Origin of the sequence: Rhizobium skierniewicense Ch11, from assembly GCF_023757665.1 — a bacterium.
Classification (GTDB): domain Bacteria; phylum Pseudomonadota; class Alphaproteobacteria; order Rhizobiales; family Rhizobiaceae; genus Agrobacterium; species Agrobacterium skierniewicense.
Genome location: NZ_RXPG01000007.1, coordinates 1 through 53,440, shown reverse-complemented (window position 1 = coordinate 53,440; position 53,440 = coordinate 1). Strand labels below are relative to the sequence as shown.

Genomic DNA, 53,440 nt, shown 5'->3' with positions numbered 1-53,440 from the left:
CTTGGTTGTGCACCCATAACGTAACGTGTCTTCACGGGAGTGTATTCAATGGCTTTAGAAGATCAGAGTGCATCCGCTTCCGGAGAAGGTGTGGTAATCGCCCTCTCGGCCGTTCAACTCGCGGCGGTCCTGGAAGGTGAGACGGTCGAACAGAGTGGTACGGTCGGAAACCGCGTGATCGGGGCGTTGCGGCTCCTGGGATGTGCTGCAGAAGGTGTGACCGCTGGAGCACTGCTGGTCACGCCAGAACCCACCGCACTGACGAAGATCGGCGGTGGCGCGCTGGCCCTTCACGCTGCCGACCAGTGCACGACCGGCGGGCGCCAGCTCTGGACGGGGCGTGACGAACGGTCCATCACGGAAAGAACCACGTCCAAACTGGCCAGAAGTCTCGGCGCAAGCCCCGCAAACGCCGACAACATGGGCATGGCCATGGATTTCCTGGTGCCGCTTGGCGGGGCCATGATGGCAGGTGCCGTTCGGGCCGCCGCCATACGCTCTGGTCGTATCTCGCTTGCGCAGCATGAGGCTCAGGCCGGAAGCCGCCTCGGCGGGCACACGATTGCCAGACATGTGGGCAAGGACGAAGCGTTTTTGCGGCAACGGATCGCAGATACGGCGTCAAGTCGCAAACCGCCTGCAGCAATATCGTCGTTCAGCAACTTGAGGATAGCCGAGGAGCAAGTCTCCCGTGCGTTGCGAGCCAATCAGGCGCGCATCGTGCAATGGTCTAAAACGGCTGCTCCGGGGACAACGCTCCAGCCACCGCTCGTTTTTGACGCAGGCCGTGTGATCGGACAGGGCGTCATACGCTCTTCCGGGCAGCTACAGCAAATGTCGAAAATGCGTATCGTGTTGAAAAAGGAAAGCTATAACGGCCTGACACACTATATTCTGACGGCATTTCCTGTTCCCTAATGAATGAACCGAGATGAGCACCAGCGACGATTTTCCCGCCCTTTCCGGCCTCGTGACAGGCTATTTCCATCAAGACATGGACCTGGAATACGACAGTATACCACAAGCGCTTGCAGGATACGCAGGCCTCACGGAGGAAGCGCGGAAGCACCAGCTACAGCATGAGATGGACACCTTTCTGGAGCGCTTTCACAACGATCTGGAAGGTGAGTTTTCCAGACGCTACTGGTTCGACTTCACTCCCGAAGTGATCGGACAAACGGTGCCGGAATTTTTCGACATGGTAAGGACGATCCTTGCCGATCCCGAAAGCTACTTGCGTTTCGAACCACGCAATTGAAATCGTGAAGGTTATGCTTCAGGACCCGGATAGCTGTAAACGCTTCGATCCGTAAAGCAGAGTGCCGCATGAATGTCACCGATGAAGAATTTCCCGCGCTTTTCGGTATCGTTGCCGGGGCCTTGCATCAAGACATCGATTTGGAATACGACACAGCTGCGCAAGCGCTGGCAGGATACGCACGCGCGACGAAATGTTTCGAGAAGCAAATGCTGCTTTCTGAAACGGAACGGTTCCTCGAACGGTATCACAACGATCTCGATGGCGAGTTCGCCCGGCGCTTCGGGTTTAATTTCACACCCAAATCCATAGGATATACAGTGCCGGAGCTTTTCGACATGCTCAGAACAATCCTGGATGATCCGGAGAGCTATATGCGTTTCGAACCGCGGAATTGATTGATAAAATCGCGATCAAGGTTCGGTAGTCGGCCGATGCCGACTTCAGTTTCTCGAAGGCAACTCTCCCTTTCTCAGGAATTTTCAGCGCCATTGAACATTCCTTTACAACTTCAGATTCAGCCTAAGCGCAGTTTGGTCTGGTGGCTGAAAACTCATCCATCCTGCAGCCGTCAATCCTGTGAGAAATGGAGATCAGCGACGAACTGGGCGAAGCTAGCAGAATACTGCGTGATCAGGCCATACTCCTGCGCCTCCTCGAAAGGTTCGGGCTCACCTTCATAGGCAACCAACTCGTGGTCCAGCAGAAAAATCTGGCCATATCTTTCCTCTGTCATGCACAACATGATGGCGTTGCCGCCAGCATCATTGCCGATGCACAGGAGCCCTTCAGGCAAAGGATAGGCACTGGGCTTGTCAAATTCCGCCTCGACTTCTCTCAGAGAGTTCATATGCCGCAGAAGCAGGTCGCGTTCTTCCGCGTCGAGATAGGATACTGCCGTTTCGAAGATCAAGCCGCCACCGGAGATAGTAAGAAATGCACGGTAATCCCCAGGCAGTGTCTTGCCAAGCTTGCGCTCGAAAGCCTTAAGTTGATCTTCCGTCGCACGCTCACCGCCCTCATTCCGGATCGCTCCAGCAAATTGCTCAGGTGTCATGGCCGGTCTCCTTTCAGTTGTGTTCTACAGCGTTGGATTTGCGCGTTGGGCCACAGCCCCTAGAATGCCCATGAGCGCCAGTGAGAGTGCGATATAGTTGAGTTTGGTGGCGGAGAAAGACTTTAGCTTCGATGGGCCACGAACCAGTCGAAGGCCGTAGTAGATGACGACATGGGCCGCCAAGAAAAAGCCAAGCGGGCCAAGAATCATCTGACCAAACGCCTCTCCCCAATTTCCATCGCTTGCCATCTGCGCAGCGTAAGGCGCGTTCAAAAAGCCCGCTATAAACAGTAGAACAAAGAAACATATGGTCAGATGCACGTGTGCCCCCTCAACCGCCACGAAAATCATCAACTCAAGGGTGTTTTAATTGTGGCGGGACGAAAAAAATCAGTGATCGTTTCGTGCACGTATGTCTTTGCAACCAAACTGGCTTCAAACCGTTCACGGTCACGCTAATTCGTCCAAGACGCAAAAGCCGTCAGGCGTATTTCCCGATCCCGGTTGGAGACCAGTTCATGAGCGATTCGACTGGCAGAGAAGCCTCTGCTTATCCTTTTCAATCTCTTTTCGTGCCGTTTCCGTTCGTGTGTTTCTCGATGGCGCTCGGGACTGATATTGCCTATTGGCAGACCGCCAATCTTTTGTGGCTAAATTTTTCGGCATGGCTGCTGTTTGCAGGCCTCGTGTTCGGCGGACTGGCATTGCTCGCCGGGTTCGTCGATCTGTTCCGGGTGCGCACGCGGCCGATGCGGCCTTCCCTGTTTTCAATCGTGCTTTTCATCGGCATGCTGGTCTTGGCACTGCTCAACAGTCTCGTTCATGCCGGTGACGGCTGGACAGCGGTGGTGCCTTACGGGCTGCTGATCTCGACCATGACATTCGTCGTGGCGCTGACGACCGTCGCCGCGTCTTCCCGCAAATATGCACGACTGGCCTGGAGAGTATGATGATCGCGCGCCGCCTTGTTCACACCTCTGTTCTGATGGGCAGTGTTGCCCTCATCCTCTCTGCCTGCAATGAAGCGGATCAGTCCTTCGACCCGGCACAGCAGATCGGGGCCGACCCGGTTCTGCCGGAGCCGTCTTCGAGCCTTATTCCCGACCTGAAGGTGGCCGAGGTCGTCGGTTGGAAGGATGGCGAGACGCCGACTGTGCCGGAGGGTCTGAAAGTGACCCTATACCAAAAGGACCTCGCCAACCCACGGACCGTGCACACGCTGCCCAATGGCGACGTTCTGGTCGTCCAGTCGCGCGGGCCGAAGGGACAGTCCCCATCGCGGCCGAAGGACATTATCCGTGGCTGGATCATGGCCATTTCGCACGGCGAGACGCGTCCGCAGAAGGAAAGCAATCTCATCACGCTGCTGCGCGATACCAACCGCGATGGCACTGTCGATGAACGCCACGATCTGCTGACGAAGCTGGATTCGCCTTTCGGTGTCGCCTTTGCCGACAATACGCTCTACGTCGCCACCGCGAGCGAGATTCTTGCCTATCCCTACCAGCTTGGGCAGAACGACATCACCGCCGAACCAAAGCTGCTCACGCCGCTTCCCGGCGGGCCCATCAACCACCATTGGACCAAGGATCTGGCGCTGAGCCCCGATGGCAAGTTTCTCTATGCTTCCGTCGGCTCCAATTCCAACATTGTTGAAAATGGCATGGAGGCGGAAAAGAACCGCGCCGCAATTTTGCAGGTCGACCGTCAGACAGGTGCGTTCAAGCTGTTCGCATCCGGCCTTCGCAATCCCAACGGCCTTGCGTTCAACCCTGAGAGCAAGGAGTTATGGGCAGTTATCAACGAGCGTGACGAGCTGGGACCGAACCTCGTTCCCGACTACATGACATCTGTAAAAGAAAACGGGTTCTACGGCTGGCCGTGGAGTTATTATGGCAATCATGTCGATGCCCGTGTCTACCCGCCCCGCCCGGATATCGTTGCAACGGCCATCAAGCCGGACTACGCTTTATCCAGTCATGTGGCCGCGCTTGGCCTCACCTTCACGCTCAACTCCGCCATGCCTGCAGCCTACGCAAACGGCGCTTTCATCGGCGAGCACGGCAGTTGGAACCGCAACGCCTTCAACGGCTACCGGGTGACCTATGTGCCATTCGAAAACGGCAAGCCATCGGGCAAGACACAGGACGTGGTGACCGGCTTCATTCAGGGTGACAATGCCAGAGGCCGTCCCGTTGGCGTCGGCATTGATGGCACAGGCGCCTTGCTGGTGGCGGATGATGCGGGGAATTCGGTCTGGCGCGTGGCGGCAGCCGATGGCACTGTGACACCGGCCCCCATCGCGACCGATGATGTATCGGGTGGCGGCGCGCAAGCCATGGCAGCTCCCGCCAACTAAGATGCAGCAATGGCCGGCTTCAACGTCGCCGGCCATTGCCTGTTCATCTCTTTCAGGCGGAACTTTTGGAAAACACGTGAATGCGCCGATGTCCGACGCGCATCATCAATATCCTCGAGGGAAAATCAGAACGGCTTCCTTCTCCCCATTTCCCCCAACTGAAATCAATGCTAACCCTCAGCTGTTCCAAAACGGGAAAACAGCGTGTTCCGAGTTCCATTTCTTGTTGCAATCTCGCTTCTGGTCGCCTTCGGGGGCGGAATTTTATCCACGCTTGCGGCGCTGGAAGCCACCGACGGTTTCGGCTCCATCAAGATCGGCGCGTGGGATGCCTTTCCCGAAGCGCAGACGATCGAGGCAGATCCCTACGCCAAGTCGCACAGGTCCGATGCGGGCAAGCTGCTGTATGGGACAGCCGAAGGTCTGAGCTTTACCGCCTCAACCGATAGCGATGGCCAGCGCCTGACCGGTCAGTGCCGGTATCGTTTGACTGGCAACGTGCCCCCTTCCCGCTTCTGGACGCTTTATGCAGCAGACCAGCAGGGCAATCTTCTGGATGACGGCTCTGGCCGCCCCTTCGCGCTCAATTCCCGCACACTTTTGCACGGGCCTGATGGCGGCATGGATATCAGTGTGGCCGCCAGCGCCCAGACCTACAATTGGCTTTCGGTGCCACAGGGTCGCAATTTCAAGCTGGTTCTGACATTGCTGGATACGCCGGTGGCGGGCAGCACGGGGCTCATCGACATCAAGATGCCGGATATCCGCAAGGCAGGATGCGGCAATGCTTAAGGTCGTCTTCGCTGTTTTCGTCGGGCTTGTGGGTGCAGCCGTCCTGCACTTGATCATTTTGCTATCGACGCCGCATTTTTCCAACCGCGATGCCTATACGCGTGCGGTCGCAGAAGGCGGGTCGAACCAGTTTCACCTTCTGGATGACAGCCGTGAAAAGACGGAGCTTGGCAGCGGCGATCCCTTCATGCGGGTGGCCGTGTGCACCTTCGACATCGCGGACAAGCCCATGCGTCTTGAGGCGTTCGGGGCGGTTCCCTTCTGGTCTGTGGCGATTTTCGACAGCGCATCCAATGAAATCTTCAGCATGAACGACCGCACCTCTGCCGGAGGCGAGTTGGATATTCTGGTCGCCAATCAGGTGCAGCTGGCCGCCATTCGCAAGTCACAGCCTGCTGCCCTGTCGCAGTCCATTCTGGTGGAAGCAGCCCAGAGCAAAGGCTATGCGGTGCTGCGCACCATGGTGCCGCAGCCAAGCTTCGTGGAGGAGGCGACGCGGTTTCTGAGCGAAGCAAAATGTGCAGTAGCGCCATGGCAGTAGACTGCCTTCACGCGTCACCCTGAGGAAGCCTATCCGGCATCCTTGATGGCGGCAAGCTTGCGTTTGCGCGGTTTCTTCTGCGCATCCATCTTGATGTCGATGATGGGGCGTTCATAGCGCACGCCGGTAAAGAACAGAAGTTGCGCAGGTCCGCCTGCGGTGTTCTCCGGTGGCGCCGGTCGGCTGAGGCGGCGCGTGGCCGCATAAAACGAGATAATGTCTGCCATAATCTTCTCCCTTCAGGGGCATGACGATTGATTTTGATCAGAGTGCGCGGATCGTGCGAACGCGCGGGAATGCCATCACCACAAACATTGTGCATCTCCAGTCCACAGACTGGCATGGGAGACGTATGCGCGAGAACGGGGCTTGTGCCTGCCGCCTCGCCTGCCAGATATCGCACCCTATGGGATGCGCCGAATCTCTGGCTGCTTCAGGCATTAAAAACACGCAAAGATTAACCGATCGTTAATCCTAATATTCTCGTGCCAGCACAGAATTCATTACAATTCGATCTGTTGCATAAACCATTCATCGAGACTGCGTTCACAGTCCTGTGAATACAGATTTCGGTCTCCTTTTAAAAGCGCTTGAAAAAATTGACGAATTTCAAGCGCTCCAGAAAATTACGGGTTAATTTTCCACCATGGCGTGTTTGACGCATGTCGTTGGCGTCATGTCTAACGCGCTGAGCCGCCATGATGTCGGTCAGGGGCTCGTCGCTCGGTGTTACACGCACGGTCGACGAGTTCCCGCTAGCGCGTTCTGAGGCGATATCCCGACGTCGCCCACGTTTCTCATTTCAAAAATATATTCTTAAAATTCGCTGTGAATAAGCGCAAAAAACCGCTTTGCCCCATGGCTGGTTAACAGGACGTCAACACGTTTGATCTAATTTGATCATAGTGTTTTGTTTTGCGTCTGTTGGGTATTGCGTTGACCGACCGGTTTCGAGAATTAGAGAGGCCAAGGGCCGAGAGGAAGAAAGACGTGGTGCTGATGGCCACCGTATCGAGTTTTGAAGGTCTTTCTCATCCGTCCAGGTCAGAACTGCGCCAGTTCGCGGAATTGTTTCTGCCGTTGTTTTCCGCCTCCACACCAGAGGCGAAGCGGGAGGCGATTGCGGCCTTGTCTCAAAACCCGAACGTGCCGTCGGCCGTCGCCTTCTTCATTGCCAGCCAGCCGATTGCGCTCTCTGCGCCATTCCTTGTCTCGTCCAAATGTCTGGACGACGACACGCTGATTACCATTGCCCGCACGCAAGGCGGCGCCCATGCGCGCACGATCGTGCGTCGGGATGACCTGTCGCCCACTGTCATCGACGCGTTGGTCGGCCTTCGGCATTCGCGCCCGGCGGTTCGCTCTGGCGCGGACGATGCGGAGGCTGCAACACCAGACCTGTCGCTTTTCACCCAACAGACCATTGCGGACCGTGAAGAGGATTTGCGCCGGCAGTTGCGCACCATGGCGCGGCAGCTCAACCGGTCCCAATCGGACAGTCTGGGACGTCGTCGTCTGACCGATGTGCAGGAAGCCCTGCTTATTCGCTTCGCCCGCGCCCGCGATGCCCGCCAATTCTGCCGTGCCCTGTCGGACTCGCTTGCAGCCAGCCATTGGTTATCGGAACGGCTGATGCTCGATATTTCCGGCCAGCAGCTGGCAACGACCATGGTTGGCCTGGGCATGGAATTCGTGGACGCAGCCTTCGTGCTGGAAAGCTTCTACCCGCATCTGAAGGTTCGCGATGGCGATATGTCGCGCGCGGAACTGATGATTGACAGCCTCGATGCCGCCCAGTGCGAAGACCGCATCGAACGCTGGCGTCGTGCAGATAGCGACACGGTCGATCCCAACAGGGAGAACGTGGAGATGCGCGACGATGCGCATGAGCGGCTGGTTGTGAGACGGTAGTTTTCAAAGGGCTGACGCAAGATCGAAGATGGCTGCCCTGGTCAGACAAGCTCTAACAAGCCTTCCACACTTTCCGTCTCCAGTTCAAGAACCCACAGATCGCTGTCGAAACGGCGCTCCTTCTCCAGCAATGCCTCGACATCCTGCGCCTCAGCGCCCGACAGGCGTTGTTCGAAGCGGCGTTGTGACCTTGCCTCCTCGTCATCGGACAGGCTTTGGGGTGCGGGACCGTAGAGGTTCTCCAGACCAGTGCGAAGACGCTGGCGGATGAAGATGGCGCCCGCGGCCTCTGCCCCCTTGCGTTCCACGGCGGCGAAATCGCCCGCCGAAAAGACACGGCGAATGAGGGCGGAAACGAACATCTCGGATTTGAGGCGCATGCTCACTCGATATCACAGAGCGCCGATGGATTTCAGCTTTTTCAGCACCGCTTCGCTGGGCTCCCCGGTTTCGGGCAGACGGTAGTGCTTTTCGAAGTTCCTGATAGCGGTGCGTGTCTGCTCGCCCGGAACACCATCCACCTTCACATCGGCATAGGCGATGTTGACCAGACCCTGCTGGATTTTCGCCACCAGATCCTTTTGCGCAGGCTTGGGCGCATTGCCTGATGTCAGCGATACGGACTGCGGCTTTGGCTGTTGGGCGTCGGCGTTGCGAATGGCGGCGGCGACCGGATCGATAGCAACGCCACCGGAATTCGGCTCGGCCGGGCGATCCTTCGGCAGGGCCTTGGGAATGGCGGCAACGGTGGTTGCGCTGTCGATCTTCATGGCCGAGAGAACGCGGCTTGTGGGTTCGCCCGTCTGCTCCATGCCGACGGTTTCCTCGAAGAAGAGAATGGCCGCTGTCGTGCGTGGACCGGGCATCCCGTCTGCCGGGCCTTCATACAGGCCCCGGCGGGCCAGTTCCCTCTGGATTTCGGCCACGAGTTCCGATGGCTGGTGCGCGGTGGCTTGCGGCTCCGACTGCGTGATGACCGACGCCACATCGGCAGGTTGGGCGGCCGCCGGGGCGGATGGCGCCTGCGGCGCATCGCCTGGTCGTTCTATGCGGAATGTCGTGACATTGCCGTTTTCACCGAGGTCCGAGGCGACGCGATAGCCGGGAATGCCGTTGGGGTTTTCCTCGTCGCGCGTGCGCAGGAAAGGCGATGGATGATGGCCAGGCTGATACCACAGAGCGTTCGCGGCAACGAAGCCGAAGACCACAAAAAACGAGGCGCTGCCGCCCACCAGTTTGGGATGCCGCAGGATGTGTTGCCCCATGGCGAGTGCTGCCACAGAAACGAAACCGGGCTCTTTGCGAGCCGGTGTTTTCCTAGGCGATTTTCGCTTTGGCGCGGCCATCCGCAACGTCCTCCTTCATCATCTTGCTCGCGCCAGCAACCTGTGGCTTGAGACGTGGCGGAAACTCCACCGGAACACTGGCATCATCGAAATCCGAGCCTTCAACATAGCCCGAGCCATCGGCAGGCAGAAGGATGGTGACAACGGTGCCTTCACCGGCACGGCTGGAAATCGCAAAGCTTCCGCCGTGCAGTTCCACCAGCCCCTTGACCAGAGCCAGACCCAGACCCGTGCCCTCATAGCGGCGGGTAAATTCATTCTGCACCTGCATGAAGGGCTGGCCCAGAAACGCAATCTTGTCAGCCGCGATGCCGATGCCGGTATCGCTGACGGTCAGCTTCAGTGTGCCGCCCTCCAGCGATGCATCTATGGAGACCACACCACCCGATTCGGTAAACTTGATGGCATTGCTCGCCAGATTGATCAGAACCTGCTGGATGGCGCGCTGATCTGCCACCACTTCGCCGATATCTCTTTGAACGCGGCTGGTCAGCGTCAGGCCCTTCTGCTTGGCCTGAAGACCCAGCATGCCTTCACAGGTGGCGATGGCATCGGTCATGCTGAACGGCTCCATGATCAGCTCGTAGCGGCCCGCTTCCAGCTTGCTCATATCCAGCATGGTGTTGACGACCGACAGAAGGTGCGCGCCGGACTGGCGGATGAGCGACACGTATTCGCGCTGACGGTCATTTTCCAGCTTGCCGAAATATTCGCCTGCCAGAATATCAGAAAAACCAAGGACGGCGTTGAGCGGCGTGCGCAATTCGTGGCTGACAGCCGCCAGAAACCGCGACTTGGCGTCGTTGGCCTGTTCTGCCTCGGTGGCTTTGCGAACCACCTCCTTGCGCAGAATTTCCTTTTCGGTGATGTCACGCATCTGGCCGACAACGCCGATCAGCCTGCCGCTGCCATCCCGCTCTGCGGTCATGTCGATGCGTGCGTAGAGAAACTGGCTCTGGCGAACGCCAATGGCGTTTTCAAAGCGCAGATCGGCAACCGCGTTCTCGTGACCCTGGCGCAACGTATCGAACGCCTGCATCAGCCCGATGCGGTCCGACACATGCACCAGCTCGGCGAAGAGGTGGCCTGTGCAGTTCTGGAAATGGACCGGAAATTGCCTGAGATCGCGACCCGAGACACCTTTGACGATGCCGTGCTCATCGAAGAACAACATCAGGCCGGGCATATGTGTGGTCGACACCATGTTCTTGTTTACGGGTGCGGCGACGATGTCTTTCATCTGCGGCCTGCGAAGCGCAAGCACGCATGCGGCGGCGGCAAGGAACACGGCGACGACTGTCGCGACGCCCAGTGGCAGCGCGACGGAAACGGGGAAGGCAAAGCAGAAAACGACAGGGACGACGAAGACAGCCGCGACGCCCGAGGCAACCAGTCTGCGCAACGCATGCACCGTGGCGACCCGTACGCTGGCATCTTCTTCCATGCGCGAAAGCCACATGCCAGTGGCATGATCGATCGACGCAATCGCTTTTTCCGTTATGTTACGCAATACCTGAACACCGAATTCCAAATGGGCGAAAGAGCCCTTAACCATGGCTGACAATAGAGGCCCGCGGCTTAAGGAAAGGCTAAAAGGGAACCCTCCTCCCCCGGTTAAAGCCGTGCGGAATCCCATTTCGGCGCATTTGCCCAAGACTTTGCGTTTCATGGTTAATGGCAGGTAAGCGAAGGATTTCGTTATATTTTTCCCATTGTGTTAATCTTTGTGGCAGGCAATCGGCGCTTGATCCCCTGCATTTGTTGGCGCCCGCCGCAATTATGCTTAACATCAGCAGTTAAAACTTGAACGAAATGCGCAAGATCGTTCAGCGACGGAACAAATAGCTACAATTTGAATTAAATCCCGACGTTTTTCGCAAATGGCTGTTGGTCTGTTGGGGATAGGGTGTTTGCAAGCCCGAAACGAAGCAAACGGAACAGGGCAGATACGGATGACCCGAAAAGGGCGGCGTTATAACAGGGTAGTTTCGCTATGTGGTTTCTGATCAAGTCGTCGATCTTCTTTTCGCTGGTTCTGGTGGCGCTGTCCTATTTTGGCGGTTCGCAAGACGGCACATCGCAGACCTCGCAGATGAATGTCGCAGGCGCCGTATCGGCTGCCAGCGAGGCCTACCACTATGTGAGCGCCATCTGCGTCGAAAAACCCGATGTCTGCGTCAAGGGCGCCGAGACATTCCACGCTCTGGGCGAAAGAGCCCGCGAAGGCGCGAAGGTCGCCTATCAGTTGATTGATGCCCAGCTTGCCGACAACGAGCCTGTCACCAAGATTGCCGAGGCCGCATCTGTGAAACCCGCCGTGACCATGCCTGCCGAGACAATTGACGTGGCACAGCAAAGCGACGACATCAAAACCGGCACCATCAAATCGCAGCCCTACGTGCCCCTGCCCCAGCGCCGCCCGGCACAGTGAGCCGCAAAGACTGCATGGTACCATTGGCGATATATCCTTATCGCAAACCCGCTTGCGGCCCATCTTTGGGCCGCCTGACTGCCCGACTTGCCAAGCCCTGCACGAGTTGCTTCGTCGCAGGGCTTTTTTTCGTGCCGACAGCGGTTCAATTCAAGAGAGGTTTGGCCTATATGCTGGCTTAGACATAAGGGATGATGGATCAATGGCTTCTCTCGACAAGATCATGGACGACTTTGAGTTCCTCGACGATTGGGAGGATCGCTACCGATATGTGATCGAACTTGGCAAGGAACTGCCCGATCTGGCAGACGAGAAGAAGACGGTCGACAACAAGGTGCAAGGCTGTGCCAGCCAGGTCTGGCTCGTCAGCCACAGCGATGGTGCGGCCGATCCGGTGTTGACCTTCGAAGGCGATTCCGACGCCCACATCGTGCGCGGCCTGGTCGCCATCGTCATGGCGGTCTATTCCGGAAAAAAAGCCTCGGATATCGCCAAACTCGATGCCATCGACGTCTTCGGCAAGATCGGCCTTGTTGAACACCTCTCCTCCCAGCGCGCCAACGGCCTGCGCTCGATGATCAACCGCATCCGCGCCGAGGCGCAGGTGCTGGCGGCTTGATCTCACACAACAGGTCGGTACCCATCGGCACCCCAGTGGTGGCTATCCCGTCTGCGAACGGAGGGCTGGGGTGGGGCATAGTGGCGGGACAGGGCGAGCAAGGCTGTTCGCAGCATGAGTTTGGCTGAACGGACCGGCCATTGGCGTTCGCGCTCGACCAATTCCAGGCCCTTTTCGAAACAGCAGACATCGATAGCGACGCCGGAGAGTTCGGGGCCCATGGCGTCTGCGGCGTTTGAGACGCGCAGGCGCGCGGCCATGGCGGTGTCACTCAAGTCTTGTGCGCCGTTGGTTTGTCCTTTGGTGCGCTTTGCCAGACGCGGCTCCCATGATGCGGTGATGCGCGGGCTCAAATGGCCGCGATGGAAATCTTGGGCCAGCCTCTCGCCTGCGTCGAGCGCCTCTGCGGTAAAGAAGCCCTGTCCATCACGATCCTTCAAACGCGCCAGCGCCATCAGCGGTGTGGACAATTCGTTGCGTCGCACGCTCTGCCGGGCGCCATCGACCTCTATGGAGACGACGTCCGACTGGCGGTGCTGCTCTTGAAAAATCTCATCCCGTTCCTTGACCATGGCGCGCTTGAGATAGGCACTGGCGGCGCTTTCGCAGACCAGGTTTCCGCCCTGCCAACGCACCAGCCCCATCGACACGGCCTTGTCGAGCGGAGGACCTGCCATCAGCAAAGGCTGAGGCGCGGTGTCAATGGCAATATCGAAGATGCCGTTGACGTCTTTGACGCGAGCGGTGTTGCGGCCGATGAATTTGAGCAGCCGGATAATGGCCTGATCCGGTTTGCTGTGGGCTTTGCTCCCTTTCTCAGTCATGTGCATCGGTCTCCAGCAGCGCGACGAGGGATTTGCACCTCTCCTCGACAGCCGTCACGAATGCGTCGAAGCCGGGATCGTCGCGGCGATCTTCCACATGCTGGCATGTGAGACTGACCGTGGAGCGGTCGCGCCCGAAGCACACAGCGACTTCCGGAAGCGGCAGCGAAAGAACGACATGGCAGACATAGATCGATATTTGCCGGATATGCGACATGGCATGCCTGCGGTCCCGCCGAACCGTGTCACGCTCGACGATCTCGGCAAACATATCGCAGGTGATCTGGCGGACATGTTGGCAGGCCTGACGTTGCGCCGCGGTGACGTTTGGCAATGGCAGATGTGCCATGATGGTCGAGGGATAGGGACCTATGGTCCCGGGCCGATGGGGCAATGCGATGAGCGACATGGTGAAATTCCTCATAAATAGGAATTAATTCATACACCACGAAAAACGAGCTTACAATCTCTGAAATAGGCCCCACGCCATAAGCGTTTGAAATCAATCGGAACTATTTCAGTTCAAATGAAAAAAGGACTATTTTCTCATGCCTGCTGGGCGTCACGCACAAAAAAGCCGGTCACTCGGACCGGCTTTTCCTATTTTTTGAATTGCAGATATCAACGTGCGGATTTACGACGCTGGCCGAGGCCCATTTCCTTGGCGAGGCGCGAACGCGCTTCTGCATAGGCTGGAGCAACCATCGGGTAATCCATCGGCAAATCCCACTTTTCGCGGTATTCTTCCGGAGTGATGCTATGATGCGTCGTCAAATGACGCTTGAGCGACTTGAACGAACCACCGCATTCCAGGCAGATGATCTGATCATCCTGAACCGATTTGCGCACAGACACCGCAGGCTTCTGCTTTTCGACGTTGACCGCTGCCACGACCGGGGTCGAGGTGCCGCTGAGGGCTGTGTGGACATCTGAAATGAGGCCTGGAAGCTCCGTGACCGGAACGACGTGGTGGCTAACATAGGCAGCTACGATATCTGCCGTCAGTTCGACAAGCAGATCCTGAGCGCCGCCATATGTAGTTTCCGTCATCTATATCTCTCCTATTCGTATCTTCAAAAGCATAGGCTCATCGGCCTTTTGCCCTTGAAGTGAAGTTAACCCCAAGGTCGATTTGCGATCGAATGAAGCATCCGGCCGGGCTTTCCACACGGCGCAAGATTTCTTTCCATAACTGCAGAAATCGAAATAGATATCCGGATATTTTCCAATGGAGATAGTTTAGCCATCAATAAAATGTCTAACCGGACTATCGATATCGCAGGACGCAAATCAACATCATCTACTTTACCTACCGTGGATAACACCAAACCAAAAAAAGTCCAATTATTATTTTGGACTATTTCAGAAGAAATTGCACTTGTTTCATCTACTAGAAATCATAGATGACAAAGTTAAAATATGCTCAAAAATCCAATACAGCAATAGTCTAGCAAACAGATCAACTCAACTTAAGGTCTGCTTTACGCTGATCTATTACGGTTGTAGAGGACAGTCGATAACCAACCTGATGCGCAGCTTTGGCAAGCAAATGTGCGGATACTGGGGCAGTCAGAACAACAAAGAGAAACCCGACGAGGCAGCGCGCAAAAACAGCAACCTCGAGTGAATTGATGCCGACGCAAAGAAGAAGAAGTCCCGAGCCGACAGTCCCGGCCTTGGAAGCGGCATGCATGCGAGTATAAAGGTCGGGAAAACGGTTGATACCAATGGCCGCGATAAGTGAAAACGTTGCGCCGCACAGCAAAAGCAGACTGACGAGAATGGCGAGGAACCAGCTCATTTTTTTGCTCCTTTCACGTTTTTCCGCTTGGGTTTTCTGCCCGCACCTGACGAGGATGCGGGCAATACATCCGTCCCATCCAGGATCTGCCTGGCCCTTTTGCCCTCTTCCGGTCGGCGCGACAGAACGAAACGCGCAAATGCAACCGTTGCAAGAAAGCCGACAAGGCACAGGGCGATGGCGATATCGACATAGAGATCGAAGCCAGTACGAATGGCGATGACGGCGATAAAGCCGATGGCGATACCGACCAGCGTGTCCAGCGCGATGATTCTGTCCGGCAGGGTCGGCCCCACCACCACCCGGTAGACCGCCAGAAGGAAAGCCACGGACAGAATGATGGAAGCACCAATGGTGGAAAAGGATAGCAGCGCGTCAGGGGTCACTTGCGAAACGCCTCCATGATCTTGCGCTCGAAGCCATCGGCAATCGACCGCTTTGTGGCCTCGACATCGCTGCAATCCAGGGCATGGATATAGAGGATGGCGCGGTCGTCCGAGACATCGACCGACAGCGTGCCGGGGGTGAGCGTGATGAGATTGGCCAGAAGCGTGATCTCGAAATCGCTCTTCACCGCCAATGGATAGGCAAATATTCCGGGCTCCAGCACCAGCTTCGGTCTGGTGACCGTTTTCGCGACCGTCCAGGCCGACAGGGCCAGTTCCTTGAAGAACAGGAGGGCCAGCGACAGGATCGCGGGGATGCGCGCCCAATAGGTTTCGCTTGGACCAAGCTGGTGGCGAACGATGCCGATGGACAGCGCTGCGATCCCCATGCCGAACAGAAGATTGGGGACCGTATAGCTGCCGGAAATGGCCAGCCAGACGAGCGTGAACAGCAGACCCAGAACGACATGTCTCATCTTACGGCTCCCTGTGGAAAGACGGAGCGGATGTAGGCGGCCGGATCTGCGAGACCGTCTGCCGCCTGCTGGCTGAGCTTCATCACCTGTTCGGGAAACAGACCAACGCCGATGACGAGCAGGGTCAGCGCCACGACGGGCGCGAGGCTGGGCGGATTGGCAACGGTCGCGACCGCCTTCATGCCGGGTGGTGACGGACGCCAGAAGCACAGAAGAAAGACGCGGGCAAATGCGATGGTGCACAGAAAGCCTGACACGAGAATGGATGCTGCCAGCCACCACGCACCGATATCAATGGCGGATTTGGTCAGCATGGCCTTGGGCCAGAAGCCGGAAAAGGGCGGCAGGCCGGAGCCTGCGAAAAACAGCGCCAGTGCCATACCCGAAAACACGGGCGCCTTGGTGTAGAGGCCGCTGAGATCCGACATCGTCCACGCACCGCCGATGCGGGCCGCATGGCCGATGGTCAGATAGAGTGCGGTCATGACGACAACGGAATTCAGCGCATAAAAGACGACGCCTCCCACCGCAGACGGTGAGCCGATGGCCACGCCTGCAAGCATGGTGCCGATACCGGAAATGACGATATAGCCCATCATGCGTCTCAGATCATTCTGCGCCAGCGCGCCCATGGCACCGAGGATCATGGTCAGAGCCGCGACGACGGCGATCACCAGGCTCAACTCATCCCGCTGCACCGGAAACAGCATGATCATGACGCGCAACAGTGCGTAGATGCCGACCTTGGTCAGCAGCCCCCCGAACAGGGCCGACACGACGATCTTGGGCGTATGATAGGATGCTGGCAGCCAGAAATTGACCGGAAAAGCCGCAGCCTTCATGGCGAAAGCCAGGGTGAACAGAGCAGCCAGCGTCATCAAGGGCGCTTCGCTGCCCGCCGTCGTCACACGCGCAGCGATATCCGCCATGTTGAGCGTGCCGAAGATGGCATAGAGATAGCCGACGGCGATCAGAAACAGCGTTGTACCGATGAGATTGAGCACCGCGTATTTCAGCGCACCATCGATCTGTTCCTTCGTCGAGCCCAGAACGATGAGGCCGAAGGAGGAGACGAGAAGCACTTCGAACCAGACATACAGATTGAAGATATCGCCGGTCAGGAATGCGCCACTCACACCTGCCATGAGCAGCATGAGAAACGGGTAAAAGCCGTAACGACGTCCAGCCTCGTCCATATCCGCGTTGGCATGGATGGCGCAGGCAAGGGCTGCGAGGGCACCCGCCAAAGCGAGGGACGCGCCCGTCACATCGGCCGTAAACGCAATGCCGAAAGGCGGGAGCCAGCGGCCCATGACCATGGTGAAAGGACCATCCACCACCACCTTCCACAGCAGCGCAGCATTGATCGCCACCAGCAGGAACAGGCCTGAAATGGCGATTGCGGCGTGAAGGCGGGTGGAGCGGCGCACCATCATCAGGATAGCACCTGTCGTGATGCACAGTGCGACGGGCAGGATGATCAGCCAGTCGGCCAGCGGCGTTGCCTGCATGACGAGGGCTGTAGACAGATCGATGGGCGTAGAACCGGAAGCGGCCATGTGTGTCTTGTCCGTTTCTCAATAGCCGAGCGGCGGAAGCGGTTCACGCGCCGGTTCTGCGGCACGCATTTCATTGGTGTCGTCGGTCTTCAACGCCTGGAACGCCCGCCAGACCAGCACGGCCAGAAAGCAGAAAAAGCAGAAGGAGATGACGATGGCCGTAAGGATGAGCGCTTGCGGCAACGGGTTTGCCGTCGTAGCCGCCAGCACATCCTCTCCCGCCCCGATGATGGGCGGCACCTCCCGTGTCAGCCTGCCTGCGGTAAACAGCAGCAGATTGACCGCATTGCCGAGGAGGGCGATGCCCAGCAGCAGGCGCACACTGTGGCGCGACAACATGAGGTAGATCGCGGCGGAAAAGAAAATGCCGACGAGACCGGAAAAGACCGCTTCCATCAGTCACGCTCCCTTTCTTCCAGGGCCAGTGCTATTGCGGTAAAGCCTCCGACCACGACGAGATACACGCCGATATCGAAGGAGATGACGGTGGCGAGCGGCACTTCCACGCCCGCAAGGCTGGGATAGATCCACAGCCCGGTCATGAAGGGAACGCCGACAAAGACCGAGACCATGCCGGACAGCGTGGCGAGCAACAGCCCGAAACCGGCAATCGACAGCGGGTCAAAGACGATGGCGCGCCGCACAGTTCCCACCCCGAAGGCGATGCCATAGACCGCAAGCGCCGACACGGCAATCAACCCGCCAATGAAGCCGCCACCGGGTTCGTTATGGCCGCGCAGCAGGACGAAAATGGAAAACAGCAGCATGAGGCTGGTGATGACCGGCGCGACGGTACGGAAGATCAGTGTGTTCATGCCCTGCCCGCCTTATCCGCGCCGGTTGAAGGTTTTGAACGGACCCGGATCAGCGCCAGAATGGCAAGACCGGTGATCATGACAACCGCGATTTCGCCCAGCGTGTCTGTGCCTCGGAAATCCACGATGATGACGTTGACCACGTTGTTTCCGTGGGCGATGACCTTGGAATAGGCACCGAAGAATTCGCTGAGGCTGGCATTGAACGGCTGTTGCGTTGCCTTCAGCAACATGAGCGCAAAGCCCGTGCCGCAGGCCAGCGCGATGCTGCCATCCAGCAACTTCTGACCTTTGCCACGGTGATCGGATGGCCACAGGCGCAGCCGGGTCATGACCAGCGTGAAAATCACGACCGACAGCGTTTCCACCATGAACTGGGTGAACGACAGATCCGGCGCACCGAACAGCAAAAACAGCACAGCGACAGCAAAGCCCTGAATGCCGAGCGCGACGATGGCCGTCAGACGGCTGGCCGCCGTCAGCACCGCGATCAGGCCGATGATGGCGATGACGATGAAGGTGAGTTCGTGAAACTGGATTTCTGACGGCCAGGAGGGCATGGACGGCACCTCGCCATAGGCAAAGATCGGCACCAGCAAAACGAGCGCGATCATGGCGAAGGTGGCGGTGACGTAAAATTCCAGCCTGCCCGGCTGAACCATGCGCGTGACGAAGAAGGACAGCTTGACCAGCCCGGATATGACGCGATCAAACGCTTTGTCCGGCCCCGGACCGGCCGCATCGAATGCACGGACCATCAGCCCGCGTGCCAGCGTCAATTTCGTATAGATCATGACGCCAAGCGCCACGGTGAACAAAGAGAGTGCCAGCGGAACACCGACATGTGGCAACAGCGACATGTCCACCGGGCGCGGCTCGCCTGCGATGGCCGTCGCCATGGGCGTCGAGACAACAGCGTGAAAAGCACCCGAAAACAAGGCTGCCAAAAGCCCGCCGAGCGCCAGGGTGACGGGACCAAGCCAGAGCAGGATCGGGCCTTCATGGGCATGTTTCGGCGTGGTCTTCGGCTTGCCGACAAAGGGTTTCAGCGCCACCGCGAAAGCGACGGCCAGCATCAGCGCGTTTCCGATGATGGCGATGCCAGTGAAAAGAATGGCGCGGGGATTGGCTTGCGCCAGCGCGTAGTAGATTTCCTCCTTGGCCAGAAAGCCGATGAACGGCGGCAGGCCCGCCATGGAAATGGCCGCTGCCAGTGCGGCGATAAAGGTGATGGGCATGGCTTTGCGCAAACCGCCAAGCTTCGTCACGTCTCGCGTTCCCGCTTCATGATCGATAATGCCTGCGACCATGAACAGCGCGCCCTTGAACAGCGAATGCGCCACCAGATACAGCACCGCCGCCTCGATGGCGTGCTCTGTCCCGAAACCCGTCAGCATGACCAGAAGGCCGAGCGACGACACGGTGGTATAGGCCAGCATCAGCTTCAGATCCGTCTGGCGGATGGCGAGACATGCGCCCGTCAGCATCGTCAGCCCACCGAAGAAGGGCAAGAGGATTTCCCAGGCTGCCGTGTCGCCCATGACAGGGTTCAGCCGCATCAACAGATAGACGCCCGCCTTGACCATGGTGGCGGAGTGCAGATAGGCCGAAACCGGCGTTGGCGCTTCCATGGCGTTGGGCAGCCAGAAGTGAAACGGGAACTGTGCCGATTTGGTAAAGGCACCACCCAGCACAAGCAGCAGCGTGGCGAAATAGAACGGGCTCTGGCGCAACACGTCATTGCCGTGCACCAGCAGGGAAAGCTGCGTTGTGCCGCTGATGTTCCAGATGAAGATGATGCCTGCCAGAAGGGCGAGCCCGCCACCGCCGGTGACCACCAGCGCCTGCAAGGCTGCGCGCCGGGATGCTTCGCGGCGGTGATCAAAGCCGATGAGCAGGAAGGATGTGATCGAGGTGAGTTCCCAATAGACGAACAGCATCATCAAGCTGTCCGACACAACGACGCCCAGCATCGCGCCCATGAACAGCAGAAGAAAGGCCAAGAAACGCCCCTGCTGCGGATCACCTTTCATGTAACCGCCCGCATAGAGCACGACGAGCGTGCCGATGCCGGTGATGAGCAGCGCAAAGGTGAGCGACAGACCGTCGATGAACCAGGAAAAGCTGAGATTGAAGCTCGGCACCCAGACGTAACCGCCGGTCACGATCTCGCCCGCTGCGACTTCCGGAATGAAACCAAGGAAGTGGACGAAGGCGGCTGCGGGCGCGAGCGCCAGGAGCCAGACGGCATGATGACCGAGCCTGCGAACGACAAAGGGCGCGCACAATGCCACGATGAAAGGCAGGAAAAGCACGGCGAATGTCAGCAGCGGGATATGTCCAATCATTTCGTCTCCCCAGCCCTGCCGATGTCTACGGCCCCGTTTTGTTATCCCTCAATTAGGGCATGGTGCCACGCGCCTCAACTGTTTTCGGTCGCCGATGAGGTCACAACGTCTTTATCCCCGGTTAAAGCCGTCTCCTCTTTTAACCGTCGCCGCGACACACTATCTTGGGACAAACGAAAGGATCTCCCCATGAGCGATCTCACATCATCCAAAATCACCAAGTCTGACGCACAGTGGCGCGAAGAGCTGACGGCGGACCAGTACCGGATCCTGCGCGAACACGGCACGGAGCGTCCCTTCACAGGTCCCTACTGGAACAGCACCGAAAAAGGCCTCTACCGCTGCGCCGGCTGCGACGAGCCGCTGTTTGTGTCCGACACGAAATTCGATGCGGGCTGCGGCTGGCCAAGCTATTTCGAGCCGGTCAAACCGGATGCCGTCATCGAGCTGCGCGACACGGCCTTCGGCATGGTGCGCACGGAGATTCGCTGCGCCAATTGCGGCGGACATCTGGGCCACGTCTTCCCGGATGGTCCACCCCCAACCGGCCTGCGCTACTGCATCAACGGCCACTCGATGGTCTTCGAACCGCAGGATTGAGCGGGATTTCTATCATGAGAAAGGCCACGTTACCTCTCGGGCAGCGTGGCCTTTATTGTTATCGGGCGTTTTCTGGCACTTTACATCTGCAACGCTCAGCCCGCGTCTGTGGCAACCGTCGACGCGAACGCAAACCCCTCATCTTCCCAACCGGTGATGCCGCCGATCATGATTTTGACAGGTCGGCCCAGACGGGCAAGATTGAGCGCTGCGCGGTCGGCTCCGTTGCAGTGAGGACCGGCGCAATAGACCACGAACAAGGTCTCGTCCGGCCACTGCGCCATGCGTTCCCGCGTCATATCTGCGTGGCGCAGGTGAATGGCACCGGGAATATGCCTGGCTGCGAAGATATCGGCAGCGCCGATAACGTGCAGCAAAACGAAATCCGGCTCTCCGCTTTTCAGGCACGCAGAGACATCGGCACAATCCGTCTCCAGCGATAGCCTTCTCGAAAAATGGTCGATAGCGACCTGTGGTGTTGCTGCGCGAATATCGGTTACAGAGCTCATCGGGCTTCTCCTTGGCTTTCTTTGAAGAACCATACCCATGACGCGAAAAGACTGGCAGGTGGCATGATGACCATATACCGTAAACATCATGCCAAAAGCCGACACACAAACATCACCCAATCGTCTTGTCGTCGTCCTTGCCTATGATGGGCTATGCACGTTCGAATTTGGCGTGGCTGTTGAGATCTTTGGGCTGGCACGGCCGGAAATGGGCAACGACTGGTATCATTTCGCCGTCGCCGCCGTGGATGAAGGCGAAATGCGCGCGGCGGGGGGGATACGCTTCGTCACCGACGGCGGGCTGGATATCATCGAGCAGGCGGGGACCATCATCGTGCCGGGCTGGCGCGGCATCCATGAACCCGTGCCAGACGCGCTGTGCGTGGCCTTGCGCAAGGCGCATCAAAATGGCGCAAGGGTTGTGTCTCTCTGCTCCGGCGTCTTCGTGCTGGCAGCGGCAGGATTGCTGGCTGGCAGGGAGGCCACCACGCATTGGCGCTACACGGACAGCCTCAAGGCGACATTCAAAGACATCGAGGTATTGCCGGATGTGCTTTATGTGGATGGAGGCACAGTGCTGACGGCAGCGGGAAGTGCTGCGGGCATCGATCTTTGTCTGCATCTGGTGCGCAGGGATTTCGGCACAAAGGCTGCCAATCTGGTGGCACGGCGTTTGGTTGTGGTGCCGCATCGTGATGGCGGGCAGGCTCAGTTCATCGACAAGGCCGTTCCGGTGCCCCACGAAAAGGCACGCCTCGGTCCGCTTCTGGACGCGATGCAGGCCGACCTTTGCCAAGACTACACGGTCGCACAATTGGCAACGTTGGTCGGCATGAGCAGCCGCACGTTTTTGCGCCGCTTCGAGGCCGCCACTGGCACGACACCCGCCAAATGGCTGCTGCTTCAGCGCCTGTCCAGGGCCAAGGACCTCCTTGAATCATCGCGGCTCGGCATCGAAGCGGTCGCCGGGACAAGCGGTTTGGGCAGTGCCGCCAATCTGCGGCACCACTTCCGTCAGCAGTTTTCCACCACGCCCGCAGCATACCGCGCACGGTTCGGTGCAAAAAATCTTACGCCGCAGGAAGCTTGAGTTCCATGCAGGTCAGGTCCAGCCAGCGGCCGAACTTTGTGCCGACCTCGGAAAATTTGCCTGCAACGCGAAAGCCGAGCGCTTCGTGGAGGCGGATGGAGGCGGTATTTTCGGATTCGATGGCACCGATGAGGACGTGGACGTCATTGGCCTTGGCGTGATCGATCAAGCCCTGCATCAACAGTTTGCCAAGGCCGGAGCCCCGCGCGCTCTTGTGGACATAGACCGAATGCTCGCGGGTGTGGCGGTAGCCATCGAAAGCGCGCCAGTCGCCATAGGACGCGTAACCCGCGACCGCGCCGTCCTTGATGGCGGCGATTACAGGAAAGCCACGGTCCTTGCGGGCCTTGAACCATTCCTTACGATTATTGAGATCGACCAGAATGTCGTTCCAGATCGCGGTCGTGTTCAGGACCGCGTCATTGTAGATTTCCATAATGGCGGGGAGGTCATCGAGGGTGGCGTCGCGTAGGTCTGTGGTCATGCTGAATAGATCCGCTGCAAATCACTGTTTGCGGACACCATAAAGCAAGAGTTGAAACGGTGAAGCGATTTTACGTTGCGACGGGGGCCAGACTGAAACTGGTCATGACAGCGGTGTAGTGGACCGCTGCGGCGACCACGACGAAGCCGTGCCAGATGGCGTTCTGGAACCGCAGGCGCTCCCACACGTGGAAAATCACGCCCATGGAATAGATGATGCCACCGATGACGATCAGCCAGAGGCTGAGCGGCGGGAGGTGGTAGGACAGGCGATCGGCAACCATCACGCCACTCCAGCCCATACTAAGGTAGAGCAGGATCGTCAGCCGATCGAACCTGCCGGGGAAAAAGCATTTCAGCAGGATACCGGAAATAGCGGCTGCCCAGATACCGGCGAGCGTCAATGCGATCAGCGGATCTTCGATGCCGCGCTGAAGGATGGGCGTGTAGGTGGCGGCGATGAGAATGAAAATGCCGGAATGATCCAGCCTGCGCAAATACCATTTCACGTTGGAATGCGGCCAGATGTTGTATGTGAATGAAATGGACAGGCAGAGGACGAGACCGAGCGCATAGATCCAGACGGCAGCGATAGCACTGAGGCTATCCCATAACGTCACGTAGAAAATCAGCGCCGTCGCACCAATCAGCGCAAAGACTATACCGACACCGTGAACGATGCCGTCCGCCACGATCTCATGAAGGTCATAACGGCGGCCGAAGCGCCAAGTCTCACTCATAATTCATTCCCGCAAAGTCCTTTCGGAAACAATGCAGACAATATGCGACGGGAACAAGACCGGTGGCTCAAAAGCCGATCACTTTGCATTCCGCGGCACCGAAAATGGTGAGATCTGCCTCTTTTGCGTTCAGATTCACCACCGCCTTCGAGATGACTGAAAGGGTGATTTTCTGGGATTGTGCTTCCTCCAGTCCTGTTTTCTTATGACCCCTTAAAAGATTTTTCAAAAAGGTCATTTCATGCGGATCGTTCTTTTCACTGTTGGAACAGAGGGTGACGTGCGCCCACTCGTGGCGCTCGGTGCCGGGCTCAAACGGGCTGGCCATGATGTCCGGATCGCCTCCGATCCCTCCTGCGCCGGCCTGGTCACGGCTCACGGGTTGGAATTTGCGCCGCTTTCGGGGGATTTTCTGGAATGGATGCGCAAGAACGAGGGTCTGCAACGGAAAGGTCTCGGCACATTCGCCATGGTCAAGGCCTTCAAGAACAAGCTTCGAGATATCGCAGCCGTCTGGCCCGAGCAGGGTCTTGCAGCCGCAGACGGGGCCGATCTGCTGATCGGCAACGGGATCGTCTATCTGCTGGCAGAGGCGCTCGGGCAGAAACTTCAGCTGCCGGTCGTCGAAACGCAGCTGGTTCCGACCCTTCCCTCGCACAACCCGCCTTTGATGCCCATGCCGAACTGGGCTTATGATTTACCCCCTGCGATCAATCATCTGCTTGGGCGCTTCATGCGCAAAACGGTATGGAGCGTGTACAGGCCTGCCTATAACGAGGTGGTAAGGCCGAAACTCGGTCTTCAACCTTACGGCCGACGCGGCCCATATCATGGGCCGCAGACGAAGCAGTTGAGCCTTTTCGGCTTCAGCTCGACGATGGTGGAGCCCGGCCGCAACTGGCCGCAAACGGTAAAGGTAACCGGCTCCTGGTCTCTGGAAGAGGCGCAATCCTTCACACCGTCAGAAGAACTCTCCGCGTTTCTGAACGCAGGCCCGCCGCCCGTCTATGTCGGCTTCGGCAGCATGTTCAACCATGATGCGGAAGCCTTCACCGCGCTGGTGCGCGAGGCCGTCAAAACCGCGGGAAAGCGCCTTCTGCTGGCCAGCGGATGGGGTGGTCTGTACGATCAGGCCGAGGCGCGGGACGACGTCATGACCATCGATCGCGCACCGCACGACTGGCTTTTCCCGCGCATGGCGCTTGCGGTTCACCACGGCGGCGCAGGCACGACCAATGCCGCTTGCCGCGCTGGCATTCCCTCCGTCGTCATTCCCGTCTTCGGCGATCAACCCTTCTGGGCGTCGCGCCTCCGCAAGCTCGGCGTTGCCGGCCAGACGCCGCCGCGCGAAGCCTTGACCGCAGAGGCCTTGAGGGACGCCATTCTGGAAGCCGACAGCCCCGAACGGCACAGGACGGCACGGGCGCTGGGAAAAAAGCTGCGTGCGGAAAACGGGATAGCCAACGCCATCAGCGCCTTGGAACAGGCAAGACTGATCTGATGCGCGTCCAAGAAGACGGTGGACTGGTTCCACCGTCAACAAATATTGCACACTTATTCGCCGAATACGCATCTTTTCTGAACGATAGATATCGCGCACAGTCACGGCAATAGCCGCTGCGCGGCGTACCGGATCGGAGTGCATGAAATATGACGCGTGAAAAACAATTCGCCCTGACACGCCCCGCCTATGTCGGCCAAGCCCATCTCGGGGTCCTCGATCTGGACAAGGTATCCGATTTCTATCAGAAGATTATCGGTCTCTCGGTCATCGAGCGGAGCGCGAGCGGACATGTGCTGGGCGTGAACGGTCAGCCATTGCTGACATTGACGACCGCTAAAAGCGCCACACAGGCACCCGGCAACGCGGCTGGCTTGTTCCACACCGCGTTTCTGATGCCAAGCCGCAGCGATCTGGCGCTGTGGCTGACGCATGTCGCGCACAGCAATGTCCAGCTTCAGGGCGCGTCCGACCATTTGGTCAGCGAGGCGATCTATCTGGCCGATCCCGAAGGCAACGGCATCGAGGTCTACCGTGACCGCACACCGGACGAATGGGACTACAAACCCGATGGCACCATTGCCATGGCGACAGAGCGGCTGGACCTTCAAGCGCTTTACGACAGCGCCCCGAAAGCAACATTTGCCAAAGCGGCAGAGGGCACTGCTATCGGCCATATCCACCTGCAGGTGGGCGATATTCCGCAAGCGGACGCGTTTTATCAGGATGTGCTGGGACTGAAGATCATGGCCCGCTATCCCGGTGCAAGCTTCTTCGGCTCCGGTGCCTACCATCATCATGTCGCGGCCAATATCTGGAACAGCCGTGGCGCACAGGCCCGGACCGACACCATGACGGGTCTCTCTGGCTATTCGCTGACATTCAACGAGAAAGCATCGCTCGATCGTGCGATTGCCGCACTCGACCGAATGGAGATTGCGACCGAACGCCAGAGCGATGGCATTGCTCTCACAGACCCCTGGGGTATCGGCCTTAAGCTGTCTGCCTGACCTGGTACAACTCTAAATCTTGCCCCTGCGGGAACTGCAATATAAGCAAAGCGTTATTGGGTTTGGCAGGGGCATGGGAAATGAATGATCAGGCGACAAACAATCGCAAGAAGGCCGCGAGAATGAGCGAGCGTAACGATCATCGGGACCCGATGACGCAGACCGCGCTGGCAACAGCCCACGAAGAAGAACGTAGCCAGCAGCCACTGGGTCGGGAAGCGCTGGATGTGGCGGTCGCGTGGTCAACCGTCGGCCTCTTTCTCATCGTTCTCATGGGTGTCATCCACTCGCTGTCGATCATCCTCATTCCCATCGTCATGGCGATCGTCGTCGGGATGATTCTGGGCGTCGCTGCCAGCAAGTTGAGCGCTTACGGCATCCCCGGCTTCGCGGTTGCGGTCATTCTATCGTCCGCCGTTGCGCTGGTGGTATTTCTGGTCATCAATTCGCTGGTCGACCCGCTGGCGACGCTTGCGCGTGAAGGCCCCGGCATTGCCGAAAAGGCCATCGACCGCATCGTGCCGTATCTGCAAGGCGTGCGGTGGCTTAATTTTTCCGCCGCCACCTTCAGTCTCAACTCCATCTCGATGGAATCGCTCATTTCGCGTAGCGGCGACATCATCGCCGTGATCGGCACCAACATCACGCCAGCGATCGTGCAAGGTCTGATCTTCTTTGCAGCCCTGTTGCTGTTTCTCTACAGCCGCATTCGCCTGCGCAAAGCCATGATCATGGCGTTTCCCCAGCGTCACCAACGTCTGCGCACCATCCGCACCATCGCCTCCATCGAGACTGTCTTGAGTTCCTATTTCGCGACAGCATCGATGATGTATGCAGGGCTGGGCACAACCATGGTCGTCATCGCCTATGTCGGCGGTCTCGCCATGCCGTTTTTGTGGGGATTGTTCGCGTTTCTTTCCAGCTTCGTGCCGTTTCTGGGCATCACCGCCATGACGCTGGCGCTGACGATTGCAGGTATCCTCACCCATGACAGTCTGGTTTTGGCGCTGATGCCCGCCATCATCTTCTTCACCATTCACCTCTTGATGGAGAACCTCGCTTTCCCCGCCGTGATCGGCAACAATATGGAAATCAACCCTTTCCTCGTCTTTGTCGCCATTATCTTCTGGACGTGGATGTGGGGCGCTGCCGGTGCCATGCTCGCCTTGCCCCTGTCCCTCATCGGCATGACAGTCGCCCGCGAGCTGTTTCCGTCCCGCCGCGTCGTGCCGAATTTGCCGTCCTGATCAATTCGACGGGGCGTTAAACGCCGGATCGTCCAGCCGGGTGAAGATGACGCCGCGGGCTTTGAGAGCCAGCAGGCCTTTGACCACGCCCTCGCCCGCTTCGTGCGTGGGCTGATTGATGTGGGAGATGACGACGTCGCCGTCTTTTGCGGAGGCGATGTGCTTGGCTGTGGTGCTGGCACCCAGCAGTGAGCCGCCGTCACCGTTGATGGAAAAGCCTGCGACGCGCTCGCCGAGCTGATTGATGGTCGCCATCGAGGAGTTGGTGTATTTGGCCGTCGCGCCGCGAAACCAGTGAGGCTGGTGGCCGGTGGCTGAGGCAACCGCGAGACTGCCGCCTTCCACTTCCTGCTCGACTGCCGCTGTCGATCCTGCGGCTGCGATGCCGTAGATCGAGACAGGCGTGTCAACCGCCGGAATGTGGTTTTCGCCGTGGTTCTCCAGTTCGAACAGGTCGGGATGCGACATCATCACCGCAAGTGCTTCAGGGTTGTGCTTCAACCAGCGCGCCGTGACGAAGATGGTGGCGGGAATTTTCTCGTTGACGAGCGTATCGAGAATCCGAAAATCCGTCTTGCCCATGCAGGCATCGAGCGTGATCGCAACGCGTGTGGCATGCGCCGCCTTACCGGGCTGCATTTTCAGTTTCGGCTCCAGCAGGCCGTTTCCCGCGAAAACGGGCGATGCGCAGGCGGCCATCGCTGCGGCAAAAGCAAGTGTCTTCAGCATGTCGGAGCCTTCTTCGATCAGGAGCCCAAGGCCATTCTGCCTGCAAAGTGCCGGAATTATGGCGTGGCGGCGGGCAGACCATCGAGTTCCGACAGCGTCGCCAATGCGTCTTCGACGCGCGCACAATCGCTGACGCTGAGCGGCATGACCGGCAAGGGCGGCTGGTGATGGGTCAGCGACAGGAGGTTTGCCGCCGCATAGACCACACGGTAGCTGCCGAACTCCTTGAAGAGAGCCCACATCGGCTGGAAATATGCCTCGATCCGCTGCACCTCGGCCTCATCTGCGGCTTTGGCTGCCCGCAGCAGGCGAAGGCTCGGCACCGGCAGCAGACCACCAATGACGCTGTACCAGCAATCCGCGCCTTGCAGCACCGCCTGCGACGCACCCCAGTCCCCACTATAGCCGATGGCGAACCCCTCACCCAGCCGTGGGCGCAGACGTTCCAGCTCATCCCTAAAAGCCATGTCGGAGGGCAGCGGCATCTTGGCGGCGCGGATATGCGGAATATAGGCCAAACGCACCAGGAGTTCGTCGCCGAAGACAAACTGGGTCGTGGACGGGTTGTTGTAGATGCACAGCGGCAGGCTCGTCGAACCGGCAACAGCTGCGAAGTGGTGGTAAGCCTCTTCCTGCGTCAACGGGGCGTAGGAGACAGGTGCCAGAAGCAAGGCATCCGCACCGGCTTTCTCCGCATCCCTCGCCAGCGCAACGGATTCGCTGGTGCGAAGAGCGCCGACACCGACGATCAGCGGCCTCTTGCCTTTGACGCATTCCGCAGCGGCTTGAACGGCCCGAAGGCGCTCGGATCGCGACAGATAGGCATAGCTTCCGGTGCTGCCCAAAAGCCCGACGCTATCGACATCTGCCGCATCCAGCCGCTCGATCAGCCGCGCCAATGCCTCGACATCGACAACGCCGTCTTCATCCGCCGGTGTCAGCGGAAACGCCGAAAGCCCGTGAAAACCCACATTCATAGACATATCCCCAAAACCCTCTCAAAAAAGGATTAAGCGGCAAATCGACGGGCGGCAATGTCAATATGAAATCAGTTAGATATCGTTGCCGAATGGCAACTCTGCCTTGGGCTGGGGCGGCACTTGTGGCCACCGAAATGTCCGAGCGGCGCTACCTCAATCATACAGGTAATGCTTCGCCCACTGTGCCTCAGGCACTTTGTCTCCGACCTTGTAGTCGAAGTCCTTGATGCCGAGCGTGGATGGTGTGATCTGGCATTTGTAGCGCAGCCGGTACCACTCGCCAGCACTTCTGAAAACCGCACCCGACGCCTTGATGCTATCGGAGGTCACGTCCGGGTCACCGAAAGCGTAAGCGATGACCTTGTCGGGCTTCATGCCCTTCTGTTCCTTGGCGATGCGCTCCATGGCTTCGATGTCGCAACGTTGCTCAAGGCGTTCTTCCGGGGCAAGGACGTTCAGCTGTCGGAGAACGTTGGCGTCGATAGCCAAGGCAGGCAACGCCATGGGCAGAGAGATCAGGGTTGCGAGAAGGGCAACGGACGTAAGCTTGTACATGGGATCCTGTCGGGCTCTTCGTTTCTTCTTTTTGTGATTCGCAGGGCAAATCCACCTGTGACACCCATCGGTACGGATGTGTCAGATTTGCGATCTAGTGGGAAAATGTGATCGAAAGCTGACCAAATTGTGCCGAGCGGATCTTCTCCCGAATAAGTTTTCCTCCTTGATAGACCTGTATCCGCGCTCTACATCTTCGTGCACACGCAGACCGATTTCCCATGAAAGCGAGTACCTCTTGTCCATTTTCAAAAACCTGCCTGCAGCCCCCGTTGCAGAAAAGAAGCCGGTAACCGACACCCATCACGGCGTGACCCGCACGGATGATTATGCGTGGTTCCGGGCAGATAACTGGCAGGCGATGTTCAAGGATCCGACGCTCCTGGACCCCGCCATTCGCACCCATCTGGAAGCGGAAAACGCTTATATGGAAGCGGCTATGGCTGATACCAAGCTATTGCAGGAAAAGCTGTTCGAAGAGATGAAGGGCCGCATCAAGCAGGATGATTCCTCGGTGCCGGTCAATGACGGTCCCTATGCCTACGGCACGCTGTTCGTGACGGGTGGGGAGCAGCCGCATTATTTCCGTACGCCACGCGGCGGCGGCGAGAAGCACGTCCTGCTGGATGGTGACAAGGAAGCCGAAGGCAAGGATTATTTCCGTCTCGCCGGCCTCGACCAGACATCCGATCACAGTCGCGGCATCTGGGGTTATGACGACAAGGGTTCGGAATATTACACGCTGCGGGTTCGCGAACTGGAAAGCGGCGTCGATCTGGCAGACGTGATCGAAAACACCGCCGGTGGTGGCGCATGGGCGCCGGATGGCAAGAGCTTTTTCTATTCGCTCCAGGACGAAAACCACCGCCCCTCCAAGGTCTTCCACCATATTATCGGGCAGCCGCAGTCCTCCGACCGGCTGGTTTATGAGGAAAAGGACCCTGGCTTCTTCATGGGCGTGGGCGCGTCGGTTCTCGATGATTTTATTTTCATCGATATCCACGACCACGAAACCAGCGAATACCGCATTCTCTCCACAAAGGATTTGATGGCAGAACCACAGATCGTGGCGGAGCGTGAGGAAGGCATCGAATATTCGCTGTGCGAGGGCGGCGACGTCTTCTACATTCTGACCAATGACGGCGACGCCAAGGATTTCCGGATTTGCCAGACGCCGGTAACGGCACCGGGCAAGGAAAACTGGACGGAGGTCGTGCCGCACGAGCCGGGCCGTCTCATTCTCGATATCGATGCCTATGCCCGTCACCTGATCTGGCTGGAGCGCCGCGATGGCCTGCCGCGCATTGTCATCCGTGACCGTATGAGCGGTGAGGAACACAGCGTCGCCTTTGACGAAGAAGCCTATTCGCTGGGTCTGCATGGTGCTGCCGAATACGACACCAACGTTATCCGCTTCAGCTACTCCTCGATGACGACGCCAAGCCAGCTGTTCGACTACGACATGGTGACGCGCGAGCGGACACTGCTCAAGACGCAGGAAGTACCGTCAGGCCATAACCCTGATGATTACGTTACCCGTCGCATCATGGCGACATCGCATGATGGCGCGTTGGTGCCGGTGTCCCTGCTCTACCGCAAGGACGTGGCGCTGGATGGGTCTGCTCCTTGTCTTCTCTACGGTTACGGCGCCTACGGCATCTCCATTCCGGCATCTTTCAGCACCAACAATCTGTCGCTGGCCGATCGCGGCTTTGTCTATGCCGTGGCTCATATCAGAGGCGGCAAGGACAAGGGTTTCGAATGGTACGAAACCGGCAAGATGGAGCACAAGCAGAACACGTTCAAGGACTTCATCGCCGCAGCTGACCATCTGGTGCAGGAGGGCTTCACCTCCTATTCCGGCATCATTGCCGAAGGTGGGTCTGCCGGTGGCATGCTGATGGGTGCTGTCGCCAATATGGCGCCTGAGAAGTTCGCAGGCATCATCGCCGCCGTTCCCTTCGTGGACGTGCTGACGACCATGCTGGACGATACCCTGCCGTTGACGCCGCCTGAATGGCCCGAATGGGGCAACCCGCTGGAGTCGGAAGAGGAATACCAGTGGATCGCCGCCTACAGCCCGTACGACAACGTGACGGCGAAGTCCTACCCGCCGATGCTCGCCATTTCCGGCCTGACCGACCCGCGTGTGACCTACTGGGAGCCGACAAAATGGGTGGCGAAACTGCGGGAGCATACAACGGGTGACGCGCCAATCCTGTTGAAAACCAACATGGCGGCGGGCCATGGCGGAAAGTCCGGTCGCTTCCAGCGGCTGGAAGAGATCGCCTTTGAGTATGCGTTTGCGTTGAAGGTAGCGGCCAAGGCTGCTGTTTAAAGGTCGGCAAACGTTTCCTCGTCGTCATGCTCGGGCTTGTCCCGGGCATCTGCGACGTTGCATGCGCAGAAGTGGGATTAGATCCTCGGGACAAGCCCGAGGATGACGAACTCGATGGAAATCGGAGGAAAATACCTTCCGAAATGCCTTTTGTGAGATTTTTTTCCACAAAAAATCGTGACTTCAATTTATCTGAATATATATTCGAATATATCTGAATTAACATTTTTTACATGAAAAATTCTTGATATCATCAAGTCAAAAAATCAATCATGGAAGTATTATGTGAAACCAGAGATGGTTCCGGATATCCGCGCATGGCTGCATTGCCACATTTTGCGTTGCAATATCATCTTCTCGCCGTATTATAGAAGGCGTTGACATATTTATGCGCTTTTCCGCCGCTGTGATCGTGGCACTCTTCGTCGCTCCGTAGCGGCTTTTCTTTGACGGCTTCTCGTTCGTCTTTCCGCGCGTGTCATTCGACATGGAGCCTTCGCAAGCTTGCTCGCGAAATCCACGCTCCGTGGCCTTAGCTTTGCGTTCCGGCAGCGACATCGTTGCGCCGACGCTTTTGGCAGGCCGGGCTTTGCAGTGCCCCGGTATGCCTCACATAAACACTGCATTAGACTTGGGGGTCTTACACATGAAGAAACTCCTCGCCTCGACCATTCTTGTCACGGGCTTCATCCTTGCCGCCGCTGCTGCAAGCTCCGCCAATGCCGCTGAAGACTGCGGCAATATCTCCATCGCAGAAATGAACTGGGCATCCGCTGGCGTTGCGGCTTATGTCGACAAGTTCATCATGGAAAACGGCTATGACTGCACGGTCGATATCGTGACCGGCGACACCACGCCGACCTTCACCTCCATGAACGAGAAGGGACAGCCGGATATGGCGCCTGAAATGTGGGTGAATACGCTGGGCACCCCTTACGAGGAAGCCGTCAAATCCGGCAACCTCATTCAGGACGTCAAAATTCTGAGCGACGGCGGTATCGAAGGTTGGTGGATACCAAAATATCTCGCCGACGCACATCCCGACATCAAGACGGTTGAAGATGCGCTCAAGCACCCAGAACTGTTCCCCGCTCCGGAAGATGCCAGCAAGGGTGCCGTCTTCGGTTGCCCACCCGGCTGGGGTTGCCAGCCAACCACCGCCAATCTGTTCAAGGCGCGAAAGGCGGGTGAAAAGGGTTTCACCCTGGTCGACACCGGCTCCGCCGCTGGCCTCGATGGCTCCATTTCCAACGCCTATGAGAAGAAGCAGGGGTGGCTGGGCTATTACTGGGCACCAACCGCGATCATGGGCAAATACGACATGGTCAAGCTGGACGACGGCGTGCCGCTCGACCGCGAAGCCTATGACAACTGCATCGCCAAGGCCGATTGCGCCGATCCCAAACCGAACGCCTACCCCGTCGCTGACGTCTTTACCGTCGTGACCAAGGAGTTTGCCGAAAAGGCTGGGCCATCTGCCGAATACGTCAAGAAGCGCCAGTGGGATAACGAAACCCTGGCCAAGATTTTGGCCTGGATGGACGAAAACCAGGGCACCAATGAAGACGGTGCAGCTTATTTCCTCGAAAACCACGAGGACATCTGGACCAAGTGGGTTTCGCCCGAGGTGGCTGAAAAGATCAAGGCTTCGATCTGATGTGAGTGTGATTGGCGTGCATGGCCGTTCGGTCATGCGCGCCAATCCCCCTCTGCCTGCCGGCATCTCCCCCACAAGGGGGGAGAAAATTCGCCACGACATCTTGCCTATCTCCACCGTCGAGATTGAAGAAGGCGCGTGCTGCTAGCGTTCTCCCCCCTTGTGGGGGAGATGCCGGCAGGCAGAGGGGGTCTTCCGCACCCATAAGCCCCTCCAACAAAACTAAGGGAAAACAACAATAATGGCCCTCTGTAATCTTCTGCCGGATATGCTGTGCAAATTTCCAGAAATTGGCAACAGCACCATGCGCGTGGCCCGCAAGACAATCGATGACGGGTTTCGCGACATCGTTCGCAGCTACGGCGATGTCATCGACACGATCGTGCACCCGCTGCAACTGTTTCTGAATTCGTCCGAACGCTTCTTCACGCAGACGCCGTGGATCATCATCTTTCTCGGCCTGCTGGCCATGGTGCATCTGGCCGGACGCAGCTTCCGCATCACGCTCGGTACCGCTGTTTCGCTGTGCCTGATCGGCGCGGTTGGCCTCTGGCGGGATGCCATGACGACGCTGTCCATCGTGGCAATCGCGACGCTGATTGCCGTCGCCATCGGTCTGCCGCTGGGCATTCTCATGGCGCGGTCCGAGAGGCTTCAGCGCTTCATCAACCCCACGCTGGACGTGATGCAGACGATGCCGAGCTTCGTCTACCTCATCCCCGTGGTCGTCATCTTCGGTATCGGCAAGGTGCCGGGCCTGATCGCTGTCGTCATCTATGCGATACCGCCGATGATTCGCCTGACCAACCTGGGCATTCGCATGGTGGACCGGGAAACGCTGGAGGCGGCTGATGCCTTCGGGTCTTCCAACACCCAGAAGCTGTTCAATGTGCAACTGCCATTGGCGTTGCCCACCATCATGACCGGCATCAACCAGACCATCATGATGTCGCTCGCCATGGTCGTGGTCGCATCCATGGTCGGCGTCGGCGGCTTGGGCAAGAACGTGCTTCAGGCCATCAACAACCAGTTCTTCACAATCGGCTTCCTGAACGGCTTCGCACTGGTGGCCATCGCCATCATGTTCGACCGTGCCAGCCAGGCCTTCGGCAAGCGTTTGCAGAAATATCGCGAGGTGCAACATGGCTAAGGACATCGAAATCCGGAATCTTTACAAGATCTTCGGCAAGCACCCCGAGAGACATCTCGATGCCGTTAAGAACGGCTTGAGCAAGACCGAACTGAACGACAGGCACAACCATGTGCTGGGTCTCAACGACATCAACATCACCATGCCCGGCGGCAAGATCACCGTCGTCATGGGCCTCTCGGGCTCTGGCAAGTCCACGCTCATCCGCCACATCAACCGGCTGATCGAGCCGAGTGCTGGCGAAGTGCTCTATGACGGACAGGACATCTGCTCCATGGGCAGTTCCAGCCTGCGCGATTTCCGTCGCCACAGGACCGCCATGGTATTCCAGAAGTTCGGTCTTTTGCCGCACCGGACCGTGCTGGAAAACAGCGTCTACGGTCTCGATATTCAGGGCGTGTCGCGCAAGGACAGCCTTGAAAAGGGTCGGTACTGGCTGAACCGTGTGGGCCTCGATGGTTACGAGGACAACTATCCCAACCAGCTGTCCGGTGGTATGCAGCAGCGGGTGGGCCTTGCCCGCGCACTGACCAACGATGCCGACATTCTGTTGATGGATGAGGCCTATTCCGCGCTCGACCCGTTGATCCGCGTCGATATGCAGACGATGCTGCTCGATCTTCAGCAGGAGTTGCAGAAGACCGTGGTTTTCATCACGCACGATCTGGACGAGGCCTTGCGGCTGGGTGACCATATCGCAATCCTCAAGGATGGCGAAATGGTCCAGCAGGGCGACGGGCAGAGCATCATCCAGCACCCGGCCAATGACTATGTCAGCGACTTCGTGCGGGACGTAAACCGCGGACGCGTGCTTCAGGCAACGACGGTCATGGAACCGGCCATCCCAGCGCAGGAAACGATTTCGGTTCTGGAGACCGACACGCTGGAAAACATCGCCCGTGATATGACCGACGCCAATGAAACCACCGCGCAGGTGGTGGACGAGGACGGCAAGACGGTGGGCAGCATCGGCATCGAGACGCTGATGGCCGCCATGGTGACGCCTGCCACGCAGGATGACGAGGCACTGGATGAAGCAACCCCGCCGCAAGCGGTGGCAACGGAGCCTGCGCCTGCGCCGGAAAAGCGCATCGCCTGATTCTCCTGGCCCTTCGCGACTGACGTTGCGGAGGGCATCCTGCCTGGAAAGGGAATCGTCAAAAGCTGGCCTTTTCCCATTTTGCAAGCCCCAAAAATGCAAAAACGAAGCACCACTTTCAGACCTGTCAAGCACTCAACACACAGCCGAGTGCGACGACGCAAGCCTCGCGCAAGCTTCAGCCATTAATACTTCGTTAATCAGGCAGAGAGAGGCTTGCTATGAATATCGATAACAATATCGGCGGATCGGCGCATCATCCCCGGTCGCAGCACATTGAAAAGCGATCGACCGAGACCGTTGCACCAGAACATCAGCAGGCGACGCGGAGCGGCAGCAAGATATCCTTCGTCAACGCGCTGGAGGCGACATCGCTTGCCAACGTTCTGTGGACCGTGAACAACGAAGCCGCAGCCAATGACGCCGCCTCCCAGAGCAGCGCTGCTCAGCCTATGTCTCAAGTCGAATCCGTGTGGCTCCGTCAGGCCTATACCGAACATTGAAAAATCATCGCGCCTTTTGACAAGGCGTGGTCAGATGACAGATTTATCGTTAACACCGGATTAACGAGCGGCGCAGTCCGTCTTTATCGGGCCTTCACTCTTCAGAACGCCCCGCCCCTCTTGCCTCATCCCGGATGAGCCGCGTTGATTTCCACGGTGATGTGCGACAATTCCCCAATCGCTTCCAGCTTCTGTCGATAGAAGGATGGCGCTTGCGGAGACGGTGACCGGATGGCAACGATGGCCGCATGATGCCCCGGCCCCACCTGCCAGACATGCAGATCGGTAATCCGCTCCTCCGCCGTTTCCAGCCTGCTGCGAATTTGCGTCGACAGATCGCCAGCGCGCGGAACCGCATCCACCAGCACCGCCCCCGTTGACCGCAACAGCCCCCAGGACCAGCGGGCAATGACGATGCCGCCGACGATGCCCATGGCCGGATCGAGAAACGTCCAGCCGTTCCATTTGCCCAGGAACAGCGCAACAATGGCGAGAACCGATGTCAGCGCATCGGCCAGCACATGCAGGTAGGCCGAGCGCAGATTGTTGTCCTTGCTGCCATGGCTTTCGTGGTGAGCGTGATGGCCATGATGGGCGTGACTGCCATGCGTATGCCCATGGCCGTGCCCATGGTCGTGATGATGGTCGTCATCCTTCAGCAGCCATGCGCTGACGATATTGACGACGAGACCGATGGCTGCAACGGCAATCGCCTGATTGAAATCGATGTCCACGGGCGTAAAGAAACGCAACAGGCTTTCCCAGGCAATCATCAGTGCGGCGACGCCCAGCACGACGGCGCTGGCGAAACCCGCGAGATCACCGAACTTGCCGGTGCCGAAGGTGAAACGGGCATTCTTGATCTGGCGACGGGCATAGAGATAGGCGAGCGCCGAAATCAGCATCGCACCGGCATGGGTCGCCATATGCCAGCCATCCGCCGTCAACGCCATGGAGCCGAACCAGCTTCCCGCCGCGATTTCCGCTACCATCATCACCGTCGTAAGCGCGATGACCGCCCAGACCCGGCGTTCGTTGCGCGCATGGTCCTCACCCAGAAAGACGTGGCCGTGCGTGCCGTGTGCATGAGCATGGGGATGGGAGTGATCAGTCGTTACCGTCATGGCGCGCCTCTATCGAATGTAGGTTTTCAGAACCTGCGCCAACTCTTCCGTGGCGCGGGCACGCTCCTCGTCATCTTGCGCATGCAGGACATGCTCATGCAGGTGCTCCAGCATCACCTCGCCTGTCAATCCTGATAGCGCACCGCGCACGGATGCCAGCAATTGCAGCACCTCTCCGCACGGCTTGCCGCCTTCCAGCGCGCGCTCCACCGCCTCCATCTGCCCCTTGAGGCGACGAATGCGCGCAACGAGCTTGTCCTTGTTCTCGGTCGTGTGTGACATGGGGTTCTTTCAAGATAGTATAGGGGGGTATCCTATAAGGATCTCACCATCTGCGCAAGCACCCTCACACGTCGCCTTGTCACCCTTGCTGAAATTATCTATATCTCTAGAAGCTATAGATAAGGAGAGAGATCATGTATTCGATTGGCGATCTGTCGCGAAATACCGGCGTGAAGGTGCCGACCATTCGCTATTACGAGCAGATGGGGCTGTTGCGGGCGGCAGAACGCTCGGAAGGCAACCAGCGCCGTTACGAAAAATCCGATCTGGAACGCCTCGCCTTCGTGCGCCACGCGCGCGACCTCGGCCTCAACATCGATGCCATCCGCGAGTTGATCGCGCTCAGCCAGCACCGCGAAATGCCCTGCGCCGGCGCAGACCGCATCGCCGCCGACCACCTGACAACCGTCCGCGAAAAGATCGCCAAGCTCAAAAAGCTGGAGCACGAACTGGAACGCATCGTCTCCCACTGCGACGGTCATTCGATCGAGGACTGCTATGTTATTCGAGCGCTATCGAACCATGATCTGTGTGCGCATGAGCATTGAGGGCGCGGATCGACGGCCCGAGCGATGCCCATGATAACCTGAATGATGGCTGGGTCCAAATTCAGCGATGCCCCCCCCGAGGCTCCTTACGTGACAACACGGTATAGGTTCGACTTCAGGCCCCAGACCACTGCTCGAAGTGTCTCCTGACGATTTTGTCCACCGACTGATAGCACATGCGGTTCGTATGGCCCCAAATCGGAGAACTCCGCATGAAGATGTGCAACCACCTTCGGATCGCCGAGGCTATCGCCCCCGCGAGCAGCACATCGCTCGACTGCTTCAGCGACAGTCGTGCGCAGTACAAGGTAATGAAGCGGCACGCCAAGCGCCTTGAATGCAGGTAGCCAGCTTGGCCGTACAACGCCATCAAGTACAACGAAATAGCCATGGCTGGCATAGCGTCCCGCCACATCGGCAGCGATCTGCATGATCATCCGATTTTGCCGAGCAGATTCCGGAAGCCAGGGATCAATACGACCTTGCTTGATGTAACCCCACAAGTCATCGGAGTGCAGATGCACCTTTGGCACTCCAGGCAGGAGCGCTAAAGCTTCGGCAATGGTGGTCTTGCCTGCGCCAGGATGGCCAGAGAGAATGAGAATGCGTCCTGCAATGTCGTCCATAACTTCGCTCCCGACTCCCGATCCTAACAGGGCTGCACCGTGGTTGTCACTCCAGCAGCGCTATGAGAAATCCGACCAGTAACACCCCGCCTTGGTGTGCCACACCGTTAACCTCAGCCTCAACATCGATGCCATCCATGAGTTGATCGCGCTTTCCCACCCGGTGACAAACCCGTAGCCGTTCGCCCATCCGTCCGCGCCGACAACAAAAAAACCGGTTGACATACACCACGTCGGCGCGCATTGTACCAATCGGTAAATATATTACCTATCGGTACAATTGACGCAAGGAGTTATTATGTCACGCCCTCCACTTCCACCTTTCACCCTTGAAACAGCAATCGAAAAAGTCCGCTTGGCCGAAGACGGCTGGAACACGCGCGATGCTGCCAAAGTCTCCATGGCCTACACGCTGGATACGCGTTGGCGTAACCGCGTCGAATTTGCGACAAATCGAGATGAAGCTCTGGCATTCCTCACACGCAAGTGGAACAAGGAGCACGAATACCGCCTTATCAAGGAACTTTGGGCCTTCACCGGTAATCGCATTGCAGTGCGCTACGCCTATGAATATGTGGATGACAGCGGGCGTTGGTTTCGCGCCTACGGGAACGAGAACTGGGAATTTTCAGAGGATGGACTGATGGCACACAGGCATGCGAGCATCAATGAAATGCCGATTGCTGACAGCGACCGCCTGTTCCATTGGCCGCTCGGTCGTCGGCCGGACGATCATCCCGGCCTCAGCGATCTGGGTCTGTAAACATGGCACGTATGGTCGCAGAAAGATCAGACACCATTGCTCCCTTGGCCGAAGTCTTTCGCGAATACGGCTATGAAGGCGCAAGCCTTGCTCTGATCGGCAAGGCGACGGGCCTTGGCAAGGGCAGCCTCTACCACTTCTTTCCCGGGGGTAAGGAAGAGATGGTGAAGGCTGTGCTGGCCGAAATCGAGGACTGGTTCGATAACGCCATCTATGCCCCATTGCGGGATGCGAGCGATGCAACCGCCGCCATCGACGCGATGCTCGATGGCGTCACCGACTATTTCAGATCCGGGAGCCGCGTTTGCCTCGTCGGTGCCCTGGCTGTTTCCAACACGCGAGACCGCTTCTCGCAAGCCATCCGCGGCTATTTCGTCCATTGGGTCGATGCCCTACAATCGGCTCTTGTGCGGCAAGGCAGGGATGACCTCCAAGCCCGCACCCTCGCCGAAGACGCCGTGCTGTCCATACAAGGCGCAATCGTTCTTTCGCGCGCGTTTGACGATCCAGTCGTCTTTCAACGTGCTATAGAGCAGGTTCGGGGGCGATTGGCGGCAGTCTGAACAATGCCGGCTCAAGGCATCCGCCCTGCGGCTTCAAGCGCCGATACGCGCATCGACAGACACCCCGATCCAAATACATCTTGACAGGCCTCCCATTCCAGCGCATCAATCGCGCCATGATCAACGCACGCGCACCCATGTCCTGCACGTATTTTTGGGCCTTCCTTTAAGGGCGGCTCGACAGATCAGTTTGTCAACGAGCCGCCGTCAGGCGGCTTTGTTGTTCTCAAGCGTCCTGACGGCACTCCACCAAGAACCCGAAGGACGAGATGATGAATGAAGACAGCCTTCTGACACTGCCCAGACCGCCCGTCGTGACCATTCGTGGTGCACGCAAGGCCGATCTGCCTGAACTGAACGAGATGATCACGCTTCTGGCCAGCCATCATGGCGATGCGGCGGCGATTACGGCTGCGAAGCTGGAACGCGATCTGTTTGGCCATGTCCCCTGGATCACGGCGCTGGTGGCCGAGGCCGAGGGCGAGCTCATCGGTTACGCCATTCTCGTGCCCCTCTACCGGGCGCAGGAAGGCAGGCGCGGCATGGAACTGCACCATTTGTTCGTGCGTGATGGCCACCGGGGCCATGGAACTGGCCAGCATCTGGTGGGGCGCGCACGCGATGTGGCCAAGCGCTGCGGCTGCGACTTCCTGTCCGTTGGTGCAGCCACCGGCAATTTCGCTGCGCATAAGTTCTACGAAAACATGGACTTCGTGCCACGTCCCGTCACCGGCATGCGCTTCATGCAGGCACTGGCGTAAACCCGAAATCCTGTGCGGCCCCGCTGCGGGTGGCATGCCCCATGCGAAATCTAGCTATTTCCCAATCGCGCAACTTTCGCTATGGTTGCAGCGAAACCGGACGTAACGGACCGGTCTTGGGGCATAGAAACCCCTCCATAGACGGTCGGTGTCGACCGTGATGACACCCCTCAGCCATAAGTTTTGTGGCTGAGGCGGTCTATTGTTGCTATATGCAACTCCTCCGCTTCTCATATGGCTGGGGAGGTCCTGACGTATGTTCAAGGCGCAAGCCTAAAGGTCAGGGCGGTCGTTCTATGGCGGCTTTCTAACTCCCCGGCCACCAGAGGTCCGTTTCCTCCGGTGGTCGATCTCCCGTTTCGACAGGATGGCCGGTTGCTGCGCATCGTTCGCGCGGGCACCGCGGCCAATGGGGAAATGCGATGGAATCCTACAGCTTCTTTGCCGATCTCTTACATACCTTCCGCATGATGTCCGATCAGGTGAAGGTGCTCGCGATCTACATGCCCTGCGTCTTCGCGCTGGGCTTTGCGGCACTTTACCTGCATCATTTGCGCAAGACCAATCCGCCGCTGTGGAAAGAGCCACAGCCCTACACGCTATTGCCTCCGGACACGGTAACGCGCCACGAGCCGGGCCTTCCAAGCCTTGAGCGCCTGCGCAGGCTGGATGACCGAATGGCCGAGATGAAAGTCGAGCGGGATCTGACGCGGCCATAGAACCGAATGGATGTCGTTATTCTGGCTGCGATTCGGGTCCCTTGGTGATGCGGCCCGCAAGGCAGCGTGCGCGTGGGGAACCGGTTGATATGGCAGTGGGTGTGGCTTACCCCCTCTGTCCTGCCGGACATCTCCCCCACAGGTGGGGAGATCGACTCGCGGTTGACTCTCCACATCTTAAATGCGCCAGATAGAATGGGTGAGCGAGCGCCCAGCCAATCTCCCTCCTTGTGGGGGAGATGTCCGGGAGGACAGAGGGGGTTGAGCTACGAATTCTGTCGTGTGCTGTGAGGACGTCCTCTGCCACGTCACATTCTATCGGCGCTGAAGACGGCCTCACCGAAGCCGATCCAGCACGACGCACGCGCGGGCGGTCCCCTCAACCACGTCGCCCGCTATTGCGCGTCTGACATCGCGGCTGTTGATGTGCAGGCTGCGGTTGAAGGGTAGCGCGAGACGGGCGATCTTGGCTGTGGCGGCGCTCAAGAAGGCGTCGCTGTTTTCCGCGAAGAATGCGAGGCAGGCCTCCCGGCCCGGTTCCTCTGCCAGAAGCGCCCTGAAGGCCAGCCGATGCATGGCGCAGGGCGCGCCATGACCGGGAACGGAAAAACGCAGGGCGTCGAGTTCATCGCTCCATTCCTCTGCGTTTTCACCACGTTGGGGCATGTTAGCGGGCAGTCTCGAAGCGCTTGAGGAACAGGCCGCTGAGTGAGCCAAGGATGAGCCAGAACACAAAGCTGGTGACGGTGGCGAGCACCACGAAACGACGCTCCAGCGGCAGAGGCGCCAGTGCATGTTCACCCTCCGGCGGCAGAGGCGCACCAACGATGTGCGGCGCAACGATGAGCGCCACCGCAAGGATGATGGCCCATGGTTCGTTGCGTTTGAAGGCCAGCAGGGCAATGCCGCCAGCCGTTGCCGCAACGGTCGCAATCCACCAGATCTGCCGTGCCTCGAGTGGAGCGGCGGGGCTTCCCGGCAGTTCCGGCGGCAGGCCAATCATGGGCGCCAGCATCACTGTAGCAAAGCCTGCAAGACCCCAGAACAGCCCCTCACGCCAGCCACCTTCGGAGCCGCGCAACGAGATAAGCGCCGTCAATACCAGCGCATAACCGATGGCTGTCAGCACATTGGCAGCAAGGGTATAGGCGTTGCGCTCGAAACCGTCGGCTGGCGTCCAGGCTTCGGCGTCATGGTGATGATCCGCAGGCGTTGCGGCATCGTGGCTATGGGCGGGTGCGGCGTCGCCACCGGCATTTTCATAGGTTTCGGCCTGAAGGATGAGCGGCGTCGTGCCGACAGCCTGCAGGGCGCTGACGGCAAGACCTGCAATCAGCCCCACCAGGATGGCGGTGAACACGATATTGCGGAAAAATGGCATGGGTTTCCTCCCCTCAATGGCACGGGAAGGCATTGGCGTGGCGCGTATCATGCGCCGCATTGTGCATGGCTTCGACATGCGAGAAGCCTACGAAACCGACGATGAACAGGCCAAGAGCTGCGGCTGTCAACGACTGTGCAATCTTCGATGTTTTGGTTGATACGGCTGATGTAGCCGTGTTCTGCTGGATAGACATGGTGACCCTTTCCTGTGCGGGTGGGCGCTATTGCGATCAAACGCCCGCGACCGCTTCAACATTCACCACGGGGAAAACAGACACATGGTTTTCAGGGCCGGACGAACCGACCTGCCAACCGTGCTTACCCGGACACCCCGCCGGTATTGACGACACTTCACGCAATGGCAGGTCTCCTGGCTCACGGGTCAAAACGCTGAAAACACCTTCCCGACACGTTCATGCCAGTGGCTTTTCGTTTTCGCGCTCACCGCTCACAGTTGCGGGGGCAGCCACGAATCAAGGCATTGGCCCCTATCGTGTTCCCTTTTCACTTTCCGGGCGAACCCGGAAAGACCATCACACAACCGTTATCCGGCGCGCGGGTGTTTGAGTCAATGGGAATTTACCGCGACGGAACGGCCTTGAGATAGGCGGCGATGGCATTGCGATCTTCGGCCGAAAGCCGCGCCATGTTCTGCTGGACCTTGACCATGGAGCCACCGGCGCTGTCGAAGTCCGGCGTGAAGCCCGTTTCCAGATAGCTGGCGATATCGGCCTGCGTCCACGCGCCGATGGTCTGGGAACCGGGGGTGATATTTGGGATGCGCCCCTCGCCTTCGGGGTTGGGGCCACCCGCCAGCCATTGATCTTTCACGAACCCGCCCAGCGCATCGCGCGGGGTATGGCACTCGCCGCAATGGCCGGGGCCTTCCACCAGATATTGGCCGCGCACGACGGCCGCATCTGCATTGGCAAGCTCGACCCGTGGCTGACCCTTGTCGAAATACAGGAACTTCCAACCACCGAGGCTGAGGCGGATATTGAAGGGGAACGGCAGGTCATGGCCGGGCGCGTCATTGCTGCTGGCAGGCAGGGTCTTGAGATACGCGAAGAGGTCGTTGATGTCAGGCGGCGTCATCCGCGCATAGGACGCATAGGGAAAGGACGGATAGAGATGTTCGCCGTTCTTGCCGACACCGCGCGTCATGGCATCACCGAACTGCGCGACGGTCCAGCTACCGATGCCATGCTGCGGATCGGGAGAGATATTGGGCATGTGGAACGTGCCGAAGGGGCTTGGCAGCGCCTGGCCGCCGGACAGCGTCTTCAGCGCATCGCCGGTGGCATTTGGCGCGGCGTGACAGCTTGCGCAGCCGCCCGCCCAGAACAGCGTTTCACCATTGGCAAGGTTGGGTTCGCCCAGATTGGCCCAGTGGCTCGGCGACTGGCGCTCCGGCGCTGTGACCCACAGGAAGATGCCCAACCCTGCGGCCCCGGCAACAACAGCACCGCCCGCCAGCTTTGCCCAGATGGACGCCATTGCCGTCTCCGTTCATGGAATGATCGCAAGAAAAGGCCCGCCAGACGACCGGCGGACCGCTGCACAGTTTACTTTTTAACGCGGTAGGCCTGGTGACAGCTGCTGCAATCGGCACCCAGCGTCTTCAAGGCAGCACCCACACTGGCCTGGTCGGTCGGCAACTGTGCGAGAACCGTGTCGGCGTCCGTGCCGAGCTTTTCGGACTTCGCCTTGAAGTCCGCGAAGTTTTGCCAGATCGCAGGAGATGCCGCGCCGCCTTCAGAACCGGCCGGGAACTGATCCGGGAAAGCCTTCGCATTGGCGCTGATGGTTGTCACAGCGGTTTTGACGGTGGCCGCGTCATAGGGCTTTTCACCCTTTGCGATGGCACCCAGAGCACCCATGGCGCCGCCGATACCCTTCATCAGGCCTTCGCGCTTTTCAACTTCGCCAGCTGCGGAAACCGCACCGGCGCACAGACAGCCTATCATTATGGAAGCGGCAATGGTTCTAAGCTTCATCATCTCTCTCCTGGGTCCGCGCAGCGGCGGGGTGTATGCTTGGTATCGTCCCTGATCCTTATCGCAAAACAGGACACACTTTTGGGACACGTTTTAAGAACGAAGAGAAGATGCCTGCTCCACATGGCAAAAAGAAGTCACATTCCGGTGATTTCCAGAGCGAAATCAAATATATAAAGTCTCCTTCCGCAGTCTGCTTTTATCCGCTTCGAAACAGGGAGTGGTTTGTGTCAGCAGAGACTGAAAGCGCCAATGTGCGGCTTTCTTCCCGGCCGAAGCCTTTGATCTCGATGCGATGCTCATAGATATCGGCGATGGCGAACGTGTTTTGGCTTTGCGTATCCACCATGCCCTTGACGTTGACGAAATGCGTATGGCCGAGTTGCGCATAGTTGCCCTTGTGATTGTGGCCACAAAACCAGGCCTTTGCGCTCGGATGCGCCATCAACAGATCCAGAATTTCCGGGGCATCCCACATGTTGTGAGAGTCCTGCGGATAGAGCGGATAGTGGCAGAACAGGATGGCCCGCTCTCCCGACGCATCGGCGGCGTCCAGCGTTTTGGCAAGCCACTCCCGTTGCCCATCGCTGAAGGACGCGTTCCACCTGTGGGCGTTGATGGCACCAGCCTCTTGCAGAGCGGCCAGTCTCTTTTCGGCCAGATCGCGGCGAGGATCGCCCACGGGCGGGGCAAACAGGCTGACATCATTGCCATCCAGCACCACGAAACGGACTTTGCCGATGGCGAAGTCGTACCAGGGAGACGGCATGGCGAGACGTCTATGGATTTCGGTCAAATGCTCGGGCGCCACCGCGAAATCGTGATTTCCGGGCAGAAGAATCGAACGATGCCTGAGCCTGTCATAACAGCTTAAAACCGCGTCGAAATTGTCCCAGCCATGGTCGATGATATCGCCCAGAGTGACGACAAAAGCGAGATCGTGGGCGTTGAACACGTCGATCGCTTCAGTCAGCTTGCCCGGGCTTTGTGCGTAGTAGCGATCCATGTCCGGGCGCGGCGCAACGTCGGCATATTGCGGATCGGCGACGATGCCGAAGGAGAAAAGGGGTGCGGATATGTCTGTCATGATGACCGCATAGGCCGGGCGAATGACACCCATATGACAGAACGAAAACACCCGGCGCATGGCCGGGTGTGTCGTATTCTTCAGACCGTGACGCTTACTTGGAAGCGGCCTCGTAGCGCTCCAGAACGTAATCCCAGTTGATGAGATTATCGACGAAAGCTTCGAGGTACTTTGGACGCAGGTTCTTGTAGTCGACATAGTAGGAGTGTTCCCACACATCGACGCCCAGAATAGGCTCTGCGCCGTGCACCAGCGGATTTTCGCCATTTGGTGTCTTGGAAATTTCAAGCTTGCCGTCCTTGACCGACAGCCATGCCCAGCCGGAGCCGAACTGCGTGGTGCCCGCGGCGATGAAATCCGTCTTGAACTTGTCGTAGCCGCCCAGATCAGACGCGAAAGCCTGCCCCAGCTTGCCTGGCAGCTTGTTGCCGCCGCCATCCTTTTTCATCCACTTCCAGAAGTGGACGTGGTTGTAATGCTGGGCGGCGTTGTTGAACAGGCCAGCATGCGTTCCGAAGGACTTCTTGACCACGTCTTCCAGCGAAAGATCTGCAAGACCGGCTTCAGCCGCGAGCTTGTTGCCGTTGTCGACATAGGCCTTGTGGTGCTTGTCGTGGTGCAACTCAAGGGTTTCGCGCGACATATAAGGCGCCAGCGCATCGTAATCGTAAGGCAGTGCGGGAAGTTCGAAGGCCATGGTGTTACTCCTTGTTGCAGCGGCGTGACCGCTCCTAGAAACCTGGTGCGCGGACCATAAGAGCGGACGTCATCAGAGGCAACCGGTGAAATATCAAAATGTTCCGGTAACGGAGAAAATTCCTCTCATAACCATGGCCGAACACGCTGCACCTCTGCCGTGGAGTACCGCTTGAAGAAAATCCGTTCGGTACGCGTCAGGGCGTCAGATTGCTGGCTTGAAACGCGGCGTCGTATCCGCCTCACCCAGCGGGCGTTGCATCAGGACGATATCCAGCCAGCGCCCGTGCTTCCAGCCGACGGATTTCAGGGTTCCGACCATTTCGAAACCGGCGGTGCGGTGAACGCCGATGGAAGCAGCATTGTCGGCGTCTCCCACGACCGCGACCATCTGGCGAAAACCGCGCACCGTCGCCTCCTCGATCAGCGTCAACAACAGCGTCTTGCCGATGCCGAGGCCCTTGCGCTCAGGATCGACATAGATGGAATCCTCGACGGTAGCGCCATAGGCAGGCCGTGCGCGGTGGGGGCCGGCATAGGCATAACCAGCGACGGCGCCTTCCACTTCCGCCACCACATAGGGAAAACCACCCGCCATCAATGTACGCCTCCGTTCGATCATGGTCTCGACGGAGGGCGGCTCGATTTCGAAGCTGGCCGTGCCGTGCACCACCGCATGGCGGTAGATGTCAGTAATGGCGGCGATATCGCCCTCTGCGCACGGGCGAATGGTAACGACGGGTCTGGTCTGGGAAGGCATGTCTATGTCCTGAGCAATTTGGTCGATACTGTGCACGTTGCACACGCCGTTTCAAATCGAAATCAACGCTTCATCCATCCGTCAACAGCTTGATCGCGATGAGCCACATGGTCAGCGCGATGACGCCTTCCAGCACCCGCCAACTTTGCGGATTGGCGAAAATGGGACGTAGCCAGCGCGCGCCGTAACCCAGACTAAAGAAAAACAGGAAGGATGCGGTGACCGCACCGGCCCAGAACGATGTTTCCGAGCCAGGAAACTGTGTGGATATGGTGCCCAGAAGGACGACCGTGTCGAGATAGACGTGCGGATTGAGCCATGTCAGCGCAAGGCAGGTGGCAAGGATCGATCCGAGCGAGGCGGCAGTGCCGGATGCCGCGACAAGGGCATTGGCAGGGCCAAGCGCAGACTTCAGGCTTTTTGCACCGTACCAGAACAGGAAGGCCGCACCGGCATAGCGCATGGCCGGTTCCAGCGCAGGCAGGATGGCCGCAATCTGGCGAAAGGCCGTCACGCCGACGGTGATCAGAATGGCGTCCGACACTGCGCAGGTCAGCACGACGGCCGCCACGTGTTCGCCTCGCAGCCCCTGCCGCAGAACGAAAGCATTCTGCGCGCCGATGGCAACAATCAGCGTCAGCCCCATCGTCAAGCCCGTCACATACGTCGAGAAATCCATAAACCTGCCCCTGTTTCAGGCTTTGAATAGGCGGCTCGCATGGGTTAATCCAGTTAATGATTCTTATGTCGATTAAGGTAGGCTAACTTCATGCTTGATTACGCAGCCCTTCGCGCTGTTTCTCTCGTCGTACAGACCGGCAGCTTCGAAAAGGCGGCTCTCGCGCTGAATGTGACACCGTCTGCGATCTCCCAGCGCGTCAAACAGCTGGAAGAACGGCTGGGCGTGGTGCTGATCCTGCGTGGCAATCCCTGTACGGCAACCGAGAAGGGAGAGTGGGTCTGCCGACACATGGAGCATGTGGGCATGCTCGAGACCGAACTGTTCGGCCAGTTGCCAGCCCTTATTGCGCCGGGCGAGCCGGGGCAGAGGGTCACCCTTCATATCGCCACCAATGCAGACAGCCTCGGCACGTGGTTTCTGAAGGCCGTGTCGAGCTTTGCCACAGAACGGGATTATCTGCTGAACATTGCCGTTGACGATCAGGACCATACGGCGGAGTGGCTCCAGCGTGGACGGGTTCTGGCAGCCGTCACCAGCCTGGACAAGCCTGTCCAGGGATGCCGCGTGACACCACTCGGGTCGCTGCGATATCTTGCAACAGCCAGCCAACCGTTCATGACCCGCCATTTTGCCGGTGGCGTAACCGAAGCGCGGCTTTCGCAAGCGCCTGCCCTCACCTTCAACCAGAAGGACCGGCTGCAGCATGTCTGGGCCTCAAAAGTGTTTGGTGCGCCCGTCGTTCACCCCACCCACTGGCTTCCCTCCACGCAGAGTTTCGTGGATGCGGCTCTGCTGGGCATGGGCTGGGGCATGAACCCCGATCTGCTGGTGCGGGACCACCTGGCATCCGGCGCTTTGGTGGAACTGGTGGCGGGAACGCCGTTGGATATCCCGCTGTTCTGGCAGGTCAACCGGCTTGCATCCGACAGGCTGAAGCCGTTGACGCAAGCGGTGGTGGATGCGGCACGGGGCGTGTTGGTGCAGTAGGTTCGTGGCGTGGGTTGGGGTCAGGTTTGCGGCTCGACCCCTCACCTGGAAAATCGACGACTTAGCTTTCAGCCAAGATCGTGATTTTATCTCCTCTCCCACAGGGGTAGAGGTAAACACGCCACGAGCACGGCGCTCTCACTCTACCCTTGCAGGAAATATAGCGATTTCAAAATCTTAGCTGTTCTCAAGTGTTAGAAATCGCACGTGAGGGGTCCAGCCCAAACGTCAACGCCTTCGGCCTCACTCCGCCTCAACGTTCGCAGAGGCCGACCATTCCATATACAGGTCCAGCGCCTTGCGCGCGACGGGACCGGCCTGCAATTCGCGGTCATCCAGCTTGGTGACAGGAGAGACCTTGGAATAGTTGCCCGAGCAGAAAATCTCGTCGGCTTCGCGGAAATCCTGGACCGAAAGCGTGGCTTCGCGCACGTCGAAGCCTGCCTGGCGCAAAAGGCCCATGACGCGGGAGCGGGTGATGCCGGCAAGAAACGTGCGGTTGGGGACGGGCGTGAAGACGACGCCGTCCTTGACCATGAAGACATTGGCAGATGATGTTTCCGCGACATTGCCGTTCATATCCAGCATCAGCGCACCGCCAAAGCCACGCGAACGGGCTTCCAGAATGGCGCGTCCGCTGTTGGGATAGAGGCTACCGGCCTTGGCATCGGTCATGGCCGTTTCCGGCGACGGGCGGCGAAGAGACGAGACGGTCAGCGTGACGGGGGCGCCCGCATCCATCGGCGCTTCGAACAGGCACAGCGCAAAGCGGGTGGAGGCAGCGTCAGGTGCTACGATACTGCCGGGCATGCCGTGTTCGGCCCAGTACATCGGCTTGATGTAGATCGCGACCTTGCCATCGAATTTCGTCACGCCTTCCAGCGCGAGCTTTTCGATCTCTTCCGGCGTCATGGTGGGTTTCATGCCCATGCTGACGGCCGAGCGATTGACGCGCTGGCAGTGCTGATCCAGATCCGGTGCCAGCCCGTTGAACCAGCGCGCGCCATCGAACACCGTGGATGCCAGCCACATGGCATGCGACGTCGGACCGATCAGCGGCGGGTTGCCGGGAAGCCACTGACCATCGACATAGGTCCAGGTGGGGGAACGGGGTGCTGTATCGACGGACATGACATTCTCCTTATGCAATCGCCGGAATGAATGCTGCCGCGCCTTTGACGTCAAGACCAAAATCCGTCCATTTCCGGTTTTGATGGAAAGTTACGGGAAGACAGCCATTTCCAAGGATTTTATTGCGCGATGCGCCAATGGCGTCGATGGATGCATCACATTTTTTGATGGCTGACCGTCTGGATGGTGGCTGGTCGCCATGCGATATTCGCCCCGGATAAAGGAGTGCGATATGGCCTGGTCTGCGCAGCAATATCTGAAATTCGAGGACGAACGGACCCGCCCTGCCCGCGATCTGCTGGCGCAGGTGCCACTGGAGCGTTTGACCGCGGGTTACGATCTGGGTTGCGGACCCGGAAATTCCACCGAGCTTCTGGCGGAGCGCTATGGCGTCAATGTCATCACCGGCATCGACAGCGATGCCGACATGCTGGAAAAGGCGCGGCTACGGCTGCCCCACACCCAGTTTCAGCGGGCTGATCTGGCCACCTGGCGCCCTCGGCAAAAGGCGGACCTTTTCTACGCCAATGCTGTCTTCCAATGGCTGCCGGACCATATCGACATTCTGGAAGCGCTGATGGATCACCTCAAGCCGGGTGGGGTGCTGGCCGTACAGATGCCCGATAATCTGGACGAACCGACGCATTTGGCCATGGAGGAAACCGGGGCGGCCGGACCATGGAAAGCAGCATTCGAAGGCAGCAAACTGCGCCGCCAGCCTCTGCCCTCACCGGCCACCTACTTTGACAGGCTTTCCCCAAAATCGGCCCGGGTGGATGTTTGGCACAGCATCTACAACCACCCCATGAAAAATGCGGAGGCGATTGTCGAGTGGGTCAAGGGCACGGGTCTTCGCCCTTATCTGAACGCGGCGGGCGAGGAACACCGTGCGGCTTTTCTGGCCGATTATCTGACCCGCGTCGATGCCGCCTATCCGCCGATGGCAGACGGACAGCGTCTGCTGCGTTTTCCAAGGTTGTTCATTGTCGCCGTCAAACGTTAGAAATGGATGCCTGCAGGTCATCTTTCGCACGTTCCAGCACGACATGAACGATGCCGTATATTCTATCGATTCCAATAGATTGACGGAATAACTTCACCAGATATTAGTTATCTGTCGAAACCAGTCTTCAATCTTGCCCCTGTATAGTCAAGGCAACTCTATTGCTGGGGCAAGACGTGCAACATTTTTGGCAGGAAAAATCGGGTAATTTTGGTATTTTGACCGCTCTCATGGTGGTCCCGATTTTCGGGACCGCGGGTGTTGCGCTCGATATCAACCAGGCGATGGCGGTAAAGGCAGACCTCCAGAACGCGGCCGACGCCGCGGCGCTGGCGTCCGTGGCGAAAGCATCGAAGGAAGTCGAGGCCGCACGCAAAATGGCAGGTAATGGCAGAATCGAAATCGCCAATGCCGATGCTCTCAGCTTTTTCAAAAGCGATGCCGTTGGTCGTGATGATTTTGATGTGGAATCCGTCAAGGTCTATGTCGAGAAGGTTGGCAACAGCGTCCAGGCAGCTGTGAGCTTCGAAGCCACGGTCCAGACATCGCTGACCCGCATTCTCGGCAAGGACTTCGTGACCGTTTCCGGCAAGGCGACGGCAAAGTACGAAACCGAGACCTATAGTGATTTCTACCTGCTGCTGGACAACACGCCGTCCATGGGTGTCGGTGCGACCCCGGCGGATGTGAAGACGATGATGGACAACACCAAGGACAAATGCGCCTTTGCCTGTCACGTGGTCAGCGCAGATGGTGTCGATGACCAGAACAGCTATTATCACCTCGCCAGGAAACTCGGCGTGACCACCCGCATCAATGTGGTGGCACAGGCCACAGCCGCGTTGATGGACACGGCAACCTCGCTGCGCAAGACAAGCGATCAATATCGCATGGCGGTCTATACATTCGGCGAAAGGGCACCGGACGCCAAGCTGACTGAAGTCGTGCCGCTGACGAGCAATCTGGCAAATGCCAAGAAAAAGGCTGCGACCATTGACCTGATGTCGGCCCTTTCCAAGAAGAACGCCGAAAGTCAGTTGACGGACTTCGACAAGACATTGACCGACCTTGGCAACAGTATGGGAACCGTCGGCAACGGCACAAGCTCTGCTTCGCCGGACAAGGTCGTGTTCTTCGTATCCGACGGCGTGGGTGACAGCAACAAGCCGTCCAGTTGTACCAAGAAGGTCAATAATGGGCGCTGCCAGGAGCCGATCGATGTCAGGTTCTGCACGGCGCTGAAAGAAAAGGGTTACAGAATCGCGGTGCTCTACACCACCTATCTGCCCCTGCCGGAGGACACTTGGTACAATGACTGGATCAGCCCGTTCCAATCGCAGATCAGCACCAGAATGCAGGAATGCGCAACGCCTGGTCTCTATTTCGAAGTCAGCCCGACGGAGGGCATCAGCGATGCCATGGCGGCTCTGTTCAAACGCATCATCACCTCGCCGCGCTTGACGAGTTGAGAGCAGCACAGCTGGTTTGACTGGCAAACATTCAATGGAAACAACGATGCGGGCCTTGGTGCCCGCATTCAGACTGCTGACAAACCCGCCGATTTTTGTCGGTGGGTTTTTGCGTTTTTGGGCTTCTCGTTCAGGTGGTGTTTTC

The 53,440-nt window shown here is 58.4% G+C and carries 64 protein-coding genes and 1 riboswitch; of the genes, 28 read left to right on the top strand and 36 right to left on the bottom strand.

The features are described 5' to 3' along the window. Positions 1 to 48: 48 nt before the first annotated feature. From EKM04_RS07145 to EKM04_RS07135, 3 genes are all read left to right on the top strand, one after another. Complete coding sequence (locus EKM04_RS07145) at positions 49 to 918, top strand: RNase A-like domain-containing protein (RefSeq protein WP_183897119.1); 870 nt, start codon at positions 49 to 51, stop codon at positions 916 to 918. 13 nt (positions 919 to 931) lie between these two features. Next, on the top strand, positions 932 to 1,258 hold the full coding sequence (locus EKM04_RS07140; RefSeq protein WP_183897120.1) for a contact-dependent growth inhibition system immunity protein: 327 nt from the start codon (positions 932 to 934) through the stop codon (positions 1,256 to 1,258). 68 nt (positions 1,259 to 1,326) lie between these two features. Further along, positions 1,327 to 1,656, top strand: coding sequence for a contact-dependent growth inhibition system immunity protein (locus EKM04_RS07135; protein ID WP_183897121.1), 330 nt, complete (start codon positions 1,327 to 1,329; stop codon positions 1,654 to 1,656). Between the two features lie 173 nt (positions 1,657 to 1,829). Here the strand turns inward: EKM04_RS07135 and EKM04_RS07130 are convergent, their stop codons facing one another. Together EKM04_RS07130 and EKM04_RS07125 are read right to left on the bottom strand one after the other, a co-directional pair. After that, complete coding sequence (locus EKM04_RS07130) at positions 1,830 to 2,315, bottom strand: SMI1/KNR4 family protein (protein ID WP_183897122.1); 486 nt, start codon at positions 2,313 to 2,315, stop codon at positions 1,830 to 1,832. Between the two features lie 24 nt (positions 2,316 to 2,339). Beyond that, a complete protein-coding gene (locus EKM04_RS07125; protein ID WP_183897123.1) occupies positions 2,340 to 2,588 on the bottom strand; it encodes a hypothetical protein in 249 nt (82 codons plus the stop codon). A 245-nt stretch (positions 2,589 to 2,833) separates the two neighbouring features. Here EKM04_RS07125 and EKM04_RS07120 point away from each other — a divergent pair, with 245 nt between their 5' ends. The 4 genes from EKM04_RS07120 (at position 2,834) to EKM04_RS07105 (ending at position 6,007) form a co-directional block, all read left to right on the top strand. Further along, positions 2,834 to 3,265, top strand: a complete 432-nt coding sequence (locus EKM04_RS07120; RefSeq protein ID WP_183897124.1) for a DUF2231 domain-containing protein — start codon at positions 2,834 to 2,836, stop codon at positions 3,263 to 3,265. 35 nt (positions 3,266 to 3,300) lie between these two features. Continuing rightward, positions 3,301 to 4,674 (top strand): PQQ-dependent sugar dehydrogenase, encoded by a 1,374-nt coding sequence (locus EKM04_RS07115; RefSeq protein WP_412762986.1) that lies wholly within the window; start codon positions 3,301 to 3,303, stop codon positions 4,672 to 4,674. A gap of 204 nt (positions 4,675 to 4,878) precedes the next feature. Further along, positions 4,879 to 5,466 carry a DUF1214 domain-containing protein gene (locus tag EKM04_RS07110; RefSeq protein WP_183897126.1) on the top strand — a complete coding sequence of 196 codons (588 nt, stop codon included), beginning with the start codon at positions 4,879 to 4,881 and terminating at the stop codon, positions 5,464 to 5,466. Continuing rightward, a complete protein-coding gene (locus EKM04_RS07105; protein ID WP_174152419.1) occupies positions 5,459 to 6,007 on the top strand; it encodes a DUF1254 domain-containing protein in 549 nt (182 codons plus the stop codon). Before EKM04_RS07110 ends, EKM04_RS07105 begins: the two co-directional genes overlap by 8 nt. A gap of 29 nt (positions 6,008 to 6,036) precedes the next feature. Here the strand turns inward: EKM04_RS07105 and EKM04_RS07100 are convergent, their stop codons facing one another. Beyond that, positions 6,037 to 6,234: a hypothetical protein gene (locus tag EKM04_RS07100; protein ID WP_174152418.1), complete on the bottom strand. Its 198-nt coding sequence runs from the start codon at positions 6,232 to 6,234 to the stop codon at positions 6,037 to 6,039. A gap of 772 nt (positions 6,235 to 7,006) precedes the next feature. On the opposite strand from EKM04_RS07100, the gene EKM04_RS07095 reads away from it, so the two are divergent. After that, positions 7,007 to 7,918 carry a DUF2336 domain-containing protein gene (locus tag EKM04_RS07095; RefSeq protein ID WP_183897178.1) on the top strand — a complete coding sequence of 304 codons (912 nt, stop codon included), beginning with the start codon at positions 7,007 to 7,009 and terminating at the stop codon, positions 7,916 to 7,918. Between the two features lie 41 nt (positions 7,919 to 7,959). Here EKM04_RS07095 and EKM04_RS07090 read toward each other — a convergent pair whose 3' ends face one another. Genes EKM04_RS07090 through EKM04_RS07080 form a run of 3 tightly spaced genes read right to left on the bottom strand, consistent with a single transcriptional unit; the run spans position 7,960 to position 10,819 of the window. Beyond that, a complete protein-coding gene (locus EKM04_RS07090) occupies positions 7,960 to 8,298 on the bottom strand; it encodes a DUF1491 family protein (protein ID WP_183897127.1) in 339 nt (112 codons plus the stop codon). 12 nt (positions 8,299 to 8,310) lie between these two features. Beyond that, positions 8,311 to 9,264: a peptidoglycan-binding domain-containing protein gene (locus tag EKM04_RS07085; protein ID WP_183897128.1), complete on the bottom strand. Its 954-nt coding sequence runs from the start codon at positions 9,262 to 9,264 to the stop codon at positions 8,311 to 8,313. After that, on the bottom strand, positions 9,236 to 10,819 hold the full coding sequence (locus EKM04_RS07080) for a sensor histidine kinase (protein ID WP_183897179.1): 1,584 nt from the start codon (positions 10,817 to 10,819) through the stop codon (positions 9,236 to 9,238). The genes EKM04_RS07085 and EKM04_RS07080 overlap by 29 nt, the downstream gene beginning before the upstream one ends. A gap of 438 nt (positions 10,820 to 11,257) precedes the next feature. Between EKM04_RS07080 and EKM04_RS07075 the strand changes: the two genes are divergently transcribed. Next, entirely contained in the window at positions 11,258 to 11,695 is a 438-nt protein-coding gene (locus tag EKM04_RS07075; protein WP_183897129.1) for a DUF5330 domain-containing protein, read from the top strand. A 202-nt stretch (positions 11,696 to 11,897) separates the two neighbouring features. Then, a complete protein-coding gene (locus EKM04_RS07070; RefSeq protein WP_174152414.1) occupies positions 11,898 to 12,314 on the top strand; it encodes a SufE family protein in 417 nt (138 codons plus the stop codon). Positions 12,315 to 12,316: 2 nt separating this feature from the next. Here the strand turns inward: EKM04_RS07070 and EKM04_RS07065 are convergent, their stop codons facing one another. From EKM04_RS07065 to EKM04_RS07020, 10 genes are all read right to left on the bottom strand, one after another. Beyond that, a complete protein-coding gene (locus EKM04_RS07065) occupies positions 12,317 to 13,138 on the bottom strand; it encodes a DUF6456 domain-containing protein (protein ID WP_412762983.1) in 822 nt (273 codons plus the stop codon). Further along, a complete protein-coding gene (locus tag EKM04_RS07060; protein WP_234910991.1) occupies positions 13,131 to 13,547 on the bottom strand; it encodes a helix-turn-helix domain-containing protein in 417 nt (138 codons plus the stop codon). Before EKM04_RS07060 ends, EKM04_RS07065 begins: the two co-directional genes overlap by 8 nt. 212 nt (positions 13,548 to 13,759) lie before the next feature. Beyond that, positions 13,760 to 14,188, bottom strand: a complete 429-nt coding sequence (locus EKM04_RS07055; RefSeq protein WP_174152412.1) for a Ros/MucR family transcriptional regulator — start codon at positions 14,186 to 14,188, stop codon at positions 13,760 to 13,762. A gap of 409 nt (positions 14,189 to 14,597) precedes the next feature. Beyond that, on the bottom strand, positions 14,598 to 14,939 hold the full coding sequence (mnhG, locus tag EKM04_RS07050) for a monovalent cation/H(+) antiporter subunit G (protein WP_183897131.1): 342 nt from the start codon (positions 14,937 to 14,939) through the stop codon (positions 14,598 to 14,600). Further along, positions 14,936 to 15,325, bottom strand: a complete 390-nt coding sequence (locus tag EKM04_RS07045) for a cation:proton antiporter (protein ID WP_183897132.1) — start codon at positions 15,323 to 15,325, stop codon at positions 14,936 to 14,938. The genes mnhG and EKM04_RS07045 overlap by 4 nt, the downstream gene beginning before the upstream one ends. Next, positions 15,322 to 15,801, bottom strand: a complete 480-nt coding sequence (locus EKM04_RS07040; protein WP_174152409.1) for a Na+/H+ antiporter subunit E — start codon at positions 15,799 to 15,801, stop codon at positions 15,322 to 15,324. The genes EKM04_RS07045 and EKM04_RS07040 overlap by 4 nt, the downstream gene beginning before the upstream one ends. After that, the gene (locus EKM04_RS07035) at positions 15,798 to 17,360 is read right to left on the bottom strand and encodes a Na+/H+ antiporter subunit D (protein ID WP_183897133.1); all 1,563 of its coding nucleotides are present in this window, start codon (positions 17,358 to 17,360) and stop codon (positions 15,798 to 15,800) included. Before EKM04_RS07035 ends, EKM04_RS07040 begins: the two co-directional genes overlap by 4 nt. Before the next feature lie 18 nt (positions 17,361 to 17,378). Further along, entirely contained in the window at positions 17,379 to 17,756 is a 378-nt protein-coding gene (locus EKM04_RS07030) for a Na+/H+ antiporter subunit C (RefSeq protein ID WP_174152407.1), read from the bottom strand. After that, entirely contained in the window at positions 17,756 to 18,175 is a 420-nt protein-coding gene (locus EKM04_RS07025; RefSeq protein WP_174152406.1) for a Na(+)/H(+) antiporter subunit B, read from the bottom strand. Before EKM04_RS07025 ends, EKM04_RS07030 begins: the two co-directional genes overlap by 1 nt. Continuing rightward, positions 18,172 to 20,523, bottom strand: a complete 2,352-nt coding sequence (locus tag EKM04_RS07020; protein ID WP_183897134.1) for a putative monovalent cation/H+ antiporter subunit A — start codon at positions 20,521 to 20,523, stop codon at positions 18,172 to 18,174. Before EKM04_RS07020 ends, EKM04_RS07025 begins: the two co-directional genes overlap by 4 nt. 189 nt (positions 20,524 to 20,712) lie before the next feature. On the opposite strand from EKM04_RS07020, the gene msrB reads away from it, so the two are divergent. Continuing rightward, positions 20,713 to 21,123 carry a peptide-methionine (R)-S-oxide reductase MsrB gene (gene msrB / locus EKM04_RS07015; protein ID WP_174152404.1) on the top strand — a complete coding sequence of 137 codons (411 nt, stop codon included), beginning with the start codon at positions 20,713 to 20,715 and terminating at the stop codon, positions 21,121 to 21,123. 95 nt (positions 21,124 to 21,218) lie between these two features. Here msrB and EKM04_RS07010 read toward each other — a convergent pair whose 3' ends face one another. Beyond that, positions 21,219 to 21,632, bottom strand: a complete 414-nt coding sequence (locus EKM04_RS07010; protein ID WP_183897135.1) for a rhodanese-like domain-containing protein — start codon at positions 21,630 to 21,632, stop codon at positions 21,219 to 21,221. 88 nt (positions 21,633 to 21,720) lie between these two features. Between EKM04_RS07010 and ftrA the strand changes: the two genes are divergently transcribed. Further along, positions 21,721 to 22,722, top strand: coding sequence for a transcriptional regulator FtrA (gene ftrA, locus EKM04_RS07005; RefSeq protein ID WP_183897136.1), 1,002 nt, complete (start codon positions 21,721 to 21,723; stop codon positions 22,720 to 22,722). Here the strand turns inward: ftrA and EKM04_RS07000 are convergent. From EKM04_RS07000 to EKM04_RS06990, 3 genes are all read right to left on the bottom strand, one after another. Beyond that, positions 22,703 to 23,206: a GNAT family N-acetyltransferase gene (locus EKM04_RS07000; protein WP_183897137.1), complete on the bottom strand. Its 504-nt coding sequence runs from the start codon at positions 23,204 to 23,206 to the stop codon at positions 22,703 to 22,705. The two genes, ftrA and EKM04_RS07000, sit on opposite strands and share 20 nt — an antisense overlap. Positions 23,207 to 23,276: 70 nt before the next feature. Continuing rightward, a complete protein-coding gene (gene trhA / locus EKM04_RS06995) occupies positions 23,277 to 23,945 on the bottom strand; it encodes a PAQR family membrane homeostasis protein TrhA (RefSeq protein WP_174152402.1) in 669 nt (222 codons plus the stop codon). Positions 23,946 to 24,012: 67 nt separating this feature from the next. Next, positions 24,013 to 24,183, bottom strand: coding sequence for a hypothetical protein (locus tag EKM04_RS06990; protein WP_174152401.1), 171 nt, complete (start codon positions 24,181 to 24,183; stop codon positions 24,013 to 24,015). Positions 24,184 to 24,186: 3 nt separating this feature from the next. Here EKM04_RS06990 and EKM04_RS06985 point away from each other — a divergent pair, with 3 nt between their 5' ends. From EKM04_RS06985 to EKM04_RS06975, 3 genes are all read left to right on the top strand, one after another. Next, positions 24,187 to 25,446 (top strand): glycosyltransferase, encoded by a 1,260-nt coding sequence (locus tag EKM04_RS06985; protein ID WP_183897138.1) that lies wholly within the window; start codon positions 24,187 to 24,189, stop codon positions 25,444 to 25,446. A gap of 149 nt (positions 25,447 to 25,595) precedes the next feature. Then, the gene (locus EKM04_RS06980; protein ID WP_183897139.1) at positions 25,596 to 26,456 is read left to right on the top strand and encodes a VOC family protein; all 861 of its coding nucleotides are present in this window, start codon (positions 25,596 to 25,598) and stop codon (positions 26,454 to 26,456) included. A 152-nt stretch (positions 26,457 to 26,608) separates the two neighbouring features. Further along, a complete protein-coding gene (locus EKM04_RS06975; RefSeq protein WP_412762987.1) occupies positions 26,609 to 27,703 on the top strand; it encodes an AI-2E family transporter in 1,095 nt (364 codons plus the stop codon). On the opposite strand, the gene EKM04_RS06970 is transcribed toward EKM04_RS06975, so the two are convergent. From EKM04_RS06970 to EKM04_RS06960, 3 genes are all read right to left on the bottom strand, one after another. Next, positions 27,704 to 28,432 carry a polysaccharide deacetylase family protein gene (locus EKM04_RS06970; RefSeq protein WP_183897140.1) on the bottom strand — a complete coding sequence of 243 codons (729 nt, stop codon included), beginning with the start codon at positions 28,430 to 28,432 and terminating at the stop codon, positions 27,704 to 27,706. A 56-nt stretch (positions 28,433 to 28,488) separates the two neighbouring features. Continuing rightward, positions 28,489 to 29,415 (bottom strand): dihydrodipicolinate synthase family protein, encoded by a 927-nt coding sequence (locus tag EKM04_RS06965; RefSeq protein WP_412762984.1) that lies wholly within the window; start codon positions 29,413 to 29,415, stop codon positions 28,489 to 28,491. 150 nt (positions 29,416 to 29,565) lie between these two features. Further along, positions 29,566 to 29,967: a DUF930 domain-containing protein gene (locus EKM04_RS06960; protein ID WP_174152395.1), complete on the bottom strand. Its 402-nt coding sequence runs from the start codon at positions 29,965 to 29,967 to the stop codon at positions 29,566 to 29,568. 238 nt (positions 29,968 to 30,205) lie between these two features. Between EKM04_RS06960 and EKM04_RS06955 the strand changes: the two genes are divergently transcribed. The 5 genes from EKM04_RS06955 (at position 30,206) to EKM04_RS06935 (ending at position 36,714) form a co-directional block, all read left to right on the top strand. Beyond that, positions 30,206 to 32,305, top strand: coding sequence for a S9 family peptidase (locus EKM04_RS06955; protein ID WP_183897142.1), 2,100 nt, complete (start codon positions 30,206 to 30,208; stop codon positions 32,303 to 32,305). 646 nt (positions 32,306 to 32,951) lie between these two features. Next, positions 32,952 to 33,962: an ABC transporter substrate-binding protein gene (locus EKM04_RS06950; RefSeq protein ID WP_183897143.1), complete on the top strand. Its 1,011-nt coding sequence runs from the start codon at positions 32,952 to 32,954 to the stop codon at positions 33,960 to 33,962. A 241-nt stretch (positions 33,963 to 34,203) separates the two neighbouring features. Then, positions 34,204 to 35,112, top strand: coding sequence for an ABC transporter permease (locus EKM04_RS06945; RefSeq protein ID WP_183897144.1), 909 nt, complete (start codon positions 34,204 to 34,206; stop codon positions 35,110 to 35,112). Then, entirely contained in the window at positions 35,105 to 36,211 is a 1,107-nt protein-coding gene (locus EKM04_RS06940; protein WP_183897145.1) for a quaternary amine ABC transporter ATP-binding protein, read from the top strand. Before EKM04_RS06945 ends, EKM04_RS06940 begins: the two co-directional genes overlap by 8 nt. Before the next feature lie 221 nt (positions 36,212 to 36,432). Continuing rightward, positions 36,433 to 36,714 carry a hypothetical protein gene (locus EKM04_RS06935; RefSeq protein WP_183897146.1) on the top strand — a complete coding sequence of 94 codons (282 nt, stop codon included), beginning with the start codon at positions 36,433 to 36,435 and terminating at the stop codon, positions 36,712 to 36,714. Between the two features lie 125 nt (positions 36,715 to 36,839). Here EKM04_RS06935 and dmeF read toward each other — a convergent pair whose 3' ends face one another. Beyond that, complete coding sequence (dmeF, locus tag EKM04_RS06930; protein WP_183897147.1) at positions 36,840 to 37,838, bottom strand: CDF family Co(II)/Ni(II) efflux transporter DmeF; 999 nt, start codon at positions 37,836 to 37,838, stop codon at positions 36,840 to 36,842. 9 nt (positions 37,839 to 37,847) lie between these two features. After that, positions 37,848 to 38,120, bottom strand: coding sequence for a Ni(II)/Co(II)-sensing transcriptional repressor DmeR (gene dmeR, locus EKM04_RS06925; protein WP_174152388.1), 273 nt, complete (start codon positions 38,118 to 38,120; stop codon positions 37,848 to 37,850). A gap of 134 nt (positions 38,121 to 38,254) precedes the next feature. On the opposite strand from dmeR, the gene EKM04_RS06920 reads away from it, so the two are divergent. Continuing rightward, the gene (locus EKM04_RS06920) at positions 38,255 to 38,668 is read left to right on the top strand and encodes a MerR family transcriptional regulator (RefSeq protein ID WP_183897148.1); all 414 of its coding nucleotides are present in this window, start codon (positions 38,255 to 38,257) and stop codon (positions 38,666 to 38,668) included. Positions 38,669 to 38,754: 86 nt separating this feature from the next. On the opposite strand, the gene EKM04_RS06915 is transcribed toward EKM04_RS06920, so the two are convergent. Then, positions 38,755 to 39,294: an AAA family ATPase gene (locus EKM04_RS06915; protein ID WP_183897149.1), complete on the bottom strand. Its 540-nt coding sequence runs from the start codon at positions 39,292 to 39,294 to the stop codon at positions 38,755 to 38,757. Between the two features lie 298 nt (positions 39,295 to 39,592). On the opposite strand from EKM04_RS06915, the gene EKM04_RS06910 reads away from it, so the two are divergent. The 4 genes from EKM04_RS06910 (at position 39,593) to EKM04_RS06895 (ending at position 42,100) form a co-directional block, all read left to right on the top strand. Then, positions 39,593 to 40,057: a nuclear transport factor 2 family protein gene (locus tag EKM04_RS06910; protein ID WP_183897150.1), complete on the top strand. Its 465-nt coding sequence runs from the start codon at positions 39,593 to 39,595 to the stop codon at positions 40,055 to 40,057. Positions 40,058 to 40,059: 2 nt separating this feature from the next. Further along, on the top strand, positions 40,060 to 40,620 hold the full coding sequence (locus EKM04_RS06905) for a TetR/AcrR family transcriptional regulator (RefSeq protein WP_183897151.1): 561 nt from the start codon (positions 40,060 to 40,062) through the stop codon (positions 40,618 to 40,620). A gap of 272 nt (positions 40,621 to 40,892) precedes the next feature. Then, a complete protein-coding gene (locus EKM04_RS06900) occupies positions 40,893 to 41,381 on the top strand; it encodes a GNAT family N-acetyltransferase (protein ID WP_183897152.1) in 489 nt (162 codons plus the stop codon). A 422-nt stretch (positions 41,382 to 41,803) separates the two neighbouring features. Continuing rightward, positions 41,804 to 42,100, top strand: a complete 297-nt coding sequence (locus EKM04_RS06895) for a hypothetical protein (RefSeq protein WP_183897153.1) — start codon at positions 41,804 to 41,806, stop codon at positions 42,098 to 42,100. Positions 42,101 to 42,436: 336 nt separating this feature from the next. On the opposite strand, the gene EKM04_RS06890 is transcribed toward EKM04_RS06895, so the two are convergent. The 9 genes from EKM04_RS06890 to EKM04_RS06850 all read right to left on the bottom strand — a co-directional run bounded on the left by EKM04_RS06890 (position 42,437) and on the right by EKM04_RS06850 (position 48,702). After that, the gene (locus EKM04_RS06890) at positions 42,437 to 42,766 is read right to left on the bottom strand and encodes a hypothetical protein (protein ID WP_183897154.1); all 330 of its coding nucleotides are present in this window, start codon (positions 42,764 to 42,766) and stop codon (positions 42,437 to 42,439) included. A gap of 1 nt (position 42,767) precedes the next feature. Then, a complete protein-coding gene (locus tag EKM04_RS06885; protein ID WP_183897155.1) occupies positions 42,768 to 43,481 on the bottom strand; it encodes a CbtA family protein in 714 nt (237 codons plus the stop codon). A gap of 13 nt (positions 43,482 to 43,494) precedes the next feature. Then, positions 43,495 to 43,677, bottom strand: a complete 183-nt coding sequence (locus EKM04_RS06880; protein WP_174152379.1) for a CbtB domain-containing protein — start codon at positions 43,675 to 43,677, stop codon at positions 43,495 to 43,497. A gap of 149 nt (positions 43,678 to 43,826) precedes the next feature. Further along, a riboswitch (cobalamin riboswitch) is annotated at positions 43,827 to 44,033 on the bottom strand. Between the two features lie 29 nt (positions 44,034 to 44,062). Next, positions 44,063 to 44,980, bottom strand: coding sequence for a cytochrome c (locus EKM04_RS06875; protein ID WP_183897156.1), 918 nt, complete (start codon positions 44,978 to 44,980; stop codon positions 44,063 to 44,065). A 68-nt stretch (positions 44,981 to 45,048) separates the two neighbouring features. After that, the gene (locus tag EKM04_RS06870) at positions 45,049 to 45,480 is read right to left on the bottom strand and encodes a c-type cytochrome (RefSeq protein WP_174152377.1); all 432 of its coding nucleotides are present in this window, start codon (positions 45,478 to 45,480) and stop codon (positions 45,049 to 45,051) included. Between the two features lie 199 nt (positions 45,481 to 45,679). After that, positions 45,680 to 46,567, bottom strand: a complete 888-nt coding sequence (locus tag EKM04_RS06865; RefSeq protein WP_183897181.1) for a metallophosphoesterase — start codon at positions 46,565 to 46,567, stop codon at positions 45,680 to 45,682. A gap of 94 nt (positions 46,568 to 46,661) precedes the next feature. Continuing rightward, complete coding sequence (locus EKM04_RS06860) at positions 46,662 to 47,264, bottom strand: superoxide dismutase (RefSeq protein ID WP_183897157.1); 603 nt, start codon at positions 47,262 to 47,264, stop codon at positions 46,662 to 46,664. Positions 47,265 to 47,468: 204 nt separating this feature from the next. Continuing rightward, positions 47,469 to 48,023 carry a GNAT family N-acetyltransferase gene (locus EKM04_RS06855; RefSeq protein WP_183897158.1) on the bottom strand — a complete coding sequence of 185 codons (555 nt, stop codon included), beginning with the start codon at positions 48,021 to 48,023 and terminating at the stop codon, positions 47,469 to 47,471. A 70-nt stretch (positions 48,024 to 48,093) separates the two neighbouring features. Continuing rightward, a complete protein-coding gene (locus tag EKM04_RS06850; RefSeq protein WP_183897159.1) occupies positions 48,094 to 48,702 on the bottom strand; it encodes a LysE/ArgO family amino acid transporter in 609 nt (202 codons plus the stop codon). Between the two features lie 90 nt (positions 48,703 to 48,792). On the opposite strand from EKM04_RS06850, the gene EKM04_RS06845 reads away from it, so the two are divergent. Next, positions 48,793 to 49,692 carry a LysR family transcriptional regulator ArgP gene (locus tag EKM04_RS06845; RefSeq protein ID WP_183897160.1) on the top strand — a complete coding sequence of 300 codons (900 nt, stop codon included), beginning with the start codon at positions 48,793 to 48,795 and terminating at the stop codon, positions 49,690 to 49,692. A 243-nt stretch (positions 49,693 to 49,935) separates the two neighbouring features. On the opposite strand, the gene EKM04_RS06840 is transcribed toward EKM04_RS06845, so the two are convergent. Continuing rightward, positions 49,936 to 50,823, bottom strand: coding sequence for a branched-chain amino acid aminotransferase (locus EKM04_RS06840; RefSeq protein WP_174152372.1), 888 nt, complete (start codon positions 50,821 to 50,823; stop codon positions 49,936 to 49,938). A gap of 232 nt (positions 50,824 to 51,055) precedes the next feature. Here EKM04_RS06840 and tam point away from each other — a divergent pair, with 232 nt between their 5' ends. Together tam and EKM04_RS06830 are read left to right on the top strand one after the other, a co-directional pair. Then, positions 51,056 to 51,826 carry a trans-aconitate 2-methyltransferase gene (gene tam, locus EKM04_RS06835; RefSeq protein ID WP_183897161.1) on the top strand — a complete coding sequence of 257 codons (771 nt, stop codon included), beginning with the start codon at positions 51,056 to 51,058 and terminating at the stop codon, positions 51,824 to 51,826. 176 nt (positions 51,827 to 52,002) lie between these two features. Continuing rightward, complete coding sequence (locus tag EKM04_RS06830; protein WP_183897162.1) at positions 52,003 to 53,295, top strand: pilus assembly protein TadG-related protein; 1,293 nt, start codon at positions 52,003 to 52,005, stop codon at positions 53,293 to 53,295. Positions 53,296 to 53,440 lie beyond the last annotated feature (145 nt).

Excerpts from the sequence above, each read along its gene's own strand:
- EKM04_RS07145 (WP_183897119.1), top strand. The coding sequence starts at position 49 with ATGGCTTTAGAAGATCAGAGTGCATCCGCTTCCGGAGAAGGTGTGGTA.
- EKM04_RS07140 (WP_183897120.1), top strand. The coding sequence starts at position 932 with ATGAGCACCAGCGACGATTTTCCCGCCCTTTCCGGCCTCGTGACAGGC.
- EKM04_RS07135 (WP_183897121.1), top strand. The coding sequence starts at position 1,327 with ATGAATGTCACCGATGAAGAATTTCCCGCGCTTTTCGGTATCGTTGCC.
- EKM04_RS07130 (WP_183897122.1), bottom strand. The coding sequence starts at position 2,315 with ATGACACCTGAGCAATTTGCTGGAGCGATCCGGAATGAGGGCGGTGAG.
- EKM04_RS07120 (WP_183897124.1), top strand. The coding sequence starts at position 2,834 with ATGAGCGATTCGACTGGCAGAGAAGCCTCTGCTTATCCTTTTCAATCT.
- EKM04_RS07115 (WP_412762986.1), top strand. The coding sequence starts at position 3,301 with ATGGGCAGTGTTGCCCTCATCCTCTCTGCCTGCAATGAAGCGGATCAG.
- EKM04_RS07105 (WP_174152419.1), top strand. The coding sequence starts at position 5,459 with ATGCTTAAGGTCGTCTTCGCTGTTTTCGTCGGGCTTGTGGGTGCAGCC.
- EKM04_RS07100 (WP_174152418.1), bottom strand. The coding sequence starts at position 6,234 with ATGGCAGACATTATCTCGTTTTATGCGGCCACGCGCCGCCTCAGCCGA.
- EKM04_RS07095 (WP_183897178.1), top strand. The coding sequence starts at position 7,007 with ATGGCCACCGTATCGAGTTTTGAAGGTCTTTCTCATCCGTCCAGGTCA.
- EKM04_RS07090 (WP_183897127.1), bottom strand. The coding sequence starts at position 8,298 with ATGCGCCTCAAATCCGAGATGTTCGTTTCCGCCCTCATTCGCCGTGTC.
- EKM04_RS07085 (WP_183897128.1), bottom strand. The coding sequence starts at position 9,264 with ATGGCCGCGCCAAAGCGAAAATCGCCTAGGAAAACACCGGCTCGCAAA.
- EKM04_RS07080 (WP_183897179.1), bottom strand. The coding sequence starts at position 10,819 with ATGGTTAAGGGCTCTTTCGCCCATTTGGAATTCGGTGTTCAGGTATTG.
- EKM04_RS07075 (WP_183897129.1), top strand. The coding sequence starts at position 11,258 with ATGTGGTTTCTGATCAAGTCGTCGATCTTCTTTTCGCTGGTTCTGGTG.
- EKM04_RS07070 (WP_174152414.1), top strand. The coding sequence starts at position 11,898 with ATGGCTTCTCTCGACAAGATCATGGACGACTTTGAGTTCCTCGACGAT.
- EKM04_RS07065 (WP_412762983.1), bottom strand. The coding sequence starts at position 13,138 with ATGACTGAGAAAGGGAGCAAAGCCCACAGCAAACCGGATCAGGCCATT.
- EKM04_RS07060 (WP_234910991.1), bottom strand. The coding sequence starts at position 13,547 with ATGTCGCTCATCGCATTGCCCCATCGGCCCGGGACCATAGGTCCCTAT.
- EKM04_RS07055 (WP_174152412.1), bottom strand. The coding sequence starts at position 14,188 with ATGACGGAAACTACATATGGCGGCGCTCAGGATCTGCTTGTCGAACTG.
- mnhG (WP_183897131.1), bottom strand. The coding sequence starts at position 14,939 with ATGAGCTGGTTCCTCGCCATTCTCGTCAGTCTGCTTTTGCTGTGCGGC.
- EKM04_RS07040 (WP_174152409.1), bottom strand. The coding sequence starts at position 15,801 with ATGAGACATGTCGTTCTGGGTCTGCTGTTCACGCTCGTCTGGCTGGCC.
- EKM04_RS07035 (WP_183897133.1), bottom strand. The coding sequence starts at position 17,360 with ATGGCCGCTTCCGGTTCTACGCCCATCGATCTGTCTACAGCCCTCGTC.
- EKM04_RS07030 (WP_174152407.1), bottom strand. The coding sequence starts at position 17,756 with ATGGAAGCGGTCTTTTCCGGTCTCGTCGGCATTTTCTTTTCCGCCGCG.
- EKM04_RS07025 (WP_174152406.1), bottom strand. The coding sequence starts at position 18,175 with ATGAACACACTGATCTTCCGTACCGTCGCGCCGGTCATCACCAGCCTC.
- EKM04_RS07020 (WP_183897134.1), bottom strand. The coding sequence starts at position 20,523 with ATGATTGGACATATCCCGCTGCTGACATTCGCCGTGCTTTTCCTGCCT.
- msrB (WP_174152404.1), top strand. The coding sequence starts at position 20,713 with ATGAGCGATCTCACATCATCCAAAATCACCAAGTCTGACGCACAGTGG.
- EKM04_RS07010 (WP_183897135.1), bottom strand. The coding sequence starts at position 21,632 with ATGAGCTCTGTAACCGATATTCGCGCAGCAACACCACAGGTCGCTATC.
- ftrA (WP_183897136.1), top strand. The coding sequence starts at position 21,721 with ATGCCAAAAGCCGACACACAAACATCACCCAATCGTCTTGTCGTCGTC.
- EKM04_RS07000 (WP_183897137.1), bottom strand. The coding sequence starts at position 23,206 with ATGACCACAGACCTACGCGACGCCACCCTCGATGACCTCCCCGCCATT.
- trhA (WP_174152402.1), bottom strand. The coding sequence starts at position 23,945 with ATGAGTGAGACTTGGCGCTTCGGCCGCCGTTATGACCTTCATGAGATC.
- EKM04_RS06990 (WP_174152401.1), bottom strand. The coding sequence starts at position 24,183 with ATGACCTTTTTGAAAAATCTTTTAAGGGGTCATAAGAAAACAGGACTG.
- EKM04_RS06985 (WP_183897138.1), top strand. The coding sequence starts at position 24,187 with ATGCGGATCGTTCTTTTCACTGTTGGAACAGAGGGTGACGTGCGCCCA.
- EKM04_RS06980 (WP_183897139.1), top strand. The coding sequence starts at position 25,596 with ATGACGCGTGAAAAACAATTCGCCCTGACACGCCCCGCCTATGTCGGC.
- EKM04_RS06975 (WP_412762987.1), top strand. The coding sequence starts at position 26,609 with ATGACGCAGACCGCGCTGGCAACAGCCCACGAAGAAGAACGTAGCCAG.
- EKM04_RS06970 (WP_183897140.1), bottom strand. The coding sequence starts at position 28,432 with ATGCTGAAGACACTTGCTTTTGCCGCAGCGATGGCCGCCTGCGCATCG.
- EKM04_RS06965 (WP_412762984.1), bottom strand. The coding sequence starts at position 29,415 with ATGTCTATGAATGTGGGTTTTCACGGGCTTTCGGCGTTTCCGCTGACA.
- EKM04_RS06960 (WP_174152395.1), bottom strand. The coding sequence starts at position 29,967 with ATGTACAAGCTTACGTCCGTTGCCCTTCTCGCAACCCTGATCTCTCTG.
- EKM04_RS06950 (WP_183897143.1), top strand. The coding sequence starts at position 32,952 with ATGAAGAAACTCCTCGCCTCGACCATTCTTGTCACGGGCTTCATCCTT.
- EKM04_RS06945 (WP_183897144.1), top strand. The coding sequence starts at position 34,204 with ATGGCCCTCTGTAATCTTCTGCCGGATATGCTGTGCAAATTTCCAGAA.
- EKM04_RS06940 (WP_183897145.1), top strand. The coding sequence starts at position 35,105 with ATGGCTAAGGACATCGAAATCCGGAATCTTTACAAGATCTTCGGCAAG.
- EKM04_RS06935 (WP_183897146.1), top strand. The coding sequence starts at position 36,433 with ATGAATATCGATAACAATATCGGCGGATCGGCGCATCATCCCCGGTCG.
- dmeF (WP_183897147.1), bottom strand. The coding sequence starts at position 37,838 with ATGACGGTAACGACTGATCACTCCCATCCCCATGCTCATGCACACGGC.
- dmeR (WP_174152388.1), bottom strand. The coding sequence starts at position 38,120 with ATGTCACACACGACCGAGAACAAGGACAAGCTCGTTGCGCGCATTCGT.
- EKM04_RS06920 (WP_183897148.1), top strand. The coding sequence starts at position 38,255 with ATGTATTCGATTGGCGATCTGTCGCGAAATACCGGCGTGAAGGTGCCG.
- EKM04_RS06915 (WP_183897149.1), bottom strand. The coding sequence starts at position 39,294 with ATGGACGACATTGCAGGACGCATTCTCATTCTCTCTGGCCATCCTGGC.
- EKM04_RS06910 (WP_183897150.1), top strand. The coding sequence starts at position 39,593 with ATGTCACGCCCTCCACTTCCACCTTTCACCCTTGAAACAGCAATCGAA.
- EKM04_RS06905 (WP_183897151.1), top strand. The coding sequence starts at position 40,060 with ATGGCACGTATGGTCGCAGAAAGATCAGACACCATTGCTCCCTTGGCC.
- EKM04_RS06900 (WP_183897152.1), top strand. The coding sequence starts at position 40,893 with ATGAATGAAGACAGCCTTCTGACACTGCCCAGACCGCCCGTCGTGACC.
- EKM04_RS06895 (WP_183897153.1), top strand. The coding sequence starts at position 41,804 with ATGGAATCCTACAGCTTCTTTGCCGATCTCTTACATACCTTCCGCATG.
- EKM04_RS06890 (WP_183897154.1), bottom strand. The coding sequence starts at position 42,766 with ATGCCCCAACGTGGTGAAAACGCAGAGGAATGGAGCGATGAACTCGAC.
- EKM04_RS06885 (WP_183897155.1), bottom strand. The coding sequence starts at position 43,481 with ATGCCATTTTTCCGCAATATCGTGTTCACCGCCATCCTGGTGGGGCTG.
- EKM04_RS06880 (WP_174152379.1), bottom strand. The coding sequence starts at position 43,677 with ATGTCTATCCAGCAGAACACGGCTACATCAGCCGTATCAACCAAAACA.
- EKM04_RS06875 (WP_183897156.1), bottom strand. The coding sequence starts at position 44,980 with ATGGCGTCCATCTGGGCAAAGCTGGCGGGCGGTGCTGTTGTTGCCGGG.
- EKM04_RS06870 (WP_174152377.1), bottom strand. The coding sequence starts at position 45,480 with ATGAAGCTTAGAACCATTGCCGCTTCCATAATGATAGGCTGTCTGTGC.
- EKM04_RS06865 (WP_183897181.1), bottom strand. The coding sequence starts at position 46,567 with ATGACAGACATATCCGCACCCCTTTTCTCCTTCGGCATCGTCGCCGAT.
- EKM04_RS06860 (WP_183897157.1), bottom strand. The coding sequence starts at position 47,264 with ATGGCCTTCGAACTTCCCGCACTGCCTTACGATTACGATGCGCTGGCG.
- EKM04_RS06855 (WP_183897158.1), bottom strand. The coding sequence starts at position 48,023 with ATGCCTTCCCAGACCAGACCCGTCGTTACCATTCGCCCGTGCGCAGAG.
- EKM04_RS06850 (WP_183897159.1), bottom strand. The coding sequence starts at position 48,702 with ATGGATTTCTCGACGTATGTGACGGGCTTGACGATGGGGCTGACGCTG.
- EKM04_RS06845 (WP_183897160.1), top strand. The coding sequence starts at position 48,793 with ATGCTTGATTACGCAGCCCTTCGCGCTGTTTCTCTCGTCGTACAGACC.
- EKM04_RS06840 (WP_174152372.1), bottom strand. The coding sequence starts at position 50,823 with ATGTCCGTCGATACAGCACCCCGTTCCCCCACCTGGACCTATGTCGAT.
- tam (WP_183897161.1), top strand. The coding sequence starts at position 51,056 with ATGGCCTGGTCTGCGCAGCAATATCTGAAATTCGAGGACGAACGGACC.